54 protein-coding genes and 1 pseudogene (1 of these 55 cut by a window edge) are annotated in these 56,246 nt (G+C 69.5%); 28 read left to right on the forward strand and 27 right to left on the reverse strand.

Annotated elements, in window-relative coordinates:
• Nucleotides 1-1,623 carry the 3' portion of an OpgC domain-containing protein gene (gene opgC, locus DEJ13_RS03590; RefSeq protein ID WP_146245230.1) on the forward strand. 864 nt of this gene lie to the left of the window's left edge, so 1,623 of the gene's 2,487 nt are visible here — the last part of the coding sequence; the start codon falls outside the window, past its left edge; the stop codon is at nucleotides 1,621-1,623.
• Nucleotides 1,624-1,915: 292 nt separating this feature from the next.
• Here the strand turns inward: opgC and DEJ13_RS03595 are convergent, their stop codons facing one another.
• Together DEJ13_RS03595 and DEJ13_RS03600 are read right to left on the reverse strand one after the other, a co-directional pair.
• Nucleotides 1,916-2,503 (reverse strand): TetR/AcrR family transcriptional regulator, encoded by a 588-nt coding sequence (locus DEJ13_RS03595; protein WP_111106841.1) that lies wholly within the window; start codon nucleotides 2,501-2,503, stop codon nucleotides 1,916-1,918.
• Nucleotides 2,504-2,507: 4 nt separating this feature from the next.
• Complete coding sequence (locus tag DEJ13_RS03600; RefSeq protein ID WP_181437022.1) at nucleotides 2,508-4,664, reverse strand: MDR family MFS transporter; 2,157 nt, start codon at nucleotides 4,662-4,664, stop codon at nucleotides 2,508-2,510.
• A gap of 164 nt (nucleotides 4,665-4,828) precedes the next feature.
• On the opposite strand from DEJ13_RS03600, the gene DEJ13_RS03605 reads away from it, so the two are divergent.
• A complete protein-coding gene (locus DEJ13_RS03605) occupies nucleotides 4,829-5,293 on the forward strand; it encodes a MarR family winged helix-turn-helix transcriptional regulator (protein WP_111106842.1) in 465 nt (154 codons plus the stop codon).
• Between the two features lie 225 nt (nucleotides 5,294-5,518).
• Here DEJ13_RS03605 and DEJ13_RS03610 read toward each other — a convergent pair whose 3' ends face one another.
• The 5 genes from DEJ13_RS03610 to DEJ13_RS03630 form a co-directional block, all read right to left on the reverse strand.
• Nucleotides 5,519-6,622, reverse strand: a complete 1,104-nt coding sequence (locus DEJ13_RS03610) for a Gfo/Idh/MocA family protein (RefSeq protein WP_111106843.1) — start codon at nucleotides 6,620-6,622, stop codon at nucleotides 5,519-5,521.
• Entirely contained in the window at nucleotides 6,619-7,470 is an 852-nt protein-coding gene (locus tag DEJ13_RS03615; protein WP_258374089.1) for a ThuA domain-containing protein, read from the reverse strand. The genes DEJ13_RS03610 and DEJ13_RS03615 overlap by 4 nt, the downstream gene beginning before the upstream one ends.
• Nucleotides 7,471-7,526: 56 nt before the next feature.
• Nucleotides 7,527-8,417: a carbohydrate ABC transporter permease gene (locus tag DEJ13_RS03620; protein ID WP_056122640.1), complete on the reverse strand. Its 891-nt coding sequence runs from the start codon at nucleotides 8,415-8,417 to the stop codon at nucleotides 7,527-7,529.
• Nucleotides 8,414-9,274: a carbohydrate ABC transporter permease gene (locus DEJ13_RS03625; RefSeq protein ID WP_056122636.1), complete on the reverse strand. Its 861-nt coding sequence runs from the start codon at nucleotides 9,272-9,274 to the stop codon at nucleotides 8,414-8,416. Before DEJ13_RS03625 ends, DEJ13_RS03620 begins: the two co-directional genes overlap by 4 nt.
• A 149-nt stretch (nucleotides 9,275-9,423) precedes the next feature.
• Entirely contained in the window at nucleotides 9,424-10,659 is a 1,236-nt protein-coding gene (locus DEJ13_RS03630; protein WP_258374090.1) for a sugar ABC transporter substrate-binding protein, read from the reverse strand.
• Between the two features lie 206 nt (nucleotides 10,660-10,865).
• On the opposite strand from DEJ13_RS03630, the gene DEJ13_RS03635 reads away from it, so the two are divergent.
• Entirely contained in the window at nucleotides 10,866-11,900 is a 1,035-nt protein-coding gene (locus DEJ13_RS03635) for a LacI family DNA-binding transcriptional regulator (RefSeq protein ID WP_258374091.1), read from the forward strand.
• Between the two features lie 138 nt (nucleotides 11,901-12,038).
• On the opposite strand, the gene DEJ13_RS03640 is transcribed toward DEJ13_RS03635, so the two are convergent.
• A complete protein-coding gene (locus DEJ13_RS03640) occupies nucleotides 12,039-12,188 on the reverse strand; it encodes a hypothetical protein (protein WP_156463586.1) in 150 nt (49 codons plus the stop codon).
• Nucleotides 12,189-12,342: 154 nt separating this feature from the next.
• Nucleotides 12,343-12,801 (reverse strand): MarR family winged helix-turn-helix transcriptional regulator, encoded by a 459-nt coding sequence (locus DEJ13_RS03645; RefSeq protein ID WP_111106845.1) that lies wholly within the window; start codon nucleotides 12,799-12,801, stop codon nucleotides 12,343-12,345.
• A 149-nt stretch (nucleotides 12,802-12,950) separates the two neighbouring features.
• Between DEJ13_RS03645 and DEJ13_RS03650 the strand changes: the two genes are divergently transcribed.
• A complete protein-coding gene (locus DEJ13_RS03650) occupies nucleotides 12,951-13,922 on the forward strand; it encodes an AraC family transcriptional regulator (RefSeq protein ID WP_146245231.1) in 972 nt (323 codons plus the stop codon).
• 9 nt (nucleotides 13,923-13,931) lie between these two features.
• Here the strand turns inward: DEJ13_RS03650 and DEJ13_RS03655 are convergent, their stop codons facing one another.
• On the reverse strand, nucleotides 13,932-14,960 hold the full coding sequence (locus DEJ13_RS03655) for a LacI family DNA-binding transcriptional regulator (protein ID WP_111106847.1): 1,029 nt from the start codon (nucleotides 14,958-14,960) through the stop codon (nucleotides 13,932-13,934).
• A gap of 162 nt (nucleotides 14,961-15,122) precedes the next feature.
• Between DEJ13_RS03655 and DEJ13_RS03660 the strand changes: the two genes are divergently transcribed.
• From DEJ13_RS03660 to DEJ13_RS03675, 4 genes are read left to right on the forward strand one after another with little or no spacing between them, the layout of a single operon-like run.
• The gene (locus DEJ13_RS03660; protein ID WP_111106848.1) at nucleotides 15,123-16,418 is read left to right on the forward strand and encodes an ABC transporter substrate-binding protein; all 1,296 of its coding nucleotides are present in this window, start codon (nucleotides 15,123-15,125) and stop codon (nucleotides 16,416-16,418) included.
• An 8-nt stretch (nucleotides 16,419-16,426) separates the two neighbouring features.
• Nucleotides 16,427-17,458: a carbohydrate ABC transporter permease gene (locus DEJ13_RS03665; protein ID WP_111106849.1), complete on the forward strand. Its 1,032-nt coding sequence runs from the start codon at nucleotides 16,427-16,429 to the stop codon at nucleotides 17,456-17,458.
• Nucleotides 17,455-18,336 (forward strand): carbohydrate ABC transporter permease, encoded by an 882-nt coding sequence (locus DEJ13_RS03670; RefSeq protein ID WP_111106850.1) that lies wholly within the window; start codon nucleotides 17,455-17,457, stop codon nucleotides 18,334-18,336. The genes DEJ13_RS03665 and DEJ13_RS03670 overlap by 4 nt, the downstream gene beginning before the upstream one ends.
• Nucleotides 18,333-20,837, forward strand: coding sequence for a beta-xylosidase/alpha-l-arabinosidase (locus tag DEJ13_RS03675; protein ID WP_111106851.1), 2,505 nt, complete (start codon nucleotides 18,333-18,335; stop codon nucleotides 20,835-20,837). The genes DEJ13_RS03670 and DEJ13_RS03675 overlap by 4 nt, the downstream gene beginning before the upstream one ends.
• A gap of 93 nt (nucleotides 20,838-20,930) precedes the next feature.
• Here DEJ13_RS03675 and DEJ13_RS03680 read toward each other — a convergent pair whose 3' ends face one another.
• On the reverse strand, nucleotides 20,931-21,371 hold the full coding sequence (locus DEJ13_RS03680; RefSeq protein WP_146245232.1) for a hypothetical protein: 441 nt from the start codon (nucleotides 21,369-21,371) through the stop codon (nucleotides 20,931-20,933).
• 192 nt (nucleotides 21,372-21,563) lie between these two features.
• On the opposite strand from DEJ13_RS03680, the gene DEJ13_RS03685 reads away from it, so the two are divergent.
• Nucleotides 21,564-23,450 (forward strand): arabinofuranosidase catalytic domain-containing protein, encoded by a 1,887-nt coding sequence (locus tag DEJ13_RS03685; protein ID WP_111106853.1) that lies wholly within the window; start codon nucleotides 21,564-21,566, stop codon nucleotides 23,448-23,450.
• An 87-nt stretch (nucleotides 23,451-23,537) separates the two neighbouring features.
• On the opposite strand, the gene DEJ13_RS03690 is transcribed toward DEJ13_RS03685, so the two are convergent.
• Nucleotides 23,538-23,987, reverse strand: a complete 450-nt coding sequence (locus tag DEJ13_RS03690; protein ID WP_111106854.1) for a GbsR/MarR family transcriptional regulator — start codon at nucleotides 23,985-23,987, stop codon at nucleotides 23,538-23,540.
• 87 nt (nucleotides 23,988-24,074) lie between these two features.
• Here DEJ13_RS03690 and DEJ13_RS03695 point away from each other — a divergent pair, with 87 nt between their 5' ends.
• Nucleotides 24,075-24,986, forward strand: coding sequence for an ABC transporter ATP-binding protein (locus DEJ13_RS03695; RefSeq protein ID WP_111106855.1), 912 nt, complete (start codon nucleotides 24,075-24,077; stop codon nucleotides 24,984-24,986).
• Nucleotides 24,983-26,536 (forward strand): ABC transporter permease, encoded by a 1,554-nt coding sequence (locus DEJ13_RS03700; RefSeq protein WP_111106856.1) that lies wholly within the window; start codon nucleotides 24,983-24,985, stop codon nucleotides 26,534-26,536. The genes DEJ13_RS03695 and DEJ13_RS03700 overlap by 4 nt, the downstream gene beginning before the upstream one ends.
• 82 nt (nucleotides 26,537-26,618) lie before the next feature.
• Here DEJ13_RS03700 and DEJ13_RS03705 read toward each other — a convergent pair whose 3' ends face one another.
• Nucleotides 26,619-27,032, reverse strand: coding sequence for a MerR family transcriptional regulator (locus DEJ13_RS03705; RefSeq protein ID WP_181437023.1), 414 nt, complete (start codon nucleotides 27,030-27,032; stop codon nucleotides 26,619-26,621).
• 89 nt (nucleotides 27,033-27,121) lie between these two features.
• Here DEJ13_RS03705 and DEJ13_RS03710 point away from each other — a divergent pair, with 89 nt between their 5' ends.
• The 9 genes from DEJ13_RS03710 (at nucleotide 27,122) to DEJ13_RS03750 (ending at nucleotide 37,882) form a co-directional block, all read left to right on the forward strand.
• Entirely contained in the window at nucleotides 27,122-28,105 is a 984-nt protein-coding gene (locus DEJ13_RS03710; RefSeq protein WP_111106858.1) for an aldo/keto reductase, read from the forward strand.
• Nucleotides 28,106-28,358: 253 nt separating this feature from the next.
• On the forward strand, nucleotides 28,359-29,408 hold the full coding sequence (locus tag DEJ13_RS03715) for a LacI family DNA-binding transcriptional regulator (RefSeq protein ID WP_111106859.1): 1,050 nt from the start codon (nucleotides 28,359-28,361) through the stop codon (nucleotides 29,406-29,408).
• Between the two features lie 134 nt (nucleotides 29,409-29,542).
• Nucleotides 29,543-30,805 (forward strand): sugar ABC transporter substrate-binding protein, encoded by a 1,263-nt coding sequence (locus DEJ13_RS03720; RefSeq protein WP_111106860.1) that lies wholly within the window; start codon nucleotides 29,543-29,545, stop codon nucleotides 30,803-30,805.
• Entirely contained in the window at nucleotides 30,802-31,770 is a 969-nt protein-coding gene (locus tag DEJ13_RS03725; RefSeq protein WP_220037578.1) for a carbohydrate ABC transporter permease, read from the forward strand. Before DEJ13_RS03720 ends, DEJ13_RS03725 begins: the two co-directional genes overlap by 4 nt.
• Complete coding sequence (locus DEJ13_RS03730; protein WP_220037579.1) at nucleotides 31,760-32,677, forward strand: carbohydrate ABC transporter permease; 918 nt, start codon at nucleotides 31,760-31,762, stop codon at nucleotides 32,675-32,677. Before DEJ13_RS03725 ends, DEJ13_RS03730 begins: the two co-directional genes overlap by 11 nt.
• Nucleotides 32,674-34,026 (forward strand): family 1 glycosylhydrolase, encoded by a 1,353-nt coding sequence (locus DEJ13_RS03735; RefSeq protein WP_111106861.1) that lies wholly within the window; start codon nucleotides 32,674-32,676, stop codon nucleotides 34,024-34,026. Before DEJ13_RS03730 ends, DEJ13_RS03735 begins: the two co-directional genes overlap by 4 nt.
• A 309-nt stretch (nucleotides 34,027-34,335) precedes the next feature.
• A complete protein-coding gene (locus tag DEJ13_RS03740; RefSeq protein ID WP_181437024.1) occupies nucleotides 34,336-35,064 on the forward strand; it encodes a hypothetical protein in 729 nt (242 codons plus the stop codon).
• Between the two features lie 120 nt (nucleotides 35,065-35,184).
• A complete protein-coding gene (locus DEJ13_RS03745; RefSeq protein ID WP_111106864.1) occupies nucleotides 35,185-37,323 on the forward strand; it encodes an ArnT family glycosyltransferase in 2,139 nt (712 codons plus the stop codon).
• 55 nt (nucleotides 37,324-37,378) lie between these two features.
• Nucleotides 37,379-37,882 (forward strand): GNAT family N-acetyltransferase, encoded by a 504-nt coding sequence (locus DEJ13_RS03750; protein ID WP_111106865.1) that lies wholly within the window; start codon nucleotides 37,379-37,381, stop codon nucleotides 37,880-37,882.
• Between the two features lie 7 nt (nucleotides 37,883-37,889).
• Here the strand turns inward: DEJ13_RS03750 and DEJ13_RS03755 are convergent, their stop codons facing one another.
• Complete coding sequence (locus DEJ13_RS03755) at nucleotides 37,890-38,141, reverse strand: hypothetical protein (RefSeq protein ID WP_146245235.1); 252 nt, start codon at nucleotides 38,139-38,141, stop codon at nucleotides 37,890-37,892.
• 65 nt (nucleotides 38,142-38,206) lie between these two features.
• Here DEJ13_RS03755 and DEJ13_RS03760 point away from each other — a divergent pair, with 65 nt between their 5' ends.
• Nucleotides 38,207-38,671, forward strand: a complete 465-nt coding sequence (locus tag DEJ13_RS03760; protein WP_111106867.1) for a hypothetical protein — start codon at nucleotides 38,207-38,209, stop codon at nucleotides 38,669-38,671.
• A gap of 2 nt (nucleotides 38,672-38,673) precedes the next feature.
• Here DEJ13_RS03760 and DEJ13_RS03765 read toward each other — a convergent pair whose 3' ends face one another.
• From DEJ13_RS03765 to DEJ13_RS03790, 6 genes are all read right to left on the reverse strand, one after another.
• Entirely contained in the window at nucleotides 38,674-39,333 is a 660-nt protein-coding gene (locus DEJ13_RS03765) for a TetR/AcrR family transcriptional regulator (protein ID WP_111106868.1), read from the reverse strand.
• Nucleotides 39,334-39,532: 199 nt separating this feature from the next.
• Nucleotides 39,533-40,042 (reverse strand): P-loop nucleotide/nucleoside kinase family protein, encoded by a 510-nt coding sequence (locus tag DEJ13_RS03770; protein ID WP_111106869.1) that lies wholly within the window; start codon nucleotides 40,040-40,042, stop codon nucleotides 39,533-39,535.
• A gap of 64 nt (nucleotides 40,043-40,106) precedes the next feature.
• Nucleotides 40,107-40,829 carry a VIT1/CCC1 transporter family protein gene (locus tag DEJ13_RS03775; protein WP_111106870.1) on the reverse strand — a complete coding sequence of 241 codons (723 nt, stop codon included), beginning with the start codon at nucleotides 40,827-40,829 and terminating at the stop codon, nucleotides 40,107-40,109.
• A gap of 67 nt (nucleotides 40,830-40,896) precedes the next feature.
• Nucleotides 40,897-41,376, reverse strand: a complete 480-nt coding sequence (locus DEJ13_RS03780) for a hypothetical protein (RefSeq protein WP_111106871.1) — start codon at nucleotides 41,374-41,376, stop codon at nucleotides 40,897-40,899.
• Between the two features lie 8 nt (nucleotides 41,377-41,384).
• Complete coding sequence (locus tag DEJ13_RS03785) at nucleotides 41,385-41,969, reverse strand: Asp23/Gls24 family envelope stress response protein (RefSeq protein ID WP_056122539.1); 585 nt, start codon at nucleotides 41,967-41,969, stop codon at nucleotides 41,385-41,387.
• Nucleotides 41,960-42,517, reverse strand: a complete 558-nt coding sequence (locus tag DEJ13_RS03790) for an RNA polymerase sigma factor (RefSeq protein WP_056122537.1) — start codon at nucleotides 42,515-42,517, stop codon at nucleotides 41,960-41,962. Before DEJ13_RS03790 ends, DEJ13_RS03785 begins: the two co-directional genes overlap by 10 nt.
• Before the next feature lie 239 nt (nucleotides 42,518-42,756).
• Here DEJ13_RS03790 and DEJ13_RS03795 point away from each other — a divergent pair, with 239 nt between their 5' ends.
• The 3 genes from DEJ13_RS03795 (at nucleotide 42,757) to DEJ13_RS03805 (ending at nucleotide 45,621) form a co-directional block, all read left to right on the forward strand.
• On the forward strand, nucleotides 42,757-44,268 hold the full coding sequence (locus DEJ13_RS03795) for an MFS transporter (RefSeq protein WP_258374092.1): 1,512 nt from the start codon (nucleotides 42,757-42,759) through the stop codon (nucleotides 44,266-44,268).
• Complete coding sequence (locus DEJ13_RS03800; protein WP_111106873.1) at nucleotides 44,261-45,259, forward strand: alpha/beta hydrolase; 999 nt, start codon at nucleotides 44,261-44,263, stop codon at nucleotides 45,257-45,259. Before DEJ13_RS03795 ends, DEJ13_RS03800 begins: the two co-directional genes overlap by 8 nt.
• A gap of 113 nt (nucleotides 45,260-45,372) precedes the next feature.
• Nucleotides 45,373-45,621 (forward strand): hypothetical protein, encoded by a 249-nt coding sequence (locus DEJ13_RS03805; protein ID WP_111106874.1) that lies wholly within the window; start codon nucleotides 45,373-45,375, stop codon nucleotides 45,619-45,621.
• Here the strand turns inward: DEJ13_RS03805 and DEJ13_RS03810 are convergent.
• The gene (locus tag DEJ13_RS03810) at nucleotides 45,605-46,492 is read right to left on the reverse strand and encodes an endo-1,4-beta-xylanase (protein WP_502868723.1); all 888 of its coding nucleotides are present in this window, start codon (nucleotides 46,490-46,492) and stop codon (nucleotides 45,605-45,607) included. The two genes, DEJ13_RS03805 and DEJ13_RS03810, sit on opposite strands and share 17 nt — an antisense overlap.
• Before the next feature lie 832 nt (nucleotides 46,493-47,324).
• Here DEJ13_RS03810 and DEJ13_RS03815 point away from each other — a divergent pair.
• The 4 genes from DEJ13_RS03815 (at nucleotide 47,325) to DEJ13_RS03830 (ending at nucleotide 52,616) form a co-directional block, all read left to right on the forward strand.
• Complete coding sequence (locus DEJ13_RS03815; RefSeq protein ID WP_146245236.1) at nucleotides 47,325-49,127, forward strand: ATP-binding protein; 1,803 nt, start codon at nucleotides 47,325-47,327, stop codon at nucleotides 49,125-49,127.
• Between the two features lie 143 nt (nucleotides 49,128-49,270).
• Nucleotides 49,271-50,884, forward strand: coding sequence for a hypothetical protein (locus tag DEJ13_RS03820; RefSeq protein ID WP_111106878.1), 1,614 nt, complete (start codon nucleotides 49,271-49,273; stop codon nucleotides 50,882-50,884).
• A 691-nt stretch (nucleotides 50,885-51,575) separates the two neighbouring features.
• Nucleotides 51,576-51,953, forward strand: a complete 378-nt coding sequence (locus DEJ13_RS03825; protein ID WP_111106947.1) for a thioredoxin family protein — start codon at nucleotides 51,576-51,578, stop codon at nucleotides 51,951-51,953.
• A gap of 171 nt (nucleotides 51,954-52,124) precedes the next feature.
• Complete coding sequence (locus DEJ13_RS03830) at nucleotides 52,125-52,616, forward strand: hypothetical protein (protein ID WP_146245237.1); 492 nt, start codon at nucleotides 52,125-52,127, stop codon at nucleotides 52,614-52,616.
• A gap of 353 nt (nucleotides 52,617-52,969) precedes the next feature.
• Here DEJ13_RS03830 and msrA (DEJ13_RS03835) read toward each other — a convergent pair whose 3' ends face one another.
• The 6 genes and pseudogenes from msrA (DEJ13_RS03835) to msrB (DEJ13_RS03860) form a co-directional block, all read right to left on the reverse strand.
• Nucleotides 52,970-53,539: a peptide-methionine (S)-S-oxide reductase MsrA gene (gene msrA / locus DEJ13_RS03835; RefSeq protein WP_111106881.1), complete on the reverse strand. Its 570-nt coding sequence runs from the start codon at nucleotides 53,537-53,539 to the stop codon at nucleotides 52,970-52,972.
• A pseudogene (gene msrB, locus DEJ13_RS03840) lies at nucleotides 53,536-54,009 on the reverse strand (peptide-methionine (R)-S-oxide reductase MsrB). Before msrB (DEJ13_RS03840) ends, msrA (DEJ13_RS03835) begins: the two are co-directional and overlap by 4 nt.
• A gap of 151 nt (nucleotides 54,010-54,160) precedes the next feature.
• Entirely contained in the window at nucleotides 54,161-54,643 is a 483-nt protein-coding gene (locus tag DEJ13_RS03845) for a carboxymuconolactone decarboxylase family protein (protein WP_111106882.1), read from the reverse strand.
• Nucleotides 54,644-54,655: 12 nt separating this feature from the next.
• Nucleotides 54,656-55,027: a GNAT family N-acetyltransferase gene (locus DEJ13_RS03850; RefSeq protein WP_181437025.1), complete on the reverse strand. Its 372-nt coding sequence runs from the start codon at nucleotides 55,025-55,027 to the stop codon at nucleotides 54,656-54,658.
• A 70-nt stretch (nucleotides 55,028-55,097) separates the two neighbouring features.
• The gene (gene msrA / locus DEJ13_RS03855; protein WP_111106884.1) at nucleotides 55,098-55,658 is read right to left on the reverse strand and encodes a peptide-methionine (S)-S-oxide reductase MsrA; all 561 of its coding nucleotides are present in this window, start codon (nucleotides 55,656-55,658) and stop codon (nucleotides 55,098-55,100) included.
• Entirely contained in the window at nucleotides 55,655-56,128 is a 474-nt protein-coding gene (msrB, locus tag DEJ13_RS03860; protein ID WP_111106885.1) for a peptide-methionine (R)-S-oxide reductase MsrB, read from the reverse strand. The genes msrA (DEJ13_RS03855) and msrB (DEJ13_RS03860) overlap by 4 nt, the downstream gene beginning before the upstream one ends.
• Between the last annotated feature and the right edge of the window lie 118 nt (nucleotides 56,129-56,246).

The following is a 56,246-nucleotide window of genomic DNA, read 5'->3' on the forward strand; positions in this document are numbered from 1 at the left end:
GGGCACGACCGTCCGATGCTGCTCGACACCGGGGCGCTGTACGACCACTCGCTGCGCGGCGCCGACGAGCTCGCCGTCAAGCAGGGGTGGTGGCGGCAGGTCTTCAGCGCGATCCAGGACCGCCCGCTCGTCCGCGGTGTCACGTTCCTCGAGACGAACCGCCGCGAACCGGAGGCCGGCAACCGCGTCGCCGACTGGCGAGACACGGCGGTGCCGGGCATCGCGGGCTCCCTCCGCACCGACCTGCAGCAGACCGATCGCTTCGTGTCCGGGCCGGTGACCGAGCGCATCACCCCGCAGGACGGCAACGCCGCCACCAACCAGCAGCTGGACACCGGCGGCGACCAGATGGCGTGGATCGTCTGGTTGGCCGCGGGGCTGGCCGCCGTGTTCCTGCTGAGCGGGCTGTTCGGGCGACTGCTGCCGAGCTGGCGCTACCCGGACGACGGCAAGCCTGGGCGCGACCTGCGCCTCGACCTGTTCCGCGGGTTCATCATCCTGGCGGTCGTGATCACGCACATCGAGATCGGCGGTCCGTACTCGCACCTGACGCTGCACGCGGTCGGGGCGATCACCGGCGCCGAGATGTTCGTGTTCCTGTCCGGCATGGTGCTCGGCATGACGTACCCGCTCGCGGTGAGGAAGTTCGGCGAGTGGGTGGCCGCGGTCGGGGCGTTCAAGCGGGCGCGCAAGCAGTACGTCGTCACGCTCGTGGTGATCGCGGTCGTCTTCGCGCTGAGTTTCGTGCCGTTCCTCAACACCGACGCGATCACCACCTTCACCGACCGGGGGACCGGCACCGGCGGCGTCGGCGCCGAGGGCCGCGTCTACGACCTGTACCCGAACGCGATGCAGCTGCTGGCCTACCCACCGCCGTGGTTCGCGATCCGGCAGTTCCTGCTGCTCGAGATGGGGCCGTGGCCGTTCAACATCATGGGGCTCTTCGTGGTGCTGAGCCTGTTCATCCCACTGTTGCTCTGGGTGATCCGCCGCGGGTTCTGGTGGGCGGTGCTGGTGGTCAGCTGGGCGCTCTACGTCTTCCAGGCGCTCAACCCGGACTTCGCGCCGCTGCAATCGCAGTTCAACGCGGTGTTCCCGCTCCTGACCTGGCAGGTCGTCTTCACGCACGGCCTCGTGCTCGGGTACTACCGCAGGCAGGTCGTCGGTGCGCTGACCAGCCGCGTGGGCAAGGTCCTGATCGGCATCGCGATCGGCGGGTACGCGGCGTTCCTGGTCTACGTCTGGGCGGCGAACCACGCCGGGTTCACCCCGACGCCGTTCCCCGCGTCGATGTACGACGACCTGTACAACACGGCCTACCAGCGCGTCGACCTGCAGTGGGGGCGCCTGGTCGACATCGCGTTCTTCGCGATCGTGTCCTACGCGATCCTCACCGTGTTCTGGAAGCCTATCGCCGCGGCGATCGGGTGGCTGTGGATCCCGATCGGCCAGGCCAGCCTCTACGTGTTCGTCTGGCAGGTCTTCTTCGCGCTCGCGATCGCGTCGATCCCGGGGGTCCCCTGGGGCGACTTCTGGATCGGCTTCGTGGTGCACTCCGCGCTCATCCTGCTGGCCTGGTACATGGTCCGCAAGAAGTTCCTGTTCAGCGTCATCCCGCGCTGACCGCACACGGTGCGAGGTTGGCGGACGGTGCGGGGTTGACGGCGTGGTGCGAGCCTGTTGCCTCGCACCGAGCGGCTGACGCCGCACCACGTGCACAGGGCGAGCGCGGTCGCGCACGGTGCGAGGTTGGCGGACGGTGCCGGGTTGACGGCGCGGTGCGCGCCTGTTGCCTCGCACCACGCGGCTGACGCCGCACCAGGCAAGGTGCGGCGGGATGCGCTGACGCAACACGCGACGGACGGGAGGCCCGGTGCCAGCTGACACCGAGCCTCCCGTCCGCAGGTGGTCGCGCTCAGCGCGTCATCGCACCCATCTCGGTGACCACGTCGCGCAACACCGCCGCCAGCTCGGCGCCGTCGGCGACCGTCGTGCGGTGCGCCAGCTCCACGAGCGCCGCCATCACGAGCGTGACCGCGGTGCGTGCCGTCTGCTGGTCGGTGCGCTCGGCGGCGACCTCGATCACCGCGCTGCGCGTCGCTGCCATCCAGTCGAGCATGGAGGGCATGACCTCGGGATGACGCCGCACCAGTTCGCGTGCGCGGTCCCGGTCCTGTGGCAGCGCCACGGTGTGCGCAACGAGCTCGCACAGGTCCGGCACGAGCGCGCCCGTCGACGCCAGGAACCGCGTGCGGACCGTCGGCGGGACGGACCCGGGCGGGAACCCGAGCGCCGCGTCGGCCTTCGACGGGAAGTAGTTGAAGAAGGTCCGCGGGGAGACGTCCGCCTCGGCGCAGATCTGCTCCACGGTGACCCCGCCGAGGCCCTGCTCCCCGATCAGCCGGGCGGCTGCGTCGTGGATGGCGTGCCGGGTCTGCTGCTTCTTCCGTTCGCGCAGCGTGCAGGAGCCGTCCAGTTCGACGGGCGTCTCGACGGGGGTCACCGGGTCACCGCCGAACGGTCGGCGTGGAGCCGGTCATCGGTCCGGTGAACGACCCGGCCTCGGCTGCTGCCATGCCGGCCTCGGCCTCCAGCTGCGCCTCGGCGGACAGGTCAGCACGCTCCTGCAGCGCCGACCGTGCGCGCAGCGGCGGCACCTTGAAGAACCAGCTCAGCACGAACGCCAGCAGGATGACGCCGAGTCCGACCCAGTAGATCGTGACGGACGAGGCGTTGAAGCCGGCCATGAACGGACGGGTCAGGCGGGCGTCCGCGCCGGTCAGGAACGACGTGTCGTTCGTGCTCGATGCGCTGGAACCACTGTCCGAGGACTGCTGCTGGAGCCTGTCGACGATCGACGGCACGGCCTGGTCGACGTAGTACTGCCGGTCGGAGGCGTTCGACCAGTCGACGACGAGCGCGCCGTCCTGCACGGTGGCGTGGGCCTGCGACGCGACCGTCTGCAGGGCGCTGGCCTCGGCGGCCGGGGTGGCCGCGGCGACCTGCTGGTCGATGACCGTCTGCGCTGCCGCTGCGGGAACGGTCCCGGCGGCGACCTGCGCCTGGACCGCGGTGGTCACCTGCTGGGTGACGGCCTCGTCGGCGGCCTGCTTCGCGTCGGTGGTGGCGTCGGCCAGTCCTTCGGCGACCTGCTGCTGGACGGGCGCGGTGATCGGCTTCCAGATCTTGTCGATGACGCCCTGGTTGCGCTGGGCGCTGGCGACCGTCGGGTTGAGCGCCGCGTCGAGCCCGTCGGACAGGGTGCCCTTGTCGGCCGTCGCACTGAGGATGTTCGCGGGCATCACCGAGAACAGGATCGACAGCAGGACAGCGGTGCCGAGCGTGCCACCGATCTGGCGGAAGAACGTGGCGGACGACGTCGCGACGCCCATGTCCCGCGCCTCGACGGAGCCCTGCGACGCCAGGGTCAGTGACTGCATGACCGAGCCGAGTCCCAGACCGATCAGGAACATGCCGATCATCAAGAACCAGAGCGGCTTGTCGATGGACATGAAGGTCAGGACGACGTAGCCGACCGAGACCAGGAACGTGCCGATGACGGGGAAGACCCGGTAGCGACCGACCCGGGCGACGATCTGCCCGGAGGTGATCGACGCGATCATCAGCCCACCGACGAGCGGCAGCGTGGCGAAGCCGGACTGGGTCGGGCTGAGCCCGACGACGATCTGCAGGTACAGCGGGATGGTCAGCATGGCGCCGAACATCGCGAAGCCGACCAGGAAGCCGATGACCGTGGCCATCGAGAACGTGCCCGAGCGGAACAGCTTGAGCGGGATGATCGCGGCGTCGCCCATCTTCGACTCGACCACGAGCAGCGTGACCAGGCCGACGACACCGATGACGTAGCAGGCAATGGCGGACGGGGAGCCCCAGCCCCAGGTGCGGCCCTGCTCGGCGACGAGCAGCAGCGGCACGAGTGTGACGATGACGGCGGTCGCGCCCCACCAGTCGACCTTGGGCTTGTCGGTCTTGTCGTGCACCTTCGGCAGGTGCAGGAACACGATCACCATGACGAGCGCGGCGATGCCGATCGGCACGTTGATCAGCAGGACCCAGCGCCAACCGGTGATGAACAGGATCTCGCTGGTGCCGGCGAGCAGCCCGCCGATGAGCGGGCCGATGACGCTCGAGATGCCGAAGACGGCCAGGAAGTACCCCTGGTACTTGGCACGTTCGCGCGGCGCGAGGATGTCGCCCATGATCGCGAGCGGCAGCGACATCAGCGCGCCCGCACCGATGCCCTGCACCGCGCGGAACCCGGCGAGCATGAGCATCGAGGTGGACATCGACGACAGCACCGCGCCCAGGATGAACACGACGATGCCGAAGATGTAGAGCGGCCGGCGTCCGAAGACGTCGGAGAGCTTGCCGTAGATCGGCGTCGCGATGGTCGACGTGATCAGGTACGCCGTCGTGACCCAGGCCTGCTGGTCGAGCCCGTGCAGGTCGTCGCCGATCGTGCGGATGGCGGTGCCGAACACGGTCTGGCCGAGCGAGGACAGGAACATGCCCGCCATCAGGCCGTAGATGACGAGCAGGATCTGGCGGTGCGTCATGAGCGGCTGCCCGGAGCCGGGAGTGCCGGCTGCGGAGGCGTCGTGACGCCCGCGCTGCACCTGGACCGGTGCGGTGGCGGTTGACATGGGTTCCTTCGGTTCGATCGGTGGGGCGGCTGCTCGGGAGACCGGACACGCCGTCGCGCGGACCCGTGGGGTGGGAGCCGGCGCCGTTCTCGACCTTGCAGTGACTGCAAAGTTACACCATGTGCTTCCGGCAAGCAACTAAATGATCGCCGTAGGCTGGCAGCGTGACCGAGGACCGCGCCGACTCCGAGCGAGCACTCCGACAGCAGCTCGACCGGCTCTGGGTGCGCCAGGCCCTGCGGTCGGTGCTCATCGAGGACCGCGGCGGCCTCGACCCCACCGCCCGGGTGCTCGTCCGCGCCGTCGAGCGCCTCGGGCCGGTGCGTGCGACGGTCGTGGCCGAGGTGACCGGGCTGTCGCGCCCCGTGGTGAGTCGTCGCGTCGCGTCGCTCGTCGCAGCCGGCCACCTCGGCACGGCACCCGACCCGGAGGACGGTCGGGCCAGCCTGCTCGAGCTCGCCCCGGCCGGCCGTGCGCTGCTCGACCAGCTCGACGCGCACGGGGACGAGACGTTCGCCGACGTCGTGGGGGAGTTCGCCGACGACGACCTGCGCACCCTGGCCGCGCTGCTCGGCCGGATGAACGACCGCGCCGACGCGGTGCTGCGGGCGGCGGTCCGCCGGCGCTGAGCGCACGGTGCGGGGTTGGTCCGGAGCATGCCCGTCTCGAGGTTCCACGACTCGCCGATCAGTTGTGCGCTGGTTGCCGAGGTGACCGGCTCGAGCGGCCGAGATGCCGCGATTGCGGAACCTGGCGACACAGGGTGGGGCAGTCCCGTCCTGCCCCACCACGTGACGGACGGGAGGCCCGGTGCCAGCTGGCACCGGGCCTCCCGTCCGTTCCGCGGTGCGGGGTCAGCCGGCGGTCGTCACCGTCGCGGACAGCGCGCTCCGCACGGAGCCCCAGCTCGCAAGGCGCTCGCGCGCCGCGTCGTCCCGCTCGGCATCGAGGGCACTCGCGTGCGCGCGCTCGAGGACCTCGTCGATGACGATGCGCGTGCCGGACCGGGTCGATGCGATCGCGGCCTCGACCATGGCCAGGCTCATGACGTTGCCGTGGACCTCGCCGTCCGGGGTGGTGCCGGCGTCGAGCGCACGGACGAAGGACGCGAGCGCCCCCGCGATCTCGGCACCGACGCCCGGGGCGTCAGCGGGGGAGCCCGGTGTGCCGTCGAGGTCGCTCGTCGGCTCGTGGTCGCCGTCCCAGAGTGCCGCTCCAGCCGACCCGGAGGCCCGCCAGTCGCCGTTCCACGAGGTCTCCGCTCCGGGAGCGCACCACGAGCCGTCGTAGACGTACCGGATGTCGTCCTCGAAGGTGAAGACCGCCGCGGCCGCCGCGTCCCCGCGGTACCACGACCACGAGGGGTTGTACGACTCGCAGTAGACCGACACCGGGTCCCGCTCGAGCAGGTACCGAGCGGAGTCGAACGGGTGGATCGCCATGTCGAGCAGCAGGACGTCGTCCATCTCCTCGCGGAAGCCGCCGAAGTGCGGGGCCTTGGCGAACCGGGTGCTCAGCGTGCCGAGGTCGCCGAGGTCGCGCAGGTGCTGCCGGAACGCGACCAGGTGGTCGTTGTACCGGCGGGACTGGGACACCATGAACAGCTGCCCGGTGGCCTCGGCGGCGGCGGCGAGCGAGAGCGCCTCGGCGACGGTCTGCGCGGCGGGCTTCTCGCCGAGGACGGGGAGGCCGGCGTGCAGGGCCTCCATCGTGATCGGGTGGTGCGCGACCGGCACGGTGATGTCGAGCACCGCCTGTGCACCCGTCTCGGCGGCCAGCTCCGTCAGGCTGCGGCCGACCGGGATCGACGGGTCGCCCGCCAGCTCGGCACCCGCTCGGGCCACGTCGAGGTCGAGGTCGACGATGCCGACGAGCTCGACGTCCTGGCTCGCGGCGACGGTGCTGAGCCATGCGCGGCCCATCCCGCCGGCGCCGACCTGGACCACGCGGAGCGTCATGCCTGTGCCCCTGCCGGCTCGTGCGTGTCCTGGCCGTCGTGGTCGGCGTGGTCGTCCTGTTCGTCGACCGGCGCGTCGTCGAACGGGCCGCGGTAGTGCTGGCCTTCGAAGTACTCGCCCAGGTCGTAGCGGCGGAGCGTCGGGATCTCGCGCTCGCGCTCCGGACGGGCCCACTCGGTGGCGTTCGCGATCACCCGACGCACGTCCTTGTGGTGGTACACGGGGAAGTCCTGGTCACCCGGCGAGAAGAAGAAGATCTTCCCGAAGCCGCGGCGGTAGGTCATGCCGCTGCGGAAGACCTCACCGCCGGTGAAGCCCGAGATGAACACGAGCTCGTCGGGGGTGGGGACGTCGAAGTACTCGCCGTACATCTCCTGCTCGGGGATCACGATCGGGTTCGGCACGCCGCGGGTGATCGGGTGCTGCGGGTTCACCGTCCAGACGAGCTCCTGGTCGTGCTCGCTGCGCCAGCGGAGGGTGCACGTCGTGCCCATCAGCTTGCCGAAGATCTTCGACCAGTGGCCGGAGTGCAGGACGACCAGGCCCATCCCGGAGAGCACGTGCTTGTGCACCCGGTCGACCACGGCGTCGTCGACGTCGGCGTGCGCCGCGTGCCCCCACCAGGTCAGGACGTCGGTCTGGCTGAGGACCTCGTCGGTCAGGCCGTGCTCCGGTTCCTGCATCGTCGCCGTGCGGACGACGGCGTCGGGCAGGTTCTCGCGGATGCCGTCCGCGATCGCGCCGTGCATGCCCTCGGGGTAGCGCTCGGCGACGTGCTGCTCGACCTGCTCGTGGACGTTCTCGCCCCAGACGGTGATGCGCAGCGGGGTGGAGGTGGTGTCGCTCATGACGTTCGGCTTTCTCCCCTGGACAGGGTCGTTCGTGGGTGGTTGTGGCGCGACGGTCACTTGACTGCGCCGCCGAGTGCGCCGGCAGCGATGTACTTCTGGGCGAAGATCAGCAGGACTGCGGCCGGCAGGGACGCCAGGACCGACGTCGCCATGACTGGCCCCCAGTCGGTCACGTTCGAGCCGATGTAGTTGTAGATGCCGAGCGTGATCGGGCGGACGGCGGTCGTCGAGGTCAGGGTCAGCGCGATGAGGAAATCACCCCAGGCGCCGAGGAAGGTGAACAGCGCCGCGGTGACGATCGCGTTGCGGCTGATCGGCACGACGATGGACACGAACGCCCGGAAGTCGCTGGCGCCGTCGACCAGGGCCGCTTCGACCAGGCTCGGCGGGATCGACTCCATGAAGGCACGCATCAGCAGGATCGCGAAGGGCACCTGCACGGCGCTGTCCGCGAGGATCAGGCCGATGTAGCTGTTGAGCAGGCCGACGTTGTTGAACAGCGTGTACAGCGCGTTCGCGATGACGATCGCGGGGATCATCTGCGTGATGAGCAGCACGAGCATGAACACGCCGGTGCCGCGCATCTTGAACCGGGCCAGTCCGTAGGCGGCCGGGGTCGCGATGACGAGCGTCAGCACGACGGTGCCGAGCCCGATCACCATGCTCGTGACGAAGTTCTGCCCCTGCTGGGCGAACGCGGCCTCGTACCCGGCGAAGGTCGGGCTCCAGGGGAACCACGTCGCGGTGGCGGCGCCCGAGGTGGCCTGCAGGCTCGTGTTCACCATCCAGTAGACGGGGAAGATCATGATCGCCAGGAACAGGCACCCGAGGATCGTGAACGGGATGCCCTTGACGGTCCCGCGCGGGCGGGGGGCTTTGGCGGTCCGCCTCGTGGTGAGCGCACGGGTGGCGGTGACGGTCTGGTTCGCGATGCCGACGCTCATTCGTCGACCGCCTTCCGGGAGATGGCCAGGTAGATCATGGCGAAGACGAACGAGACGACGATGAGCACGTTGCTGACCGCGGCTCCGATGCCGAACTGGAAGTTGATGAACGACTGGTGGTAGGCGTTCGTGGCGAGGGTCTGCGTCGAGTTCGCGGGGCCGCCGCCGGTCAGGCCGAGGATGATGTCCACGACCTTCAGTGTGTAGACGACCCCGAGCACGATCACGACGCTGACCACGCTCCGGATGCTGGGCCAGGTGATGTGCCAGAAGGCCTTCCAGCCGGTGGCGCCGTCGAGGGACGCCGCTTCGTAGAGCTCCGGGGGCACGGACTGCAGCCCGCTGTAGAGGATCGTCGTGTTGAACGGGATGCCGAGCCAGACGTTGACGCCGATGACGGCGATGAGCGCCAGGCTCGGGCTGACCAGCCACGGGACCGGGGCGATGCCGACGACGCCGAGCAGCTGGTTCAGGGCGCCGCTGTCCTGGTCGAGCAGCCACTTCCACACCGCGCTCGACGCGATGAGGGGGAGCAGCCACGGCAACAGCAGCAGGCCGCGCAGGAAGCCCGACAGCGGGAAGTGCCGCCGGAAGAACAGCGCGAGGGCCAGGCCGATGATGAACTGCAGGATGATCGAGCCGGCGGTGAACAGGGCGGTGTTCACGATGCTGGTGGTGAACACCGCGCTCTGGAACACCTGGATGTAGTTGCCGAGGCCGACCCAGGGCGCTTCGCCCGTGAAGAAGGTCGCGGTCGTGTAGTCCTGGAAGGACATGATGATGTTCTTGACCACCGGGTAGCCGAAGAACACGATCACGAAGATCGCCGCCGGCACCACGAAGAGCCATCGGGTCATGCCGGATCGGAACCGGGCACGTCGCTGCCCGGGTCGGGGTGTCACCACGGGCAGGGTCGTCCGTGGTCGTGTCTGGGTCGAGGCGCTCACGCCGGGGGTCCTTTCCTCCACGCGGGAGGGAGCCGGCCGAGTGGCCGGCTCCCCGGGTGCTACTGCTCTTGCGACTGCGCCTGCTTGAGCGCGTCCGCGGGGTCGGCCTTGCCGGTCAGGGCGAGCTGGACGGCGGTGTAGATCTTCGTCGCGGCCTTGGGCCAGTCGGGTCCGAGCTCACCGGTGCGGGCGCGGGCCGTCTTCACCGTGGTGACGAACGAGGCGACCTGCGGGTGGTCGGACGCCCATGCGGCGCCGGCCTCGATGTTCGTCGGGACGTTGCCGGTGACGCCGGCGATGACCTTCTGCATCTTCACGGAGTTCAGGCAGCCGACGAACTTGCCGGCGAGCGCCATCGTGTCCTTGTTGCCGGTCTGCGGGACGGTGAACGCCTCGCCGCCGAGCGGGGCGACGGTCTCGGACCCGGTGCGGGTCGGGATCGGGACGGAGTCGAACTCCAGGCCCTTCTTGGCGTTCAGGAGCGGGAGCTGCCACGGACCGTTGATCATCATCGCGGCCTTGCCGGCGAGGAACTGGTTGTTCACGTCGGCCTGGGCCCAGTTGATCGAGCTCTTCGACATCGAGCCGTCGTCCTGCAGGCTCTTCACGAACTCCAGCGCCTGCGTCGCCTTCTCGGTGTCGATGTTCTTCTCGTTGCCGCCGTTCGACCAGAACATCGGCAGGAACTGCCAGGTGCCCTCGTACGTGTTGATGTTGCTCATCGCGAACCCGTAGGTCGAGCCGCTGGTGAGCTTCTTCGCCGCGGCCTGCAGCTCGTCCCAGGTCTTGGGCGGGGTGACGCCGGCGTCGCTGAGCAGCTTCTTGTTGTAGTAGAGCGCGATGGAGTTCGTGGCGGGCTGCAGGCCGTAGAGCTTGCCCTTGTAGGTGTTCGCCGCCTTGACGCCGGGGACGTCGCCCGAAGCGTCCAGCTTGTAGTCGCCGAGGTCGGACAGTGCGCCGGAGGACGCGATCTGCTGCACGTCGGGGTTGTCGAGCATGAGCACGTCGGGGAGGGTCTTCGACGATGCCTGCTGCAGCACCTTCGCGATGAGACCGGCGCCGGCGACGTGGTTGATGGTCAGCTTCGCGCCGACGGTCGTGGCGCACTGCTTGTAGATCGGGTTGTAGTTGGCCGCGTAGTAGTCCTCGATCGTGAGGTTCTTCGAGCCGGAGCCCGAGGATGCGGAGCCCGAACCGGAACAACCGGTGAGGACCAGCGGGATGGTGGCGACGACGGCGACGGCGCCGACGAGCGCACGCATCCGGCGCGACGTGGAAGTGAACTTGTGCTTCATTGCAGAGCTCTTCTCTTGGGCGGGTGCTGGGGGTACGCACGCGCCGACGAGTCCGTTCGACGTCGTCGTCGCAGTGCTCCTGGGGCGAGAAGCTAACAGATAAGCGCTTTGCTTGTAAAGCGCTTTTCTGCGACCGGACAGCGCTAGGCTGATCGTGCTCGGTCCGATCGGGATCTCGAGCGGGCCCGTCTTGAGCAGGAGTCGCCATGGCCACGATGCAGCAGGTCGCCGACCGCGCCGGTGTCTCGATCGCCACCGTCTCCTTCGTCGTCAACGGCACGAAGTACGTCACCCCGAAGACCAAGGCCCGCGTCACCGCGGCCATGCGCGAGCTGAAGTTCCGCAACAACGTCGTGGCCCGAGCGCTGGCCAGTCGGCGCACCCGGATCATCGCGCTGCTGTTCCCGACGACGGGCAACCGGTTCAGCCCGACCACGTCCGAGTTCTTCATGGCGGCTGCCGAGCGTGCGTCCGAGCGCGGGTACCACCTGGTCCTCTGGCCCGTCGACCCTGCTGGTGACGACCTCCACGACCTGGTCTCCGGCGGCCTGGTCGACGGCGTGATCCTGATGGAGGTGCGGATGGACGACCCGCGCGTCGCCGTCCTGACCGAGCTCGACGTCCCCTTCACGCTCATCGGCCGCACGCGGGACAGCAGCGGCCTGCCGTACGTCGACATCGACTTCGAGACCACGATCGAGCGCAGCATCGACCACCTCGCCGAACTCGGGCACCGCCGGTTCGGGCTCGTCCTCGAGGACCTCGACGGCACGCCGATGGCCGGCTACGCCCCGCACCGACGCGTCGAGGACACGTTCGAGCAGGCCATGTCCGCGCGCGGCTTCCAGGGGTCCGTCGTCTACGCAGAAGGTGGCAGCGAGGGCGGTCGCGACGCCGCCCGCCGGCTGCTCGAGGCCGACCCCGACGTCACGGCCGTGCTCATCATGAAGGACGATTCGTCGGCGGGGCTGCTCGTCGGCCTGTACGCCGCCGGGCGCCGCGTCCCCGAGGACGTCTCGGTGCTCAGCGTCGCCTCGTCCGGTGCCGCCGGCGACCAGCACTACCCCCGACTGTCGACGATGGTCGCGCCCGGCCGTGCGCTCGGCACCCGGGCCGCCGACGCCCTCATCGACCAGCTCGACGGCACCTCCGTCGAGCTGCCGCACTTCCTGCTGCCGTGCGTGCTCCGCGTCGCAGAGTCCACGGCACCGGTGTCCGCCGGGGCGTCGGCGACCGCCTGACGGCGGACGCGACCCCCGGACGGCGGACGCGACCAGCGGACGGCGGACGCGACCAGCGGACGGCGGACGCGACCACCGGACAGACAGGAGGCACGGTGCCCGCTGGCACCGTGCCTCCTGTCCGTGTGTGGCCGGGTCTCAGCCCTGGCGCGTGGTCTTCGTGAACAGGTCGTCGAAGACGGTCTGGTCCTCGGTCGGCTGCTCGCCGAACTTCCACTTGCGGCGCATCCGCCGGAACGTCGTGATGCGGACCGGTTCGATGCCCGGTTCGGTGTCGTAGTTGCTCATGGCAGTCCTCCGTCCTGATGTCTCCCCGGTGTTCCCACCCCCTTGAGAACGTACGGCGGACGACGTCGGCAGGCGCCGATTTAGGTAGAAGTATTACCCGGTTGCGCTCCGTGGACAATAGTTCGGCTCGGTCGTCCCGGCACAATAATCTGCCTCAGAGGCCGGGTGCGCCGCCGTCGAGTGCATCGATGACGCGGTCGATGATCCGCACGAACCTGGCCTTGTCGCGATCCGAGAAGGAGGCCATCAGGTCGTGCAGGTGTTCGTTCGTGCTGTCCATCGCGGCGTGGTACTTCGTGCGGCTGTCGTCGGTGAGCTCGATCAACCGACTGCGCCCGTCGTCGGGGTTCGGCTTGCGCTGCAGGTGCCCCGCGCGCTCCAGGCGATCGACGGCGTTGGTCACGGCCGGTCCGGTGATGCCGAGGTGCGACGACAGGTCCTTGACCCGGACCGGACGACCCCCGGACTCGGAGCGCGACACGAACTGCACGATGCTCAGATCGATGCCCGAGACGCCCATGTGCTCGCGGAGGCGGTGGCGGAGCGACGCCATGGCGGCGTCCAGACGGCCGAGCGCGGCGTCGAGGTCGAGGTCGGTGTCGCTGACGGACACGCGATCACCTCCTGGGGGCGCAACGGAACGGGACTGGATGGGCGGGGGCCGGGTGGACGCAGGGAACGGCACGCCGGGCGCTCCTGGACAGCGTATCCAGATAACGAGGACGGGTGCGCACAGCGGATGTCCGCCCGGTCGGCGACAGCATGAGCGACGCCGACGCACTGGCGGCGCCGCTGCCCGACCTGATCCGGCTCGAGGTGGCGGGCCGTGACCCCGAGGCGGCTGCTCGTGACCTCGTCGCGGTCGACGCCGGCCGGCAGTGGCTCGCCCGGCGCACCGGTGAGCAGTTCTCCTACCGGTACACCGCGGTGGGTGACAGCCAGGTCACCGTCCGGCGGTCGCGCGTGACGGGGTTCGTTCGCGGCGTCATCGAGCCCGGCGAGCACTACGTCGTGCAGTGGGTGACGGACGGGGTGGGTGCCATCGACGTCGCGGGTGAACGCATCGAGCTGCGCCCGGACGAGCCGACCCTGTTCCCCACCGAGCAGGCGTTCGCGTTCATCGCTACCGACCACGACCAGCGCCTGGTGCACCTGCACCGGGACCTCGTCCGCGAGGTCGCTGCCGAACGCTACGAACTCGGTGACGGACCGCTGCGGTTCGACCAGCCCGTGGCGGGGGACGAGCCAGCGCTCGGCCGGTGGCACGACGCGCTCGGGGCGCTCTCGCGGGCGCTCCGTGACGGCGTCGAGTCGTCGAGCTGGGCGGCGGCCAAGCGTGCGGCGGTCGAGGCGTTCCTCGGGCTGTTCCCGCCCCACGTGGACTCGCTGCCCGCGGCGCTGTCGCTGCCGAAGAACGCCCGACTCCGCGCGATGGTCGAGCACGTGCACGCCCACGTCCGCGAGCCGGTGGCCGTGGCCGACCTGTCCGCCGTGTCCGGGCTGAGCGTGCGGAGCGTGCAGGAGTCCTTCGCGCGGGTGCTCGGCGTCTCACCGCTGACCTACGTGCGCGAGGTGCGGCTCGACCGGGTCCGACAGGAACTCCTGCAACTCGACCCGCAGGAGGTCACCGTCGGCGACGTGGCCCGACGGTGGGGCTTCGCGCACCTGGGGCGGTTCTCGGCCGTGTACCTCGACCGGTTCGGGGAGTACCCCAAGCAGACGTTGCGCCGCTGAGGGCACGCCTCAGGACGGCGCGGGCCCGGTGCTGTGGCGCACCCGCAGGTCGGTCGTCATCCGCACATGGTCGGGCCCCGGCTCGCCGCGCAGCATGGCGAGCAGCATGTCCACCGCGGCGGCACCGAGCTCGGCCAGCGGTTGGGCGACCGTGGTGAGCGGCGGGGTGGTCGTCGACGCCTGCGGCACGTCGTCGAAGCCCACCACGGACAGGTCCTCCGGCACCCGGAGACCGAGCTGTGCGGCGGCGTGCAGCACGCCGAAGGCCGACGAGTCGTTCGCGGCGAACACCGCGGTCGGACGGCTCGGGATCGTCAGGAGCTCGCGCGCGACGGCGGTGGCCTGGTCCTCCTGGTAGTCGCCCGCGCGGACCAGGTCCTCGTCGACGGGGATGCCGGCCGCGGCCAGGGCCTCGCGGTACCCGGCCTCGCGGAGCTGGGCGCTGGCCAGGTCGGCGCGTCCGTGGATGTGGGCGATGCGCCGGTGGCCGAGCGCGACGAGGTGCTCGACGGCGCTGCGTGCTCCGCCAGCGTTGTCGGTGTCGACCGTGGCGTGTCCCTCGGGGCCGGTGTGCGGGTCGATCGCGACGACGGGGATCGACGAGCTGGACAGCGCCGTCGTGGGCGTCACGACGATGGCCCCGTCGATGAGCGTGCCGGAGAGCCGCGACAGCGATCGTCGCTCCCACCCGGGCTGACTGGCGCCGGTGACCAGGCCGGCGTAGGCCAGCAGCTCGTACCCGGTGCCCGTCGCGGCGCTCGAGACACCACGGAGCAGCTCGGTGGAGAACGGCTCGAACTCGGGGACCAGGATCCCGATCACGTTGGTCCGGGTGCTGCGCAGACTGCGTGCGACGAGCGAGGTCTCGAAGCCCAGGCGCGCGACGACCTCCTGCACCCGCAGCATCGTCGCCGGTGCGACACCGTCCCGGTTGTTGATCACCTTGGACACGGTCGGGATCGAGACGCCCGCGGCGCGCGCGACGTCGGCGATCGTCACCCGGCCGGGCCCCGGCTGCGCGCCGACAGCGGTCTCCATGTGCACACCGTACCGCCGCACCGGCCCGATCTCGTTCTGCGGATCGCGCTTCGATAACGTTATCGATATCGATTGACAAGCGGCAGGAGCACCTGGCACGCTCTCAGCACGCGGCACTCGATGTCGCACTTGTCAACGACGACGACACCGAGGAGTTCCACGATGACGAGGAAGATCCGGGCCGCAGCAGCCATCGCGCTGATCGGGGCCACCGCACTCACGGCAGCGGGCTGTTCCGCCGGCGGCAACGCCGCAGACAGCAACGGGAAGGTCTCGATGACCTTCTGGCACAACTCGACCACGGGGCCCGGCAAGGCCTTCTGGGAGAGCACGGTCAAGTCGTTCGAGAAGGCCAACCCGAACGTGACCATCAAGATCCAGGCCATTCAGAACGAGGACCTGGACGGCAAGCTCCAGACCGCGCTCAACTCCGGGTCCGCCCCCGACGTGTTCCTGCAGCGGGGCGGCGGCAAGATGAACGCCATGGCGCAGGCCGGCCAGCTCATGGACATCACGAGCTCGATCGGCAAGAACGCCAAGAGCGAGGTCAGCGCCGGCGCGTTCAAGGGCTACGAGCTCGACGGCAAGACCTACGCCATGCCGGTCGACGTGAACCCCGAGGGCGTCTGGTACAGCCAGGACCTGTTCAAGCAGGCCGGCATCGAGGGCACGCCCACGACGATGGACGAGCTGAACGCGGACATCACCAAGCTCAAGGACGCGGGCATCCAGCCAGTGGCCGTCGGGGCGAAGGACGCCTGGCCCGCAGCGCACTGGTACTACAACTTCGCGCTGCGTGCCTGCAGCGAGAAGGTGCTGAACGGGGCCGCGAAGGACCTGAAGTTCACGGACAGCTGCTGGAAGACCGCCGGCGAGAACACGAAGGACTTCTTCGCCACGAAGCCCTTCAACGACGGCTACCTCACCACCGCGGCACAGCAGGGCGCCGGTAGCTCGGCGGGCCTCGTCGCCAACCACAAGGCCGCCATGGAGCTCATGGGCGCGTGGGACCCGGGTGTGATCTCCTCGCTCACCCCGGACGGCAAGCCGCTGTCCGACCTCGGCTTCTTCCCCTTCCCGGAGGTCTCCGGCGGCAAGGGTGCGCCCGGCTCGATGATGGGCGCGGTCGACGGGTACTCCTGCTCGGCGAAGGCCCCGAAGAAGGAGTGCACGGCGTTCCTCAACTACATGACCGAGAAGCCCGTGCAGGAGGCCTACTACAAGGCGTTCAACGCGATCCCGGCGAACGAGTCGGCGCAGTCGGTCGTCACCGAGCCCTACCTCAAGACGGTGCTCGAGTCCTACAACAAGGCCCCGTTCGTGTCGAACTACCTCGACACCCTGTACGGCCAGAACGTCGGCAACGCGCTCAACACCAGCGTCGTCAACCTGCTCGCCGGCAAGGGTGACGTGTCCGACATCGTCAAGACGGTCAACCAGGCCGCGGCGAAGGGCTGACCCGCACGATGGCCACCTCAGTCGCCCCCCGTCCGTCCCGCTCCGGTGAGCAGACGGACGCGGGGAAGGACCTGACCGGGGCCGACGGCACATCGTCGTCGGCCCCGGCCGGGCGGCCGCGCGCGAAGCCGGTCGCCGACGTCCGCAAGCGGGTCGAGATCGCCCTGCTCGCCGGACCCGCGACGATCATGTTCGTCGGGTTCGTCATCCTGCCCGTGGTGCTGGCCGCCTACTACGGCTTCTACAAGTGGCAGGGCTACGGGACCCCGACCGACTTCGTCGGGCTCGACAACTACAAGATCATCTTCACCGACCCCGACTTCCGGGGCGTGCTGTGGCACAACGCCTTCATCGTCATCGGGTCGCTGCTGGTGCAGGGGCCGATCGCGATCATCCTCGCGCTGCTGCTCAACCAGCGCATCCGGGGCCGCGGACTGATCCGCGTGCTCATCTTCGTGCCCTACGTCATCTCCGAGGTGATCGTCGGCACCGGGTGGAGCCTGATGCTCTCGAGCAGCGGGGCCGCCAACGACCTCCTGCAGACGCTCGGGCTGGGGGCCCTGCGCAACGACTGGCTCTCGAACCCGGACATCGCGATCTGGACGCTCCTGGCGATCATCTCGTGGAAGTACATCGGCTTCGCGGTGATCCTGTTCCTGGCCGGGCTGCAGAGCATCCCCGAGGAGCTGTTCGAGGCGGCACAGCTCGACGGCGCCGGCTACTGGCAGATCCAGCGGCGCATCACGCTGCCGCTCCTCGGACCGACGCTGCGCATCTGGGCCTTCCTGTCGATCATCGGGTCGCTGCAGCTCTTCGACCTCGTCTACATCATCTGGGGGCAGTACATCGCCTCGACCGCCGGGACCTCGACCATGGCGACCTACATGGTCGCGAACGGCCGCAACTCCGGCAACTACGGGTACGGCAACGCCGTCGCCGTGGTGATCTTCCTCATCTCGCTGGTGATCGCACTCGTCTACCAGCGGTTCGTCCTGCGTCGCGACACCGCCGGCGCACTCACCGAGAAGGCCACACGATGACCGCCACCGCATCGATCGTCGCTCCCCGGCGCGGCCACAAGCGGCCGAGCGACGGGCCAGTCCGCCGCGAGCGGAACCTCGGCACGTACTTCATCGCGCTGCTGTTCATCGCGGTCTGCATCGGTCCCGTCGCGTACATCGTGCTCGGCGGGTTCCGGACCAACGCGCAGATCACCGCGAGCCCGGCCGGTCTGCCCGCACCGTGGAACTTCGCGAACTACGCCGAGGTGCTCGGCAGCGGGGTCTTCTGGCAGCAGCTCGGCAACTCGCTGATCGCGGGTGTCACCACCACGGTCGGCGTGGTCGTGCTCGGCCTGATGGTGAGCTTCGTGCTCGCCCGCTACCGGTTCCGTGGCAGCGGTGCGCTGTACGCGCTGTTCGCCGCCGGCCTGATGTTCCCGATCACGGTCGCGATCACCCCGCTGTACCTGCTCGTCAAGGACCTCGGTCTGACGAACAGCCTGGCCGGGGTGATCCTGCCGCAGATCGCGTTCGGTCTGCCGACGACGGTCATCATCCTGGTGCCGTTCCTCAAGGCGATCCCCGACGAACTCGAGGAGGCGGCGTCCATCGACGGCGCGAGTCGCCTCGGGTTCTTCTTCCGGATGGTCGTGCCGCTGTCGCTGCCCGGCGTCGTCACGACCGGCATCCTGGCGTTCATCGGCAGCTGGAACAGCTACATCCTGCCGCTGTTCATCCTCAACGACGCATCGGCCTACACGCTGCCGCTCGGGGTGCAGGCGTTCTCGTCGCAGTACTCCGTCGACACGGCCCGCGTCCTGGCGTTCACCTCGTTGTCGATGATCCCGGCGCTGGCGTTCTTCGCGGTGTTCCAGCGTCGCATCGTCGGTGGTCTGACCGGTGCGGTGAAGGGATGAGCACGCTCGAGGGCGCGGCACCGCCCACCGGCGGACCGGAGGCCCGACCCGCGTCGACGACGTCGGCCACCGCAACCGTCAACGGACCGGAGGCGCGTGGCGGGGCCGCACCGGGCCTCCCGTCCGACCGTGCCAGCGCCCTGCTGGCGTCCATGACGCTCGAGGAGAAGACGGCGCAGCTCGTCGGCTACTGGCTCGACCAGAACGGGGTCGTCGCGCCCATGCAGGGTGAGATGGCGGCGGCACCCGACGGCACCCTGCCCGAGATCACCCGCCACGGCATCGGCCAGTTCACCCGCGTCTACGGCACTCGTCCCGTCGAACCCGACGAGCGCGCCGCGTGGCTGTGGACCGAGCAGCGTCGCCTGAAGCGGGAGACCCGGCTGGGGATCCCGGCGCTCGTGCACGAGGAGTGCCTGACCGGTCTGGCGGCGTGGAAGGCCGCCACGTTCCCGACGCCGCTGGCGTGGGGGGCGGCGTTCGACCCGGAGCTCGTCGAACAGGTCGGTGCCGTCATCGGCCGGTCGATGCGGCAGCTCGGCATCCACCAGGGACTGGCCCCCGTGCTCGACGTGGTCCGCGACCCGCGTTGGGGGCGGGTCGACGAGTGCATCGGCGAGGACCCCTACCTGGTGGGCACGGTCGGCACCGCGTACGTGCGCGGCCTGCAGGGAGCGGGTGTCGACGCGACGCTCAAGCACTTCCTGGGGTACTCGGCGTCGCAGGCCGGGCGCAACCACGCGCCCGTGCACGCCGGGGCACGAGAGCTCTCCGACGTCTTCCTGCCCCCGTTCGCGATGGCCCTGCTCGACGGCGGTGCCCGGTCGGTGATGAACTCCTACGCCGAGATCGACGGGGTGCCCGTCGCGGCCAACGTCGACCTGCTGACCGGGGTGCTGCGGGACCAGCTGGGCTTCGACGGCACGGTCGTCGCCGACTACTTCTCCGTCGCGTTCCTCGAGGTCATGCACGGCATCGCCGCCGACCGGGGCGAGGCCGCCGCGATGGCGCTCACCGCCGGCATCGACGTCGAGCTGCCGACCGGGGACGCCTACCTGGCGCCGCTGGTCGACCGCGTCCGCACAGGCATCGTCGACGAGGCGCTCGTCGACCGCGCCGTGCTGCGGGTCCTGCGGCAGAAGGAACGGCTTGGGCTGCTCGACCCGGCCGTGTTCGAGGACGACGCCCCCACCGGCATCGACCTGGACACCGCGGAGCACCGGGACCTGGCGCGCCGACTGGCCGCCGAGTCGCTCGTGCTGCTGTCGAACGACGGTGTCCTGCCCCTGCGGGGCCGCGACGCCGCGACCGCCTCGGCGGATGCGGGCCCGCAGACCTCGGTGGCGGTGATCGGCCCGAACGCCCACCGCCCCGAGGCCCTGCAGGGCTGCTACTCGTTCGCGAACCACGTGCTCGCGACCCACCCCGACCTGCCGCTCGGCTTCGCGATCCCGACCGTGCTCGAGGCGCTGCAGCAGACCCTCGGCGAAGCCATCTCGTCCGCGGTCGGCTGTGCCGTCGAGGGCGACGACCGCTCGCGCATCCCGGCGGCCGTGGCGGCCGCGCGGGACGCGGACGTCGCCGTGGTCGTCGTGGGCGACCAGGCCGGGCTGTTCGGCCGCGGCACCGTCGGCGAGGGCAACGACACCGCCTCGCTCGACCTGCCCGGCGTGCAGCGCGAGCTGGTCGAGGCCGTCGTCGCCACCGGCACCCCGACCGTGATGGTCCTGCTCACGGGCCGTCCGTACGCGATCGGCTGGGCGCTCGACGGACCCGGTCCCCGTCCGTCCGCGGTCGTCCAGGCGTTCTTCCCGGGCGAGGGCGGGGGACTCGCGATCGCCGACCTGCTCACCGGTGCGGCGGAGCCGTCCGGTCGTCTGCCCGTCTCACTGCCGCGGGCAGCCGGCGCGCAGCCGTACACGTACCTGCACCCGCGGCTCGGCGGCCCCTCGGACGTCACCGCCGCAGACTCGACACCGGTCCGGCCGTTCGGCTTCGGCCTGTCGTACACGTCGTTCGCGTACGAGGACCTGGGCGTCGACGACGCCGTCACCACCGACGGCACGTTCACCGCGACGGTCACGGTCCGGAACGCCGGCTCGCGCGACGGCGCCGACGTCGTGCAGCTCTACGGCCACGACGTGCACGCCAGCGTCACCCGTCCGGTCGTCCAGCTGCTCGGGTACGCGCGGGTCGAGGTCCCCGCGGGGGAGTCCCGCCGGGTGTGCTTCACCGTGCCGGTGCAGCGGTTCGCCTTCAGCGGCCGTGACCTGCGCCGGGTCGTCGAGCCGGGGGACGTCCAGGTCTGGGTCGCGTCGCACGCGGCGGCGTCCCGACCGGGAGGCCCGCTCGACTCCGGCGGGATCGTCGCGGTCGGTGACGCGGCGGTCGCAGCGCCCGTGGCCGGCTCGGCCACGGACCGCGCGGTGCTGCGCGTGACCGGGCCGGTGCACGAGATCGGGCTGGCGGATCCGCGTGTCGTCACCTGGACGGCCGACTGACACCCGGGTCGTCGCGTCGGGACGCCGTGGATCAGGCGGTATCGCGGCGCGGCGGCCCGGGGCACGTCCGAGGAACGTGGTGCGCGGCTGACCTCAGCCGACGCCCTCCTCGGCCACCCGCCAGGTCCCAGCGGCACGGTGCAGGCACAGCCCCCACGTCGCCGTGCCGGGTTCCATGCCCGTCACGCCGGATTCGCGCATCTCGAACATGAAGCACCGTTCGGCGTCGCTCGTGTCAGACCCGGGGCGGAGCCGCCGCCACGACGTCATGCGCGGGTCGTCGCCCTGCCACCGCTCCCAGAGGCTCGCCGGACACCAGCGCGTGTCGTCGGGACGCGACAGCGATCGCAGTGATCCGCAGTCGTGCCGCACCGCCGCGTCGAGGAACGCTGCGGCGACGGTGCGTGCCGAGGCGCCGTCGGCCGGCAGCGGAGCCGATGCGCCGGAGGGCCCGCGGACGTTCACGACCACCACCGCGCCGACCACGACGGCGACCGCAGCCACTCCGATGCCGAGACGAGTCCGGGTGCGCACCGTGGGCCTCCTGGTCGGTGTCCTCACCGGCGGACGCTGTCCGGTCGGCGCTGTCGTGGGCTCACACCCTGACGTGGGTCCGCGGTATGCTGGTCGTGGTTAATCGATTAAGCAGATGAGGGGCCGATCAGGTTCCCACGGTGCCGACGGTCGACCACGTCCCCAAGCAACGACGCTCGGAAGGAACCGCACATGCACATCGGATCGATCTCGAGACCTCGGCGCATCGTCGCCGCGGCACTCGGCGCCCTGGCTCTCGTCACCGGGAGCCTCTTCGCAGCGACGACCGGCGTGGGCAGCGCCGCCGCCGCCACCAACGGCCCCTGCGACACCTACGCCGGCGCCGGCACCGCGTGTGTCGCCGCGTACAGCTCCACCCGGGCGCTGTCCTCGTCGTACAACGGGCCGCTGTACCAGGTGCAGCGCGCCTCGGACGGTGCGACCACCAACGTCGGGCTGCTCACCGCCGGCGGGTACGCCAACGCCGCCGCGCAGGACTCGTTCTGCTCCGGCACGACGTGCACCATCCCGAAGATCTACGACCAGACGTCCAACCACAACGACCTGACGGTCGCCGGGGCCGGGGACGCCGGTCCGGCGAACCACGCGGCCGACGCCGGTGCGCTGCCGGTCACGGTGGCCGGGCACAAGGCTTACGGCATCTACATGCCGCAGCAGGTGGCCTACCGGATCTCGAGCACGGTCGCCAAGGGCACGGCGCGCGGCGCCAGCCCGGAGTCGATGTACGAGGTCGCCAGCGGCACGAACGTGAACCACGGCTGCTGTTCCGACTTCGGCAACGTCGAGACCCAGTCGAAGGACACCGGCAAGGGGCACATGGACGCCCTCAACCTGTCGATGCTCAACGGCACGGGCAGCGCCGGACGCGGTCCGTGGGTGCAGGCAGACCTGGAGAACGGCGTCTACGAGGGCAAGACCGCGATCAACACCGCGAACACCGGCAACACGTCGAAGTTCGTGACCGCGCTGCTCAAGAACGACGGCGTCGCGAACTTCGCGCTCAAGGGCGGGAACGCGCAGTCCGGCTCGCTGTCGAAGTGGTACGAAGGGGCGCTGCCGACCGACAAGGACGGCGACGGCCAGGGCTACACGCCGATGAAGCTCGAGGGCTCGATCGTGCTCGGCGCCGGCGGGGACAACTCGAACCGCGGCACCCAGTCCTTCTTCGAGGGCGTCATGACCACCGGCTACTCCTCCGACGCGGCCGACAACGCCGTGCAGGCGAACGTCGTCGCGCAGAACTACCAGGGCGTCTCGACCGGCGGCGGCCCGGGTGCGGCGATCACTGGCCCCGGCGGCAAGTGCGTCGACGTCGACGGTGACGACACCGGTGGCAACACCGCGGTCGTGCAGCTGTACGACTGCAAGACGCTCGCCGCCGACCAGCACTGGCTCGGCAACGTCTACGGCGCGCACACCCTGAGCACGCTCGGACGCTGCCTCGACGTCAACGGCAACGGCACGGCGAACGGCACGCACGTCGAGCTCTACGACTGCAACGGCGCCGGCGGCCAGCAGTGGATCGTGCAGCCGGACGGGTCGATCAAGAACCCGCAGTCCGGACGCTGCCTCGACGACCCGTCGGGCAACACCGCGAACGGCACCGCGCTGCAGATCTACGACTGCAACGGCAACCAGGCGCAGCGGTTCGTCGCCGCGGTCCCGATCAGGACGATCGGGGCGAAGTGCGTCGACGTGGCCGGCAACGACCTGCAGCAGAACGGCCAGCAGGTCCAGGTCTACGACTGCCAGACGCTGCTGACCGACGAGCAGACGACGGACCAGCAGTGGGCCTACAACGCCGCCGACCACACGATCCGGACGCTCGGTCGGTGCCTGGACATCGACGGCAACGCCACCGCGAACGGCACGCATCTGGAGCTGTACACGTGCAACGGCGTCGGTGGCCAGCAGTGGGTGCCGCAGGCGAACGGCTCCGTGCTCAACCCGCAGTCCGGTCGCTGCCTCGACGTCCCGTCGGGCAACACCGCGAACACGACGCCGCTGCAGCTCTACGACTGCAACAACCAGGCGCCGCAGGTGTTCAGCTTCAACTGAACCGCGTGACGGACGGGAGGCCCGGTGCCAGCTGGCACCGGGCCTCCCGTCTGTCGGCCCCCGACGCGCTCGACGGCGTGGTCCCCGTCACTGCTGCCGGGTCTGCCGCCAGCGCGTGACGATCTGCGGGAGCTCTGCGCGCAGGAAGGCGAAGAAGTCGGCCGTCTCGAGGAGACGGGCCGACGTCCTGGAGTCGCTGGCCGTCCGCGCGCCGTCCGTCAGGATGCCCTCGAGGTCGCGCAGCGCGTTGTCTTGGTGCGCGACGGCCTCCATCCAGGCGTCGGGGCGCACCTCGTACGCGATCTGCCGATCGTTCTGGCGGGTCACGTCGACCAGGCTGAGCGACCGCAGCATCTTCGCCCCGTTCGAGACGGCCGACGCTCCGACGCCGAGGGCTGCCGACAGCTCCGCCGCAGTGGAGACCCCGCCCGCCGTCGCCATCAGGCTCGCGAAGATCCGCGCTGACATCCGCGGCCACCCGGAGCGGGCGAGCACGTCGGCGAACCGTTCGACGAACCTGTCGTTGTCGTCAGCCACGGTGGACCTCGGTGCATCCCATGCGACGACGGTACATGCACTACACAGAATTCACGAACTTCATGAATAGCGTGTACTGTCGCGACCATGACCGACATCGTCGAGCTGGACGGGATCACCAAGTCCTTCGGCCGCGTCCGGGCGCTCGACGGCGTGACCCTCTCGGTCCGGCAGGGCGAGGTGCACGGACTGCTGGGGCCGAACGGTGCGGGCAAGTCCACGATCATCCGGGTGCTGCTCGGGATGCTGCACGCCGACGGCGGCCGGGCGCGGGTCTTCGGGAAGGACCCGTGGTCGTCTGCCCCGGTGGTCCGAGCCCGCCTGGCGTACGTGCCCGGGGACGTCAGTCTGTGGCCGAACCTGACGGGAGGGGAAGTCATCGACCTCCTCGCCCGCATGCACGGTGGTGAGGACCGGGCGAAGCGTGACGAGCTGGTCGAGCGCTTCGACCTCGATCCCAGGAAGCGATCGCGCACGTACTCCAAGGGGAACCGTCAGAAGGTGGGTCTGATCTCGGCGCTGAGCGTCACGACCGACCTGCTGGTCCTCGACGAGCCCACCTCGGGACTCGACCCGCTGATGGAGGCGGTGTTCAAGGACTGCGTGCGCGAGGCCCGCGCCGCCGGACGGACGGTCCTGCTCTCCAGCCACATCCTGTCGGAGGTGGAGCAGCTCTGTGACCGTGTCAGCGTCGTCCGGGACGGCAGGGTGGTCGACACCGGCACCCTCGGGGAGCTGCGCGGGCACGCGTCGACGGTCGTCACTGCGACCCTCGCCCGCCCTCCCGTCGGTCTGGAAGCGACCCCCGGGGTGACGGACGTCCGCATCGACGGACTCCGGGTCACCCTGACCACGACGCGTCTCGACGAGGTCATGACCCGTCTCGCAGCGGCCGGCATCGAGACGCTCAGCGTCGCCCCGCCGACACTGGAGGACCTCTTCCTGCACTGGTACGACCGTGCCAGCGGTGCGGAGAACCGACCGGTCGCGAGCGCGTGAACGCCGTCACGGGACTCCGGTCGTCCCTCCACCTCGTGCTCCGTCGAGAACGTGTGCACGGAGCCGCCTGGTACGTGCTGACCGCGCTGCTGGCGCTCCTGGTGGCCGCAGGGATCGCCTCGACGTACCCGACACTGGCGAGCCGAGAGGCGCTCGCGTCCTCCGTCAACCGCAGCGCCGGGGAGTTGTTCATCATCGGGCCCGTCGCCAGCGTCGATCCCGGGGGCGTCGAACTGTGGCGGATCCTCGGTGCTGCGACGATCTTCATCAGCCTCGCGTCGGTGTCCACCGTCGTCCGGAACACCCGGGCGACCGAGGAGGACGGGACCAGCGAGCTGTCGGGATCGGCGGCGATCGGACGTGCCGCGCCGCTCGTGGCGGTGCTCGTCGTCACGGCTGCGGGCTCCCTGCTCGCCGGGGCCATCGTGACCTCGGGGTTCATCGGTACCGGTGCCGGTGTCCTGGGCTCGACACTCGCCGGCGCGCAGATCACGATGACCGGCCTGCTCGGAGCGTCGCTCGCGGCGCTGACCGGGCAGCTCATGCGGACGGCCCGCGGAGCCACGGGTGTCGCGATCGCCGTCGTGGCAGCCAGCTTCCTGCTGCGCGGCGCCGGTGACGTCATGGGCGGAGACGCCTTCTGGCTCTCGCCGTTCGGCTGGATCTCCGCCGTCCGTCCCTTCGCCGCCGACGACGCCGCCATGCTGTTGCCGGCGCTGGCGCTGGCCGCACTCCTGGCAGCCGTGGCCGTCCGGGTCGCCGCGGGCCGGGACCTGGGCGCCGGGATGGTCGCGGAGCGCACCGGCCCCGCTCGGGCGGGGAGATCGCTGCGCGGCCCGGTGTCGCTCGCCCTGCGGACCACCCGGGGGACGATCCTCGGGTGGGGCGTCGGCGCACTCGTCGTGGGGGTCCTGATCGGCGGCGTCGCCACGACCGTCGACACGCAGGTCGAGCTCGCGCTCGGGAGCGGAGCGGGCAGCGGCTCCGGGCTCGTCGACGTCGCCCTGTACCTCGCACCGCTCTTCGCGACGGTCCTCGGCCTCCAGGTGGTCCTGCGACTGCGCGGCGAGGTCGCGTCCGGGCGCGCAGAAGCAGTGTTGTCCCGCCCCGTCGGGCGCGACCGCTGGCTGCTCGCCCACGTCGCCGCGGCAGTGCTCGGCGCGGCGATCGTCCTGCTGGCCTTCGGGCTGGGGATCGCGATCGCGTCGCTGGGCACGTTCCCTGGACGCTTCGCTCCGACAGCCGCCGCCGGTGTCCTGCGATCGCCGGCGCCGTGGGTGTTCATCACGCTGGGGGCGGTGCTCCTGGCGGTCATCCCGCGCGCGGCGGCGGTGGTCGCGTACACGGTCGTGGCTGCGTTCCAAGCGCTGGAGTTCGCGGTGGAGTTCCGCCTGCTGCCGGCGGACGCGCTCCTGGCATCACCGTTCGCGGTCGTCCCGCAGGCGCCTGACGGTGCGGCGCACGTCTGGCAGACGATCGTCCTGGTGCTGGTCGCCGCCACGCTGGGTCTGCTCGCGGCGATCGCCGTGCGGCACCGGGACCTGCGCTAGCGACCGGATGGCCGTCGGCGGCCGCGGCCGGTCAGCTCCACCCCCCGTGCTCATCGGACCCCGTCCATCGGCTCACGCGGTGTCACCGTGCTGACGTCGCCTCCGGACCACCTGAGGCGACGGCCTGGCGGTACGCGGCGATCTTCCGTTCCAGTGCGGCCAGGTGCCGCTGAACTTCGGCCTGCCGTTCGAGAACGGTCGCGTGGTGCTGTTCGAGGAGCGCGAGACGCTCGGCGTCGTCCGCGCCGGCGCGGTACGCGGCGGCGTACTCGCGCATCTCGTGGACGCTCATCCCCGTCCCGCGGAGCATCACCGTGCCGGCGAGCCAGCTCAGCGCGGCCGTGTCGTACCGACGCCACCCGTCCGGACCGCGATCGGGGGCGGGCGTGATGCCTTCCTTCTCGTAGTAGCGGATCGTGTCGACGGTGACGCCGAGCAGGTCCGCGGCGACGCTGATCGTGACGGGCTCGTCGACGTGGACCTCCGGGAGCAGCACGGACCCGAGTCTTGCACTTGACATGGTGCGCACACCAGGGTCGAGAGTCGGGTCGTCCGGGGCGACCCGGCAGTGAACGGAGAACGCACATGCAGCAGATCCCTCTCGGCTCCCAGGGCCTCGTCACGTCCGCGCTCGGTCTCGGGTGCATGGGGATGAGCGCCTTCTACGGCGGGGCCACCGAAGCCGGCTCGGTCGAGACCATCCGCCGCGCGCTCGACCTCGGGATCACCCTGTTCGACACGGCGGAGGCGTACGGGCCGTTCGAGAACGAGAAGCTGCTCGGCCGGGTCCTCGGCGCCGACCGGGACCGGGTGGTCGTCGCCTCGAAGTTCGCCACCGACTTCACCGACGACGGCCAGCCGATCGGCCTCGACGGCTCCCCGGAGCACGCCCGCCGCGCCATCGACCGGTCCCTCGGTCATCTCGGTACCGACCACGTCGACCTCTGGTACCTGCACCGCGCAGACCCCGACGTGCCGATCGAGGACACGATCGGTGCGATGAGCGAAGCCGTCACCGCCGGCAAGGCCCGCACCATCGGCGTCTCGGAGACCTCTGCCGAGACCCTGCGCCGCGCGCACGCGACGTTCCCGATCACCGCGATCCAGTCCGAGTACAGCCTGTTCGAGCGGGATGCCGAGCACAACGGCGTCCTCGAGACCGCCTCGGAGCTCGGCATCGGGTTCGTCCCGTTCTCCCCGCTCGGGCGCGGGTTCCTGTCCGGCACCGTGACCCGCAGAGACGACCTGCCCGAGGGTGATGCCCGCCGGGACCTCCCCAGGTTCTCGGACGACGCCATCGACGCGAACCTGCGCGTCGTCGACGCACTCACGGTCATCGCCGACGAGAAGGGCGTCACCACCGCGCAGCTCGCACTCGCGTGGCTGATCCGGGCCGGCACCGTCCCGATCCCCGGGACCACCAAGGCTTCCCGTGTCGAGGAGAACGCCGCCGCCGTCGACGTCGTGCTCACCGCGAACGACCTCGACCGCATCGAGGTGGCTGCACCGCACGGCGTGGCTGTCGGCACCCGCAACACCGCGGCGGGGATGGCTCGCGACCGCGACTGAGCCCGCACCGGTGCTGCCGATCACCATCGTCGTCCGGGCGTCCACGCGACTGATGCTCGCGAGTGACCCGGCAGCGGAAGCGACATGGCGGCACCCTTCGCGCGTCGCATCCGGTGCCACGATGTCGCTTCGGCTGTCCGATTCGGGCCGTCGACCACGGCGGATGCGATCCGGGGCTTGCTTCATCGATTAAGCACGTGCATGATGTGACCAGTTAATCGATAAAGCAACCGACTCGAAGGAGGCGACCCCCATGCCGAAGTCCGTCACCCTCAAGGACGTGGCCGCGAAGGTCGGCGTGACGTCCGCCGCCGCCAGCATGGCGCTCTCCGGGCACGAGCGCATCAGCGAGAAGACCCGCGCCGCCGTCAAGCAGGCCGCCGACGAACTCGGCTACGTCCCGAGCTCGGCCGGCCGGGCACTCCGCAGCCAGCGCGCCGACGCCGTGGCGCTCATCGTGCCGAACTCGTCCGCACACGTGTTCGGACACCTCTACTTCATGCACGTGCTGACGGGGATGTCGACCGCGGCGAACGCCCACGACGCCCAGGTGATCGTGTCCACGAACGCCGACGCCAGCTCGGGCGACGTCGCGTACGAGCGGGTCATGCGTTCCCGGACGGCCGACGGCGCCATCGTCACCAGCGCCGCGGTCGACGACGACCACGTGCAGGGGCTCGTGGCGAGCGGCCTGCCCGCCGTGCTCATCGGCAACTACCCGCACCTGGCCGACGCGGTCACGGTCGGCATCGACGACGTCACCGCGACCGAACGTCTGGTCGACCACCTGGTCGAGGTCCACGGTCGTCGCCGCCTGCTGCACGTGACGGGCACACTCGACCACCAGACGGGCCTCGACCGCCGCCAGGGCTTCCTGCGTGCCACCGAACGGCACGGCCTGACCGACGTCACGGTGATCGAGGGCGACCTGTCCGAGACGTCCGGCGCAGCCGCCATGGAGCAGATGCTCGCGGGTGACGCCGGCACCCGACCCGACGGCGTCGTGTTCGCGAACGACGACATGGCGGTCGGTGGCCTGCACACCCTGCGCCGTGCGGGCGTCGACGTCCCCGGCGACGTCGCCGTCGTCGGGTTCGACGACTTCGGGCTCGCCCGCGTCACGACTCCGGGCATCACGACCGTGCGCGTCCCCGCCGAGGAGATGGGCCGCATCGCGACCGAGCGGCTCTTCGACCTGGTCGACCACCGTGGCGGCCAGCCCGCCCGCACCGAACTCCCCGTCGAGCTCGTCGTCCGCGCCTCGTGCGGCTGCGACCCCGACGCGGAACGCGTCCGAACCTGACCGACGAACCCCGCACCACACCACCCAGCACCACCGCACCCGACACCCAACGCACAGCACCGAACACGACACCGAACACCCACCCCACCCCGCATCACCCCTGCGAGCACAGCAACGCAAAGGAGCGTTCCCCGATGAAGCACGCACGCACGACCCTCGCGATCGGCGCCGTCGCCGCCGTGGCGGCCCTCACCCTGTCCGGCTGCTCGGCCGGTGGCAACGCCAGCACCGACGGCCCCGCCACCCTCAAGGTCTGGACCGGGTTCACCGGCGGCGACCGCCCCGGCTACGCCACGATCGTCAAGGACTTCGAGAAGTCCCACCCGGACATCAAGATCGACATGACCGTCCAGCCGTGGGACACGATCCAGCAGAAGCTGCCCAGCGCCTGGCTCACCGGCCAGGGCCCGGACGTCGCCGCCGTCAGCTCGGACCCGAACGCCGTCGCGCAGTACGTCAAGACGAACTCCGTGCTGCCGATCACGATGACCGGCAGCGGCGACAGCAAGATCAACACGTCCGAGTTCGCCCCGGGCACCGTCAAGGAGTTCACCTACGACGGCAAGCTCTACGGCGTCCCCGCCAACTTCGCCACGCTGAGCCTGTACTACAACAAGAAGCTCTTCGAGGCGGCCGGCATCACGAACCCGCCGTCGACCGTCGCCGAGATGGCGACCGACGCGCAGAAGCTGACCGCGGACGGCAAGTACGGCATCGCGCTGGCCGACAACCAGACGATCCAGATGTGGCCGGTGCTGCAGTGGCTCGAGGGCGGCGACATCGTCAACGGCAAGAACTGCAGCGTCGTGCAGTCGAGCGACGGCAAGCAGAGCCTGAAGACCTGGGCCGACCTGGTCGCGAAGGACAAGGTCAGCCCCGTCGGGCTCACCGGTGCCGAGGCCGACTCGCTCTTCTCGGCGGGCAAGGCCGCGATGGAGATCAACGGACCGTGGGCTGCCTCGGGCTACAAGTCGGCGGGCATCGACCTCGGCATCGTGAAGGTCCCGGTCGGCGTCGACGGCAAGTCCTCGACGCTCGGCTCGATCGCGCCGCTGTCGATCTCGGCGAAGACCAAGTACCCGAAGCAGGCACAGGAGTTCCTGGCCTACTGGACGTCGAAGACCGCGCAGCAGAAGTTCTCGCTGCAGACCGGGTTCCCGCCGCTGCGCACCGACCTGTCCGACGACGCCCAGCTCAAGGCCGACCCGACCGTGTCGGTCTTCGCCAGCCAGGTCCCGGACGCGCGGCTGTACCTGCCGCACGTACCGAACGCCACCAAGGTCGACTCCGACGGCTACGTCCCGCTGATCGGCGAGATCACCCGCGGCAAGTCGATCGACGACGCCACGAAGAGCGCCGGTCAGACGATCGACGGCCTCACCGGCTGCGGCCAGTGACCGACCAGCTCACCGGGGCGGCTCCGCCACGCAAACCGCGTGGCGGGGCCCCCGCCTCCGGCAGGGACACCGGACTGGAGGCCCGCCCCACCCGCCGCCGAGCGCGCCGGTTCCAGCCGGCCTGGCTCTTCATGGCCCCGTCGCTGCTCATCCTGGGCGCGTTCGTGGTCTTCCCGATCCTGCGGTCGCTCTACTACTCGTTCTTCGACTGGACGGTCGGCGCCGTGTCGCAGCCGTTCGTCGGGTTCGGCAACTACACGAAGCTGTTCCACGACCAGCAGTTCTGGAACGCCCTGCGGATCACGCTCGAGTACACGATCGTGTCCGTCGTGCTGCTCGTCGTCCTCGGGTTCGTCGCGGCACTGCTGCTGCAGCGGGACACCCTGGCGAACCGGATCGTCCGGTCGGTGTTCTTCTTCCCGACGATCGTGTCGCTCGTCACGATCGGCCTGGTGTGGAAGTTCCTGCTCGACCCGGACATCGGTCTGGTCGGCGGCATCACCGCGGCCCTCGGACTGCCGAGCGTCGCCTGGCTGCAGTCCACCACACTCGCCCTGCCGACGATCGTCTTCGTGTCGGTCTGGAAGAGCATCGGCTTCGCGATGATCCTGTTCGTCGCCGGACTCAAGGGCGTGCCCGCCGAACGGTACGAGGCAGCCGAGCTCGACGGCGCGAACCGCTGGCAGACCGTCTGGCGGATCACCCTGCCGAGCATCCGCCCGACCATGCTCTTCACGTCGATGATCCTGACGATCCAGTCATTCCAGGTCTTCGACCTCGTGTACGTCATGACCGGCGGCGGACCGGTCTTCCACACGGACACGCTCGTGAACCTGCTCTACCGCGACGGGTTCGTCAACTACCAGACCGGCTACGCGTCGGCCATCTCCTGGGTCCTCTTCGTGATCATCATGCTCATCTCCCTCCTGCAGCTCCGGCTCTTCCGCTACGACGATGTCGACTGAGGCGCGCGTCCGGCGACCGTCCCTGACGGAGCCGGCCCGGGCCTCCCGTCCGGACCCCACCCGCGACCGGCGACACGGCCGCCGGACCGGTGCCGCTCGCACCGGTTCCGTCCTGAAGTGGGTGTACCTCGGCATCGGACTCGTGGTCGCGCTCGTGCCGTTCGTCTGGATGGTGAGCGGCTCGTTCCGATCGGAGTCGGACCTGTTCGGCCACCCGGCCAGCCTGTTCCCGACGAGCATCACGCTGCACGGCTACGTCGGCGTCTGGCAGCAGCTGCCGTTCCTGCGCCTGCTGCTCAACTCGTTCGTGTTCACCGTCGTGACCACCGTGCTGACGTTGTTCTTCGACTCGATGTGCGCCTACGCGCTGGCGCGGATGCGGTTCGTCGGGCGGAACGTCGCGTTCGTGCTCGTCATCGCCACGCTCATGGTGCCGTTCCAGGTGACGCTCATCCCGGTGTTCGTGGAGCTGTTCCACCTGGGCTGGCTGAACACCTACCAGGGGCTCATCATCCCGCGGGCGACGAGCGCGTTCGGGATCTTCCTGTTCCGGCAGTTCTTCATCGACATCCCCGTCGAGCTGGACGAGGCTGCCCGCATCGACGGTGCCGGACACTGGCGCATCTACTGGCAGGTCATCCTGCCGCTCGCGAAGCCCGCGATCGCCACGGTCGCCGTGCTGAACGGGATGGCGCTGTGGAACGACCTGCTCTGGCCGCTCGTCGTCACGACCTCGAACGACATGCTGACGCTGCCCGCCGGGTTGACGCTGTTCGGGGGAGCGCACGTGACCGACCACGCGGTCCTGCTGGCCGGTGCGGTGATCTCGCTGCTGCCGATCGCCGTCGGGTTCTTCTTCGCACAGAAGTTCTTCGTCGCCGGTGTGGCGACCACGGGGCTGAAGTGAGCGAGCCGACCCGGCCGGGTGCGGGGGTCGCTCCGCGGGTCCGCGCCTTCGCCCCGGGGACCTTCACCTTCGTCGCGGGCATCGAGGACACGTGCGTCTACCCGCCCGCGCACTTCGCGATGGCCCCGCTCGACGAGCACGAGCTGACCGGGCACGACCGTGCCTGGCGCGAGGACCTCGACACCGTGGCCGCCCTCGGCGCCACCGCGCTGCGCTACGGCGTGGACTGGCCGCGGGTGCACGTCGCACCGGGTGTGTTCGACTGGGCGGTCCTCGACGAGCGGTTGGCGTACGCGGCGTCGCTCGGGATCACCGTCATCGCGGACCTGGTGCACTACGGCACGCCCACGTGGCTCGAGCAGTCGTTCGCGGACCCGGGGTACCCGGCGGCGGTCGCGTCCTTCGCGGGGGCGTTCGCCGGACGGTACGCGGGTGTGGTCGACCACGTGACCCCGCTCAACGAGCCGATCACGACCGCGTCGTTCGCCGGGCTGCGCGGGGTGTGGCCTCCGGCGCTGACCGGGTGGGACGGGTGGACCCGCGTCGTGCTCGGGATCGCCGCGGGTCTGCAGCAGTCCGTCGCCGCGGTCCGGTCCGCGAACCCGGATGCCGTGATCGTGCACGTGGAGGCCTCATCGCTGGTCACGGTGGCGTCGTCGGCGGCACCGGCGGCGGCGTCGTCGTCCCGCGCGTCGGCGCTCGTCGCCGAGGCGGCCATGCTCGAGGCGCTCGGCTTCCTGCCGACCGACCTGGTCCTCGGCCGCGTCGACGCGATGCACCCGTCCCACGCCTGGCTGCTGTCCCACGGGGCGTCCGCCGCAGCGTTGGACGAGCTCGTCGACGGCGCCGTGACGATCGACGTGCTCGGCGTCAACTACTACCCGGACCTGTCACCTCGGCGGCTCGAGGACGGACCCGACGGCACCGTGCAGCACGCCCACGACCGCTGGACCGAGGGCCTCGTGGAGTCCCTCACCCGGTTCGACGCGCGGTACGGGCTGCCGATGGTCGTCACCGAGACGTCGATCGAGGGCGACGACGCGGTCCGGTCGGCCTGGGTGCGGGACTCCGTCGTCGCGGTCCGCTCGCTCGCCGACGCCGGGGTCGACGTGCGTGGGTGGACGTGGTGGCCGGTCTTCGACTTCGTGGACTGGTCGTACGCGTCCGGTGGTCGGAACGTCGAGGAGTTCACCGTCGCACCGGACGTCGTCGCCGAGCGCACCGGATCGGGACGGAAGACGCCGTACCTGCGGCGGATGGGGCTCGTCCGGCTCGAGGAGCAGCTCGACGGCACCCTGGTCCGGGTACCCACGGCCGCCGCTGAGGCCTACCGCACCGCGGCGGGGTAGCGGCGGCGCGCTCGCGCGGGTGGTGGCAGCAAAAGCGACAACGCAGCGTGTTCTGCGCCGCGCATTCGCTGCCGCCATGTCGCTTTCGGGAACGACTCCGGCGCTGCCGAGGAGTGCGGCGGGCTCGCGCGGTCGCGGGGTGGTGGCAGCGCGGGTGGTGGCTGCGCGGGGTGGTGGCAGCGAAAGCGACAACGGAGCGTGTTCTGCGCCGCGCGTTCGCTGCCGCCATGTCGCGTCAGCGGTGCGACCCCGTCGGAACCCCGTCCACCGTGGCCACCCGAGTCGGGTCCGCCGTGCCAGGCTGGCCCCGTGGACGAGCCCGACGACCCCGACGAGCCCGACGAGCCCGACGAGCCCGACGCGCCCGACGAACCCGACGTGCCCTGGCTGCAGCGCCTGCGCGACGGGGTCGTCCCGCCCGCACGGTGGTTGTTCGTCACGCTCGGCGCCCTCACCGCCGCGGGTGCCCTCCTGCTGTGGGCCGAGGCACTGCACCTCGAGTGGGTCGCCGACCTGTGGGAGCACACACAGCGCATCGGGGCCGTCGTCCTCGTCCCACCCGTGCTCGTCGTCACCGGCCCGGTCGTCGCGCTCGCTGCCTGGTGGTCGGGACGACGGGACCGCCGGGTCCTCGCCCGCATCCGCGCGAGGGGCGACGACGTCGCGCTCCACCTGCCCGTGACGACGCCGTCCATCCGCGAACCCGACGAGCTGTCCGACCCCGCGCCGGTGCTCTGGACGGTCGACTCCGACGGCCTACACGGCTGGTCCTCCCATGCGGATCGTCCGGTGCACGACCTGCCGTGGCAGCGGATCCGGCGGATCGACGTCGCGACGCACACCGTGCGCGGACAGGACCAGGACTTCGGCATCTGGATCGACCTCGACCGGGGGCACCTCGTCCTGGCACCGCGGGCAGCACTCGGACGGCCGTTCGCGGCGAGCGGCGCGCAGTGGGCGACGCTCGTGCGGGTCCTCCGAGCGCTGCGCAGCAGGGCCGCGGGGGCGTCGCCAGCGGTGCCGGGACCGACGACGTGACGGACAGGAGGCTCGTGGCGGCGCCGCCACGAGCCTCCTGTCCGTCGTCCTGAACGAACTGCAGGCCAACGAGCCGCCGCTGGCGGCTGGATCATCGGCAGCGGCGGGACAGTTCCCACCATGACCCGCACGAACGGCTTCCACATGCGCACCGCGCGCTGGACCCAGCAGCCCAGGCACGAGCGCCTGACGCTCGCCGCGATCATCGTCCTCGGCGCCGTGCTGACGAGCTGGAACCTGGCCCGCGGGGGTGACTCGGAGTTCTACGCCGCGGCTGCCCGGTCGATGTCCGAGTCGTGGCCGGCGTTCCTGAGCGGCGCGTTCGACCCCGGCGCGACCGTGACCCTCGACAAGCTGGCGGGCTTCGCGGTGCCCCAGGCGGTGAGCGTGCGGGTCTTCGGCATGTCGACGGCGGCCCTGGCGTTGCCGCAGGTCCTCGAGGGCATCGTCACCGTCTGGGCCGTCTCGCTCGTCGGACTCCGCTGGGCGGGATCGCGCGTCGGGCTGGTCGCGGCAGCGCTCGCCGCGAGCACGCCGATCTTCGTGTCGATGTTCGGCCACCCGATGGAGGACGGCCTGCTCACCATGGCGCTCGCCGTCGCGCTGGTGTGGTGGCAGCGGGCGGCGCTCGCCGGGACGTGGTGGCCGCTGCTGCTGTCGGGGCTCTTCGTCGGCGTCGGGTTCCAGGCGAAGATGCTGCAGGCGTGGCTGATCCTGCCCGCGCTCGTCGTCGGCACGGTCGTCGCGTCCGGGACCGGCGGGGCACGCGTGCGGCGCGGCATCGGGCACGCGGCCGTGCTCGTCGGCGCCGCGGTGGTCGCGTCGCTGTCCTGGTCGGTCGTGCTGGCGCTGCTGCCGACGTCCGCTCACCCGTACTTCGACGGGTCGACCGACGACGACGTCTTCGCGATGGTGTTCGGGTACAACGGCGTCGACCGGTTCCTGCCCGGGCTCTGGCCCGGAGCTGTCGGGGCGCTCGGCGCGGTCGGTCATGCCGTCGGGCACGCCGTCGGAGGTGCCGCCCGGCACTTCGGGGCCGGCGGCGGGCACCGGGACCTGCTACAGCTGTTCTCCGCGCGGTACGCCTCGCAGGTGGGATGGTCGTGGCCAGCAGCACTCGTCGGTGTCGGCATCGGTGCCGCAAGCTGGTGGCGCGCTCGCACCGATCGGGAGGCCCGACCTGCCTCCGCCACGCTCGTCACGCTGGTCGTGTGGCTGGTCACCGCGAGTGTGGTGCTGTCCGTCCTGCGGCTCCCGCACACCGCGTATGTCGCGGCGGTCGGTGTGCAGCTCGCGGTGCTCGCCGCCGTCGGCTGGTCGGGTGCTGCTCGGTGCGTCACGGCGTCGGACCGGCGCCTGCTGGCCGTGCCGGCAGGACTGCTCGTGGTGCAGGGGGCGTGGTGGGTGTGGCTCGCGTCGGCGAGCGACGAGCCCGTGCTGCTCGGAGGGGCCGCGGTCGGCGTGACCGGCGTGGCCCTCGTGGCGGTGCTCGTCGTCGGACTGCGGTCGGGGACGTTCCCGGCTCCCGGTACCGGCGCTGGTGTCGTGGCCGGTGCCGGTGCTGGTCGTCTGTCCCGTCGGGTGGCTGCGGCGCTGCTCGTCACCGCGGTGGTGGCGGGGCCGGCGTGCTTCTCGCTGCAGGCGCTCGACGCCGCGCGGGACGGAAGCGGTGGAGACGCCTCGGTCGGCGCCGTGCCGGGGCAGTTCGGGCAGTTCGTACAGCCGGCGCGTGCCGGGGCGGTGGGCGTCGCTCGCGCGGGTGGTGTCGGCACGCGGAGTCGTCTCGACGCCCGCGGCGGCTCCGTCGCGCGTGGCGGGTCCGGGACGACGTCCGGGTTCCACGTGTCGGCACCCGCCATCGTGGGCGGGCGGCTGTCGCTGCCCGCGTCGGAAGCCTCCCTCGTCGGCGATGCCGAGCAGGACGGCGGTGGCCGGGGCGGAGCGCCGCTGTTCCTGACCGACTCGTGGCGGGTGTCGGCCGACGTCATCGAGACCACCGGGGACGAGGTCCTGACCGACGGCGGGTTCTCCGGGCAGGCACCGGTGTTCACGACGGCGCAGATCGAGTCCATGGTGCACAGCGGCCGGGTGCACCTGCTCGTGGTCGCGGCGTCCTCACGGGTGCACGACCCGGTCCGGCAGGCGGGAGCCGACCTCGGCTGCACGGTGGTGCACCGGTGGGGGAGCGCCACGAGCGGCTTCGGCGGGCGGGGCGGCTTCGGCAGCCCGACGTCGTTCGCGCTCGAGCGCTGTGCGTGACGGGGAAAGCGGTCAGCCGATCGCCGCTGGCGCCACTTCGCTGCGACACTGGGACATGCTCGAGTTGGTGCGTCCGCAGTCGGCGTTGCACGAGGCGTGGGCCGAGGCCCACGCCGAGTGGGGTCCGGGCCTGCACGAGGACGGGTTCGGGATCGCCGCACACGACGACGTCGACAGCGACGACGGGTTCCGCACGTGGGTCGGTCGACTGCGCGCTGAGCCCGGCGTGCTCTGGTGGATCGTCGAGGACGGGCGGGTCCTCGGTGGGATCGCACTCCGCGCTCCGGGCGATCCGAGCGTGCAGCTGCTCGGCCACGTCGGGTACGGGATCCGCCCGTCGGCACGAGGCCGCGGCGTCGCGACGTGGGCCCTGGGCCAGGTGCTCGCACATGCGGCACGCGTCGGGATCGACCCCGTGGTCGCTGTCTGCCGCGAGGACAACGCGGGCTCGATCGGGACGCTCGAGCACTACGACGCGGTGCTCCTCGCCACCGAACTCCGCGAGGGGACGCGGCTGCGTCGCTACGCCATCTCGCGGTCGCACAAGCGTCCGGGGTAGCGCCCGCTCAGTCCTCGTCCTGCGCGCGAGACCGAGTGGCTCGGGCGATCTGCCAGACGGAGACACCGACCACGGCGGCACCGACGACACCGGCGATCCACGAGCCCGCGACTCCGATCAGTGGCTGCGTCGTGCAGGAACTCGTCCCGCCGCCGCCCGGCGCGGCATCGGCACAGCTGCTCACCTGCATCAGGGTCAGGAGCAGGGCGGTCACCGCTGTGACGACGGCGACGGTGCTCCAGCCGATCACTCGATCCACAACGCGCTCCGTCCACGACACCACCTACCGTGTCCGCCTACCCCGTAGGGGTGTAGACAACCTGTGTGAGCGACGACGGGGCCCGGCAGCGCGGACACCTGGCGGTCCCGATCCGCCGTGTCTTCCCCTGGTGGTACCTGGTCGGCGCGGTCGTGACGGCCGCCGTCCTGATCCTGCTGGACCCGGACGGCAACCAGGCGATGATCGCCTTCTGGGGACCGGCGATCGGGATCACGATCCGCGAGCGCGAGCAGACCGCACGGGCCCGCTCGGACCAGGGGCTGCCCGTCGACGGTGCGTCGCTCCGGTCGGAGCCTTGGCTCGAGCCGCTGAGCGCAACGCTGCTCACCGGGGCCGCCGTGGGCATCGGCCTCCTGCTGGACGCGCTGTTCGGTCATCGGACGTTCGTCACGACGTGGGTCGGCGCAGGCTTCCTGGTGGCCAGTGCCGTCTGCTTCCTCGCGGTGCTCCTGGTCCTCCGCGCGCGGCGTCGGCGACGGCGGGCAGCCGCGGCGCGACCCGTCTCATGACGTCACTCGACAGGGTGATCGGCCTCGTGCCGGAAGATGCCCTGCAGGTCGCGCATCGAGATGGGCTCGCCGGGCAGCGGGTTGCGGCTGCCGTCGGCGCGGAGACCGTCGAGCACGATGCCGACCTGTCTGCCGATGATGCGCCCGGCGTCGTCCGGGGGCAGGTTCGAGTAGCTGCCGATGCGGAAGGCGGCGAACGTCACGTCGTTCGCGGTGACGTCGGGTCGGAGTGACCCCTCGTCCTGCGCGGCCCGGACCAGTGCGTCGAGCTGGTCGTTCCACGTCGAGGTGAACCGGTCGCTGTCGTCCAGCGCCACCATCTTCCGGTTGAGGCGCGGGATCGCGGGGTGCTCCTGCAGGACGTCGACGATGCCCATCACCAGCGCGACGACGGCGTCCCACGCGGTGGACCGTGCGGCGACCATCTCCTCCACCCGAGCGAAGTTGCCGAGGAGTCGGGCGTGGAGTTCCCGGATGACGTCGTCGACGCTGGCGTACCGGCGGTAGAGCGTGGCGATCCCGACACCGGCGAGCTGCGCCAACTGCACCATCGACGGGTCGGCGTCCTTGACCGCGTAGTGGGCTTCCGCTGCCGCGAGGATCGCCTCGCGACTGCGCCGCACTTCGACACGTTCCGCTCGCACGCGAGGGATCTCCGACATGGCAGCAACCTAGCCGCTTCTCATGTGGAGAGATCACTCCACTTAGGAGTATCGTTGCGGAGCGGTCCAGCCCCACCCAGGCGACCGCCACCCGGCGCTGCGACGGGGCGACGTCGTGCGACGAGCGCCCCCGCGGAGCCGGACGACGAGGGCGCCTGCTTCCAGACCCGAACTCGAAGCAGGCGCCCTCGCCCCGTCGTCAGGCGCGCGCGCGGAGGAACTCGAGCGCCTCGAGGACGGTCTGCTCGAGCGGACGGGTGCTGTCGACCACGAGACGCTCGTCGGTGCGGGGCACGTACTGCTCCTCGGCGCGCTGCACGTCGTCCCACGTCGGCAGGGTGAAGTCGGGGAGGTCCTTCACCCGCTGCTCAACGCGCCGCCGGTGCTCCTCGGGGTCAGGACACACGACCTCGATCACCCGCAGCTGGGCACCGGCCTCCCGTGCGGCCGACACCCACCCGGCGCGCGCGGGCTCGACACCACTGACGGCGTCGGCGAGGACGGTCTGCCCGCGGCGCAGGTTCGGCACGGCGATCGCGTGCATCACCGAGTACGCCGCGATCCCCGACTGCTCCGGCGGGATCCCGTACTTCCACATCGCCGCTTCGATCGCGTCCACCCGGAGCGTCTGCGCGGGCAGTCGCTCAGCGATCGCAGCGGAGAGCGTCGACTTGCCAGCGCCGGGCAGCCCACAGACCTGGATCAGCATCGTCAGTCCCGTCGTCGTGGCCAGCGTGATCTGGTCCGTCCCCTGGGTGGGGCGGACTCGAGCCTCAGAGCGCGTGCGCGCCGAGCAGTGTCCCCGCCAGCCACGTCGCCGCCAGTGCTGCCGCTCCACCGATCACGACCCGCAGTGTCGCACGGCCCCGGGGTGCGCCGCCGAGCACCGCACCCGTGGTGCCCGTCGCCGCCAGCGCGACGAGCACGGCCACGACGACCACGGCGATCCGCACCGAGGCGGGCACGAGCAGCGTCGCGAGGAACGGCAGCAGGCCGCCGACGGTGAAGGTCGCCGCAGACACCCACGCTGCACGCCAGGGGCTCACCACGTCGTCCTGCGCTGCCTGTTCCTCGGCGGCGACCCAGCGCTCGCGGACCTCGGGGCGACCGAGCTCGTCGGCGATGGAACGCGCCGCGGCCTCGGAGACACCGATGGCCCGGTAGGCGGCGACGATGTCGGAGGGCTCGGCCGCGTCCGTCGCCCGACGTGCCGCGTGCGCCGCCTGCCCGGTCCGTTGGGCGTCGCGTGCTCCGCTCACCGAGACGTACTCGCCGAGCGCCATCGACACCGCACCCCCGACCAGCGCCGCGCCGCCCGCCGCGAGGACCGGTCCGACGGGTGCGCCGGCACCAGCGACGCCGACGACGACCGCGGCGACGGAGACGATGCCGTCGTTCGCGCCGAGCAACCCGGCGCGCAACCAGTTGAGCCGGGCCGCGCTCGTGGACTCACGGGGTGCGACGCTCGGCAGTGCGGGGACGGAGATGGTGGCCATGTGGACCAGGAAAGCACTCGAACGCCCGGTCCGCCAGCCAGGGAAGGCTGCCCTGACCTGGGGTTTCTCAGGCCAGGCTACCCTCACTCCGAGCCGACGGCTCGGCCGACGGCTCGACCGAGGGCTCGGCCGACGGCTCGGCCGACGGCAGCGCCGACGTCTCGGTCGACGGCAGACCCGCCGGGGGTGCCGGAGCGGGAGCCCCCAACCCCTCGATCACCCGGACCGAGACCGTGATCAGGTCAGGGTGCTCGCCAGCGGCGGTGAGCTCGTCCCGCACGCGCTCGCCGACCTCGCGGAGCGTGTCGCCGGCGGGTCGTCCGTCGTCGGCCGCGATGCCGGCCCTGACGGTCACCGAGCTGCCGGCATCGCTGCCGCCCGATCGGTCGATGTCGACGAGCACGTCGGGCTGCCGCAGCGCGAGCTTGACCGCGATGGCGTCGGCTGCCGCCTCGACGACGGGCTGGGCGGGGAAGACGTCGTCGACGCCGTCGATCGTGCGGAGCAGCGCGGTCAGGCGCTGCGACAGGTCCTGGTCGTCGGGCACCGTGCTCCTCAGGGGACGTGGACGTCGTCGAACACGACGTCGATGCGGTCGATGCGCAGGTCCGTGTGGCGGGCGAGGGCGTCCTCGATCCGGGCACGGAGCCGCTCGGCGGTCTGGTCGGCGACGAGTCCGTACGCGATGCTCGCGGTGACCTCGACGCGGATCGGGGCACCGGGGACGCCGAGTTCGCCGTCGAGCGTGCACCGTCCCATCACGACACCGCCCATGGTGTCGCCGGTCCGCCGGACCAGCCCGCGTACGGCCGCCTCGGTGATCGTCAGGCGCAGCAGCGGGTCCGGGTGCGCCACGGGGACGTCCCGACCGGCGCGGACCTCGGAGCGGATCGTCTCGAGCAGACCGGAGATCCAAACCGAGTCACGGTCTGGCTCGGCGTCGGCCCGGTGCTGCATGGCGTCCCACGACAGCTCGCGCAGTCGCTGCATGCCGGACAGGGCGAGCCGGCACGCAGGGGAGGCCTCGATGGCGGGGTCCCGCGGGGTGCGCCCGCGGTCGAGGTACGCGCCGAGTTCCTCCATCGTGTGGCCGTCGAGGTCGTCCTCGGGCACAGGGACATCGTCGAACGTCATCGCCATGCCTCCATCTCCTGGAGCAGGAACCGCCTGGCCCGGGCGAGCAGCCCCCGGACGGTCGAGGTCGGCAACTCGAGGGCGTCGGCGATCTCCTGGTAGCTGTACCCGGCCGTCTCGCGGAGCAGCCAGCACCGGCGTTGGTCCTCGGGGAGCTTGTCGAGCGCTTCCCACACCGCGTCGAGCTGCAGTCGCGCTTCCACGATACGCTCCGGCGAGTGCACGGCATCAGCTGCCGGGTCGACGGCATCCACGTCGTCGTGGTGCCGACGCGCGCGGATTCGGTCGAGGGCCTTGCGCGTGATGATCTGCGTCACCCACGGGCGGAAGCGTGCGGGCGTCTCGAGTTCCGACAGCCGTCGCCATGCGGTCAGGAACGACTCCTGCACGACGTCGTCGGACTCGAGGTTCGAGCCGAGCATCTTGGCGGCGAACACCCGCATCAGCGGACCGTGTCGTCGCGCCAGGACCTCGAACGCCCGCACGTCGCCGTCGGCCGCACGGACGACGAGCGTCGCGTCCTCGGCGCCGGAGAGCGAGTCGTCGTGGTCCATCCTCGCCTTCCGGTCGGGTCTCGACCGCGGTGCGCTCGAAGGGGTCCCCTCGTCCGAGCATGCACCAGACCCACTGGCGATGCCCGGGGAACGCCCTGGACGACCGGTCCCGCGTCGGCTACGGTGTCCCACTGAGGGAAAGACGCGCACCGCTCGCCGGTGCACGAGGACACGCGGCCCGAGCGGGACGCCACTTCACGATCGTGAAGGAGTTCCCCGTGTCCCCCATTTCATCTCGTGTGTCCGCGCCCAGCGCGAGCACGAACCCGAGCACCGGTCGCGACGGCCCGTCCCGTCTGCGCGACGCCTGGGTCGCCCTCGCCGGCCTGTCCGCCGTCTTCCTGTTCGAGATGCTCGACAACTCGATCCTCACCGTCGCCCTGCCGACGATCGGCCGCGACCTGCACGCCTCCACCACCGGCCTGCAGTGGGTCACCGGCGCGTACTCGGTCGCGTTCGGCGGCCTCATGCTGCTGTTCGGGGCCGTCGCCGACCGGATCGGCCGCCGACGCGTGATGCTCGTCGGGCTCGTGCTGCTCGCCGTAGCCAGCGCCGCGACGGCGTTCGTCGACTCGACGGGGGAGCTCATCGCCGTCCGGGTGCTCATGGGGGTCGCCGCCGCGATGACGACACCGGGCTCGATGGCCCTGGCGTTCCGTCTGTTCGCCGCCGAGGACCTGCGCGTGCGTGCCCTCACCGTGATCTCCACCGCCGGCCTGGTCGGGCTCGCCGTGGGCCCCACCGTCGGGGGCTTCGTGCTCGCGGTCGCGCCCTGGCAGGTCCTGCTGCTGGCGAACGTGCCCATCGCGATCCTGGCCCTGGTCGGGATCGCCACCGGGGTGGCCGCCGACCAGCGGTCGGACCTGCGGCCCGACCCCGTCGACGTGACCGGCGCGCTGCTCGGCACCGCCGCGGTGGTGGGCGTCCTGCTCACCCCCACCGTCGTCGTGGAGTCGGGATGGGCCTCCCGGGAGGCCCTGGTCGCCGTCGCGGCGACCGTCGCCGCCGTCATCGGGTTCGGGATCCGCGTGTCCACGGCCCGCCACCCCGTCCTCGACCTGCGCATGGTCGCCCGCCCGCTCGTGGCGAGCGGACTGGCCTACAAGGCCGCCTCGGGCCTGGCCGTCGCGGGGCTGTCGTACCTGGTGACGCTGCAACTGCAGTTCGCCTGGGGCTGGCCGCCGGCGCTCGCCGCGATCGGCACGCTGCCCCAGGTGGTGGTGCTGCTCGCCGGTGGCCGGTTCGTCGGGCCGGTCGTGCAGCGGCTCGGCCTCGGCCGCGCCGCCTGGGTGAGCGCCGCAGCCGTCGTGTCCGGGCTGGCCGTGTTCGGGGCGCTGAGCCGCTTCGGCTACGGCTGGGTCGTCGTCGCGCTGGTCCTGGTCGCCGCCGGGATGCGGGTCGTCGGCGCGGTCGCCGGCACGAGCGTGCTGACGGGGCTGCCGGCCGACCGGACCGGTGTCGGCGCGGCGCTCGTCGACACGGCGAGCGAACTCGCGAGCGGCGTGGGTGTGGCGGTCACCGGCACCGTCGTGGCCGCACTGGTCGCTGGCAGCATCACCACCACCCACTGGTCGCCCGCGCGGCTCGATGCCTTCCAGGGTGCGCTCACCGTGTCCGGCCTGTCCCTGGCGCTCGTCGCCGCGCTGCTCGTCGTGGTCGGGCTCGTCCGTTCCCGCTCCGCGCCCGTCCGTCCCCGCTCCACCCCGTCCCGTCCCGTCCCCGCTGCTGACCAGGAGTCCACGCATGTCTGACACCACCACCGACACCGCCGTCCGTCCGCCCTTCGACCCCGAGTACGTGCCCTTGCTCCGCGCGTTCGCCGAGCGCGGCCCGATGGTGCTGACGCCCGAGGCGCTGCCGGCGATGCGCGCGCTCGACACCACCGAGGACGAGCTCGACGCGGTCCTGCGGGGCAAGGGTCTGGAGCGCTCGAGCATCACCGTGCCGGGGTACGGCGGCGACCCGATCACCCTGGCCGTCGTGCAGCGCACCGGGCGAACCGGGACCGCCGCGTGCGCCTACACGATCCACGGTGGCGGGATGGTGTTCGGCCACCACCTCGGCAACCTGGACTCCTACGACGAGTGGCTGTTCCCGAACGACGTCGTGCTCGTGAGCGTCGACTACCGCCTGGCGCCCGAGCACCCCGACCCCACCCCGGTCGAGGACTGCTACGCCGGCCTGGTGTGGGTGTCCGAGCACGCCGCCGAACTCGGCGTCGACCCGGACCGGGTGTTCCTGGTGGGGCAGAGCGCCGGCGGCGGACTCGCCGCCGGGACGGCCCTGCTCGCCCGGGACCGTCGCGGCCCGGGCATCGCGGCGCAGGTGCTGGTCAGCCCCATGCTCGACGACCGGCTGGACACCGTGTCCGCGCGCCAGTTCGACGGCGTCGGGGTCGCGGACCGCGAGATGTGCCGCTTCGGCTGGGACGCCCTGCTCGGCGACCGACGGGGGACGGACGCGGTGTCGGCTGCAGCGGCCCCGGCACGTGCCGAGGACCTGACCGGATTGCCGCCGACGTACATCGACTGCGGCAGCGCCGAGGTATTCCGGGACGAGACCGTCGCGTTCGCCGGACGCCTGTGGGCGGCCGGGGTGGCCGCCGAGCTGCACGTCTGGCCCGGGGGGTTCCACGGCTTCAGCGGGATGGCGCCTGGATCGTGGCTCGCGCATCAGGCGAACCGCGCGCTCGGGGCGTGGACCGCGCGGATGCTCGACCGGACCGGGACCACTGCCGGGTAGGGACCGACAGTCGGCCCTCGGTCCGTCACCCGTCGCTGAGCATCCCGACGCATTCCGTGACGAATGTGCCCCTCGATTCGTCTGTAGGAGGGAGACACACGACCGAGGGATGCATGGAAGACCAGCACGACACCGTCAGCGGGAGCCTCGCCGACGACCTGCACCGCGGTGACCGGTGCCCCAGCACGTTCGACCGGTGGCGGTGCGGGCTGCCCGCGCACCACGTCGGTCCGCACCGGTCGTGCGAAGCGTCGCAGCGTGCGGAGTGGAACGACCGCGCGAGCGGCCGACGGCTGCGGGACCTCGCCCGTCCAGCTGAGCACGCCGAACGAGCGGCCCGCGCCGTCAGCGACCCGTCGTGACCAGGCGCACCGTGTCCGGAGTGCTCGTGACCGTGAAGGGCGTCGCGACGTCGCCGACCGTGGCCTGGTACTCGCCACGGAACCCGCGCACCGCCAGCCGACCGTCCGCGTCCGTCCTGGACACGGTCGGGGCGTGCCACCAGTCCTCCTTGACCAGCTGACGCAGCGCCTCGTAGGACGGCTTCGGGGTCCCGTCGGCCCGGACCAGCCCGATCGGTGCGCCGAGCCAGGCACCGGCGTCGGTGATGCCCCAGTAGGTGACGGCCTCGACCGCCGGGTGCCCGACCAGACTCCGGTAGTGCCGCACGAGGTCGTCGGCCTGTCGCGCCTCGCCCTCGGGTGTCGACGGCCACGAGGGGACCCGGTGGTCGTTGAGGTCGACGACGTCGGCGGGCATGAGGTCACCCGACACGAGTGACGTCTCGGTCAGGTGGATCGGCAGACCGTACCGGGCGAACCGGTCGACGATCGCCAGGACGGCGTCCTCGCCCCGGTACCCCTGGTGCATGTGGGTCTGCAGCCCGATGGCGTCGACGGCGATGCCGGCTTCGAGCACGCCCTCGATCAGGCACTCGTACGCGGTCGACAGGTCGAAGTCGTTGAGCAGCAGCGTCGCGTGCGGGTTCGTCGCGCGGGCCTCCTCGAACGCCATCCGGATCATCGCGATGCGCCCGCGGTCGAGCGCGAGCGGGGTGATCGCGTTCGGACCGTTGTCGAACACCGGCATGATGACGACCTCGTTGATGGCGTCCCACGTGTCGACGAGCCCGGTGAAGTCCCCGACCTCGCGCCGGATCCGCTCCCGCTGCAGCCGCTCGACCTCGTCGAGGGGCAGCCCGAGCAGCCAGTCCTGTTGCACCGTGTGCCACACGAGCGTTATCCGGTGCCCGAACTAGCATGTCAGGCACTGTCAGGGACATTGGGTTGAGTCAGGTCGGCTGACAGCCCGGCCCGCAGGTGTCAGGGACTGGCTCCGGCAGGGACCGTCGCGTCGAGTCGAACGATGCGCTGGAGGCTGACGTCGCGCACGAAGCCATTGAACCGGCTCGACATCGACAGCCGGATACGCGTGAATCCTGTTTGATCGATGGAAGCCCGTCGCGGTTGACGGGATTTCTTGCTCCCGAGCGGGCGCGGACCACGGAACCTGGGCGCGCGAGCTGCTCTCGCGACGCGCGCTCCGAGCATGAGTCCTGGGGGAGTCGCCTTCTCGGTCCCGACCGGTCGCAGCCTGCTTCAAGTAGCGCGCCGTACAGCATATGCGAGTTCTGCTCGCCGGTTGACACTCGGCGTAGGCAAACATCTGGCTCAGGATGGACTGTAGCGACACTCCTGAAAGAGGTCAGCTTGTGCGCATTTGAACACGAGACGGTCAGGCGGCGGAGATTGGCTTGAGATCGTGCCGACCCGCAAAACGCGGTATTGCAGAAATGGTCATCTCTGCGAGACACGCAAAGCGGCGGAGCCGGGTCACAGGCGAACGCCGCCGTGTCCCGTGACTTGTGAAGGGAGAGGCACAATAGTTCTTAGAGATCGCCACGGGCCCGAGGGGACGCTGGCGGCCCTCGACAACTGAGCCCATAAGCCGGTAAACGGGGGTTTCATCCGAGAAGACACGTCCTAGGCCGTGGTGCCGATACGGTGGACGCAACGCGTGAACATGTTCGCGTACTTATCAGACCTTCATGGGCAACGGGGAGATCGTGGCAGAAGAGAACACCCCGCGATTGCGCGTGCACGAGTTCGCGAGCCGGAGCGGCGTCAAGACCCGCGATGTCCTCCAAGCCTTGGCGGACATGAACGAGTATGTACGCTCGCCATCAAGTGTCTTGCCTCCGCCGGTCGTGCGGCGATTAGGAGTGGCGCTCGGTGTTGATCCCACGCTCTTGGTCGACGAACCTGTCGCTCGCACGCCACCCGTGGAAGCGGTACGCGAGACGGAGGCGTTCTCCAATGACTACGGATGGCATTCGGGGGCTGTTAAAGCGCCCCGGAGCGTTGCGCTGCAACGCGAGCTCGAAGCCGTTGAGGCGAGATATCCGGCGCTGGTGGAACATCGGCGCCAGCTCGCATCCATGGGGTCTCAGGTCATCAGAGCATCACTGATCAAGGGCGGCCCGTTGAGCGGTGGCGCGAACCTCCGCATCCGGTTCAGCGAAGCCATCGAGTCCGCGTTCGGGCTTACCCGCGAGGTGCTCGCGATCTACCTGCCATACGAGGATTTCCAGATGCGCTCCTATGAGGCAGTGCTCCGCCAACTCAAGGACGAACGACACGTCGTGACGCCGGACGTCATCCTTATCTGGACTCCCGACGAGCGTCTTGGAACGAAGCTAGCCGAATGGAGGAATCTGCGTACAGTAGCCATCCCATTCAAGCTGGACAGCGTGAACTCCTTCGGGCTCATAGAACTCCTCCAGAATCACATCCACATCCGCAATCTCTTCGAGGTCACGACCCCCGTGTCGGGCGACACATTCTTCGGCCGTAGAACGGTCCTCCAAAGTCTGCGCGAAGATGTACTAGCCCAACGGGCAGCAGGCATCTTTGGACTCCGAAAAGCGGGAAAGACCAGCATTCTTCTGGAGCTTTCGGATGAGCTGCGTGCGGACGGCGTGCTGCCCGTTCTCATCGATCTTGAGGCGCTACCGTCCCCGCCAGTTGACCCGACCGACGATCTGCTCGCTCTGTTGCGCCTGCGCATGATGGAAGCGCTGAAGGGTCAAGAACTACGCGTGAAGGAACTGGCGGAGCTTCCGGACTTCCCAAGCACCATGCAGTTCAAGATCGCGGTGCAGAAACTTCTCCGACACCTCGGCTCGAGCGGGACTCGTGTGCTACTGATGCTGGACGAGATCGAGTACGTGACACCGAGCGGAAAAGCTGGGGCGGCGGCTGCTGACCTGCCCCGGGTTGCACAGGTGCTGGCCACGCTTCGAAGCTTGACCCAAGAGTCCGACAACATGTCCCTTCTCCTCGCAGGTCTGACTAGCTCGATTGTGGAGGACGGGACACTTCACGGTAGGCCGAACCCATTCTTTTCCTGGGCACGGAAGGTGTATCTCGGTCCCCTCGAGCGGGATGAAGCGGCAGATCTTGCTCTCTCTCTGGGCCGGCGGATGGGCATATTCATAACGGAAGGCGGGCTGGACGCACTGTACGAGGCCTCAGGTGGGCACGCCTACCTCTATCGCCATCTTGCGTCGACCGTCGTCAAGACGCTCCCAGTCAACTTGACCAATCGGATCATGGCACGCAGGGATGTGCTGAGCGCGCTCAGCGCCTGGAAGTCTGAGGTGCACGCCCACATAGTCGAGATGATCCGGCACGTCGAGGGTTACTACCCCGTTGAATCCGTCCTCTTGGATGCGCTCCGCGCTGCTCCGGATCTGTTCAACGAGTTCGCTGACTCGGAGATCGATGCGACCCGCCACTTGGTGGATCTGGGCCTATTGGAATCCACAGATGGCGGGTACCGTCCCGCTGCGCTGCTGGAGCTATTGTGACTTCGCCGAGTAGCCAGGCACATTGGCCAGGGTGGGCTAACTCAATCGCAGAGCAGACCACTGTTAGCAGTATCGTCTTTCTTCAACTCGGCTCCAGCTACCTCGCGACCGCAGACGTCTTGTCCAGCGCTGGATTCGTTCTCGTGGACGCGGATGCGTTCCTCGACGGTGAAGACGTCGAGGGAAACCTCGTCGTATTGACCGATCTCGACGCCCTCTCGTCACCCGCAAGCGCAGCGCGCATGGGCAAGCTCCGTATGAAAGTGCACGCTGAGGTCAAGGCTGGCCGGCGGTTCGTGCTGCAATCCCGCGCTCCCCGCCTCATCTACGCATCTCGGGGAAGTTTGTTGGCGCAGGACGCGACGTTCGCCACGGGGCCGTCCCGCAGCTCGTGGGCTGATCCACACCACGCGACTCCAGTGTTCGAAGCCGAGCTGGACGAGACCCGGCCCTTTCGGACGGTGCTGCGGCAAACGCTCACAGAACTTGGCGTATCCGTGTGTGCGCGGCTTGACCGGCTCGTCTACGAATCGGGCAACCCCGCCCCCGGAGTTCATGAGCTGGACGCGACGGAAGTAGAGGCTCTACGAGGGGCTGGCCTCGTCGACAGTGTCGGGGGCTGGCAAGTCGAAGACCTCGCGGCCGTCCTTCGTCGAGAACTCACGGACGTACTCGACGAAGGGCGGGATGGTTCCAGCTACCTCAGCGATGTAGTAGTCGAGTTCGACGCCCTGACCTCAGCGCTTCGCAGGACTGTACGTGCTGCCGCTCGAGCACGCTGGGGTCCCAGCTGGGCGTCGGAGTGCCTACCTGAAGCGGTTGCCCTTGAGGTGGTCAAACGGGCATCCAGCGAATTGGCGCCGATGGTGGAATCGATTGAGGATATTCGGGACGCGCTCGCTTGGTTGAGTGCGAAAGAGCTGCTGGGACTTCGTCGGGAGAGTGCGCTCGGGGGCCTCGGGATGTCTGAGAGCATGTGGAAGGCGGCCGAACGAGAACTAGCGGCAGTCGAAGATCGGCTTCGTTTCTTTGGGCATCTCACACGTCAGGACGAGGCTTGCGTAAAGAAGTGGAGCGGTTGGTTGGGCCAAAAGCTCTCACACACGAGTCACCTCAGCCCTGATAGCGGGCTCGCCATCGAGTCGGCCAATGAAGGGGCACTGCTCCGTCAGATCAGAGATGGCCTGCTCCACAACCCCGCCTTCTCTACGGCGTCGGGAGCCGCGTTCATGCAGCTCGTGACTTCGACTCTGCGCTTCCTGAGGCTCGCTGCGGACCACCGCGCCCCGTACACACGTCCGTTCCCTAAGGGGAAAGCGCCGTTAGAAGCAGCGCTGCAGGAGCACTACTTCTGGTACCTCGGTGCGACGGGCCTAGGAGACAGTACGTTCATGGAAGTGCCTAACATCTCCACTGGGCGCGTGGATGTGCTCGTGGTGGGGGAGGGTGGCAAGCGCTTCGTCACCGAGGTCAAACGGGAGCTGAGCGACGCGTCATTTCCAGCGATTGCGGATGCGTACTTCGGTCAGGCAGCGGACTATCACGTCAACAGCGATCCACTCGGTCAGCTGCTTGTTTTAGACCTTACCGATCACTCAGAGGGAGTGCCGGCGGTCGCGAATTCCATCAGCGTGGAAACGCGCGACGTAGGTGGGAGCTTGCGATCCATTGTGATTTACGTAGTCCGCGGCAATCGACCCGAACCGAGCGCGACCAAATCCCCGCGTCCGGTGCAGTCGGGTCCGGAAAACGAATAGGCGCAAGGTAAAGGTTCGACCTAGAGGCTCCGGGCACGCTGTCGGACCTGGGGCGCTCGTTCCACGGCACGCTCCGCAACGGCGTGCTCGTCTACGTGGAGCGCGACCCGCCACAGACGCCGCATTGCATCTCACCCTCACCAAGGAGCGGCTCATCCGCCTCGCCGGCGGAGGCCTCGACGCCGAGGGCCTGGACGTGCGCGGCGACCTCGGCGTCCTGAAGCAGTTGCTCAGGGTGCTGAGCCCCGGGAGACCCGGCGTTCGAGATCGTGCTGCCGTGAGGACGCGGCAGAAAGGCCAGCGAAGCAGAAGCTGACACGCACGCAGTGTCCGTCGCGGTCGCGACCGTCATCCCCTCACGGATTCCGACAGTTGGCTGGCGACGGGAGCGGACCGTCGTCGTGCCCCTACCAAGCCCGGCCACGCGGGACACACCGACGGGCTTTCGCGCGGGCAATGGCTCAGCAAACCACGCTGTCCGACGGCTCGCGGCGAGCCCGCCACTACGTGCCGCAGGCCTGTCCAAGACACCGCGATGGTTGGGAACTGTCCGCCGCAGGGTCGAGCCCCAGGGCATGCGCGCGAGCAGATGTCGGTTGGTAGCTAAGCCTTGCGCCCTAGGACGTTATCGAGGAGGATAACCTTTGGACTCTTGAGTCCAATCAGGTTGGCCGACCCGAAGGGCTTTATGATGGCGACCGTCGAGGTAACAGACAACAATTTCCGGGAGATCGTAGAACGCGATGGGATCGTCATTCTCGATTTCTGGGCCGAGTGGTGCGGAGCGTGCAGGTCGTTCGCACCTGTGTACGAGGCCGCGTCCGAGAAGCATTCGGACGTTGTGTTTGGCAAGGTGGACGCCGACGCTGCCACTCGGCTTTCAATCTCCACCGGCATCCGCGCGCTGCCCACCGTCGCGGTCTATCGTGATTCGATCCGGGTGTTCTTCCAGGCGGGGGCTCTGCCGAAGCCCGCGCTGGAGGACCTGATCGGGCAGGTCAGGGCGCTGGACATGGATCGGGTCCGCGCGGAGCTTGATGCCCATGGTTCTGGCCACGTCCATTCATAGCCGTAGATGGCCGGCACAGCGTTGCGCCGGCTGACGTGTAGTGAAGGAGGATGCACTTGGAGGTCTCGACGATCAGTGCTGATCAACTAGCGGGCTTGAGCGGTACCGTCTCAATGGGCGGCCTCATACAGGGGACGTCAATGCTTCGTCCGGGACGCTGCCATGTCTGAGGTGAAATCTCCGATCCGGATCGGAGACGACGCGGCCTTGCTTGAACTTGTGCCGTCTACGTCGGGTGTGCCGACAGCCGAAGACCAGCGGATGGTATTGGCTGCATACCATGTCTCAGGAAAGCTGGGCTATCGCGCCCGGAGGTCCGAGGCCGCACGGATTCGAGATGAAGTTGTTGCGTCGTTGCGCGAGGTCCAACCCCGCACGGTGGTCGCGGTTTTCGGGGGCTCCCACGGGGCGTCTCGACGACGTGTCGATCGTATGGCGCGCCGGATCACCCGTGGCGTCAGCGTGATCGCGACGAACACGGTCGGTTCCGATACGACGGTGATCGGCCTTGTGATTATGTCTGGCCAGGAGCGAGATCTCGCCGCGACGTGCGTGCGGCACGTCGCAACGGAGCCGCCAGCGAGGGGCGACGGACTCGTCTTCCACGCTGCCGATCTCCGCCGCGCGAACATCTACGAACTCATCGAAGAGGCGGTCGTCTGAGGCCGCCCACATGCAGTTCGAGCCGCGGACCGTGAGAGGTTCAAGCGATGAAGAAGGGCGACAATATCCTTGCGCGGGACATCCCCTGCGCGTGACAAGAATCCCCGTGAGTTGCGGTGAACAGTCGTAGCCGCCCATGTAACCGGGATGAGGTTCCGCAACGATAGTTACGTAGCCAACCGCCGCTATGACGTGCCTACTCCCGCCGATATGCTCGTCCAGCAATTTGGCGAATCGACCGACGATAAGGGTTGTTGAAGCATCGCGCCGAGGCCCCTCAGGTCAGCGAGAACACTCAAAACCGCAGAGGAGGGCGTGCTCAGCAACTGAGCACGCCCTCTGCCATTCATTGATCAGCTTGTCGTCGCGCGCGCCGGCCGGGCCGAGCGGGTCGACAGCACCCATTCTGGGCGCTCATAGTGGCACGTGTACCCGTTCGGATAACGCTCCAGATAGTCCTGATGCTCAGGCTCCGCTTCCCAGAACGGACCTGCCGACTCGATAGTGGTGACTACTCTGCCCGGCCACGCGCCTGAAGCGTTCACGTCCGCAATAGTGTCGCGGGCGATCTGCGCCTGCTCCGGTGTGAGTGGGAAGATCGTGGAACGGTAGCTCAGACCGACATCGTTACCCTGCCGGGTGGGTGTCGTCGGGTCATGGATCTGGAAGAAGTACTCCAGGATGTCTCGATAGGTCGTTTTGGCCGGGTCGAAGACGACCTCCAGAGCTTCGGCGTGACCCGGATGGTCTCGATACGTGGCGTGGCTGTTCCGACCGCCGGTGTAACCGACACGCGTCTGCAGCACACCGGGCCGGCGACGAATGAGCTGCTGCATGCCCCAAAAACATCCGCCGGCGATGACAGCTGTCTCAGTGCCCGGCGTGCTGGTGATCTGTCCGGTGTCCTGAATGCCGCTGGTCATGATGCGTTCTCCTCAGTTGTGTCAGTAGTGTCGAACAGCGAGCGATACTCGCCGTACCCCTCGGCATCGAGTTCGGCCACGGGGATGAAGCGGAGGGCTGCGGAATTCATGCAGTAGCGCAGGCCCCCAGCCTCGGCGGGGCCGTCATCGAACACGTGCCCCAGATGGCTGTCGGCACCGCTGGAGCGGGCCTCAGTCCGCTCCATTCAGAGCGTTCTGTCCGTCTTGGTCCGGACGGCATCCGGCTGGATAGGCCTGGTGAAGCTCGGCCATCCGGTACCGCTTTCGTACTTGTCGGTGGAAGAGAACAGGGGCTGACCCGAGACGACATCGACGTAGATGCCGGGCTCGTGGTTGCTCCAGTACTCATTGCGGAACGACGGCTCGGTGCCGTCCTCCTGTGTGACGCGGTACTGCAGTGGGGTGAGGCGGCTGAGCGCCTCGGGAGTCTTGCGATAGTCGTTGGACACGATTCCTCCTGTTCGGACGCCGCTGGCGTGCGGTGTCACTAGATGGAACGCATCAGTTGGACCATTTGGTCCCATTATCCTGAGAGCCGGCTGTGACTTCAGCCCCGTTCCTTGTTCGCGCTGCTTACGTGCTCTGTCTCGGACCAGGACCTCAGGAGAGGTGCCCGTCGGCGTCGCGGGCGCGCACCGGATGTTCGCTCAAGATTGAGATTCTGTTGAAGAGGTTGATGGACGTTGCTACCCATTCGGCGCTGACGAAGCTTACCTCCCCTAGGGCGTGCCGGGCAGCGATGAGGTCCGCTTTGCTGTTCTCGCTCAGCGGCACGGCTGTCGCTGTCTCAGCGACAGCGAGCAGGGCTGTTTCCCGGCTGGTGAACAGTGTCGTTTCTCGCCACGCAGGTAGCAGGTCCAGCTTCTGCTGGGGCACGCCGTGCTTTCGAGCTTGACGTGAGTGCAGATCCAGGCAGAACACGCATCCGTTGAGTTGGGATACGCGCACTTTGATGATCTCGCTCTCGGCGAGAGTCAACCCGCTGGCGGTTGCACTGGAGATGGCAGTTGCGAACTCGCCCGCCGCTTTCCACGCATCGGGCAGAGCTTTGTCCATGTAAGGAAGATCTTCAGCGTGCATCATCACGCCGATGCCTCAGTGACGGCGTCCATGCTGACGCGAACTCGCATTGCCCGGGAAGGCAGGGTCGACGATGTCTGCGTACTCCGGGTGTGTCTTCACGAACGCCGTGGCGAAGGGGCACGTCAGAGTCACGGTTCGTCCCTGTGAGCGGAGCATATCGAGGACTCCACCAAGTAGTTTGCCTGCGATTCCGTGTCCGCGGAACTCGGGGAAGACGGAAGTCGCCAGAAGTGTGACTCGCGTCCCTGTTTCCTGGTAAAGGAGTCCTGCTGCCGCACGACCCTCGACCGTGTACTCGTACACGGCGGCCTCCTTATTGTCGGTGATGCTGAATGGTTCCGCATCGAGTTCGGCTGACGCAGTCGCTACGAGTTCCTCCGTCATTCGATCAGTGTCCGTGAGCGTGATCATTCGCGGTTGATTCGAGTCCATGTGTCCTGCCTGTGTCTTGTTGTCACGCCTGTGGGTTCTCCTCAGGGCGCCTGGGTAGCACCCATTCGGCGCGTTCGAAGTGGCAGGTGTAGCCATGGGGGTAGGTGACCAGATAGTCCTGATGCTCGGGCTCGGCTTCCCAGAATGCGTCGGCAGGTTCGATGGTGGTGACGGCCGGGCCTGGCCAGAGTCCTGATGCGTCAACGTCTGCGACTGTGTCTCGCGCGATCTGCTCCTGACGCATCGAGATGGGGAAGATCGCGGAGCGATAGCTGCTGCCGTAATCGTTGCCTTGGCTGTTCAGCGTTGTGGGGTCGTGCACCTGGAAGAAGTAGGCGAGTACCTCGCGATATGTCGTGACGGTCGGATCGAACTCGATCTCGATTGCCTCGGCGTGCCCCGGATGATTGCCGTAGGTTGCGTGGTCGTTCTCGCCGCCGGTGTAGCCGACACGTGTGTTGACCACGCCCGGCTGGTGACGGAACAGGTCCTCCATGCCCCAGAAGCACCCGCCTGCGAGGACAGCCGTCTCGGTGTCCGGGTTGTCGGTTATGTTCCCGGTGTCGTCGACACCGCTGGTCACGCCACGTGGCCCTTCTCTTCAGCGTCGAAGGTGAACAGGGAGCGGTATGCTCCGTACCCCTCCTCCTCGAGCGACGAAACGGGGACGAAGCGGAGGGCCGCCGAGTTCATGCAGTAGCGAAGCCCGCCAGCCTCCTGCGGCCCGTCGGTGAACAGGTGACCGAGATGGCTGTCCGCACCCGCCGAGCGCACTTCGGTGCGTGGTTCGCTTAACTGGAAGTCGGATCTGGTGTCCACAGCATCCCGAGTGATCGGCTTGGTGAAACTCGGCCAGCCCGTTCCACTGTCGTACTTGTCGGTCGACGAGAACAGAGGCTCCCCGGAGACGATGTCGACATAGATACCCGGTTCATCGTTTGCCCAATACTCGTTGTCGAAAGCTGGCTCAGTGCCCTCTTCCTGAGTGACGTAGTGCTGGTGCTCCGTCAGGCGGCTCAGCGCCTCCTTCTTGGCGTGATTCTGCGAGCTCACAGCTCCTCCTCCTCGTTGGGTCCGTCCTCACACCATAGAACATTTTGGGACCCCTGGGTCCAAAAACTGCTATCCGCAGGTATGCTCGACAGACATGAGCCGGTCTGACGAGGCGACG

Origin of the sequence: Curtobacterium sp. MCLR17_007, assembly GCF_003234655.2 — a bacterium.
Lineage (GTDB): Bacteria > Actinomycetota > Actinomycetes > Actinomycetales > Microbacteriaceae > Curtobacterium.

Bases quoted from the DNA above. Each gene is read 5' to 3' on its own strand.
- DEJ13_RS03650 (WP_146245231.1), top strand. From the start codon at position 12,951: ATGAGCGACGCCGACGCACTGGCGGCGCCGCTGCCCGACCTGATCCGG.
- DEJ13_RS03775 (WP_111106870.1), bottom strand. From the start codon at position 40,829: ATGGCCACCATCTCCGTCCCCGCACTGCCGAGCGTCGCACCCCGTGAG.
- DEJ13_RS03825 (WP_111106947.1), top strand. From the start codon at position 51,576: ATGGCGACCGTCGAGGTAACAGACAACAATTTCCGGGAGATCGTAGAA.
- DEJ13_RS03715 (WP_111106859.1), top strand. From the start codon at position 28,359: ATGCCGAAGTCCGTCACCCTCAAGGACGTGGCCGCGAAGGTCGGCGTG.
- DEJ13_RS03640 (WP_156463586.1), bottom strand. From the start codon at position 12,188: ATGAGCAACTACGACACCGAACCGGGCATCGAACCGGTCCGCATCACG.
- DEJ13_RS03600 (WP_181437022.1), bottom strand. From the start codon at position 4,664: ATGTCAACCGCCACCGCACCGGTCCAGGTGCAGCGCGGGCGTCACGAC.
- DEJ13_RS03720 (WP_111106860.1), top strand. From the start codon at position 29,543: ATGAAGCACGCACGCACGACCCTCGCGATCGGCGCCGTCGCCGCCGTG.
- DEJ13_RS03770 (WP_111106869.1), bottom strand. From the start codon at position 40,042: ATGCTGATCCAGGTCTGTGGGCTGCCCGGCGCTGGCAAGTCGACGCTC.
- DEJ13_RS03845 (WP_111106882.1), bottom strand. From the start codon at position 54,643: ATGATGCACGCTGAAGATCTTCCTTACATGGACAAAGCTCTGCCCGAT.
- DEJ13_RS03620 (WP_056122640.1), bottom strand. From the start codon at position 8,417: ATGAGCGTCGGCATCGCGAACCAGACCGTCACCGCCACCCGTGCGCTC.
- DEJ13_RS03750 (WP_111106865.1), top strand. From the start codon at position 37,379: ATGCTCGAGTTGGTGCGTCCGCAGTCGGCGTTGCACGAGGCGTGGGCC.
- DEJ13_RS03660 (WP_111106848.1), top strand. From the start codon at position 15,123: ATGACGAGGAAGATCCGGGCCGCAGCAGCCATCGCGCTGATCGGGGCC.
- DEJ13_RS03730 (WP_220037579.1), top strand. From the start codon at position 31,760: ATGTCGACTGAGGCGCGCGTCCGGCGACCGTCCCTGACGGAGCCGGCC.
- DEJ13_RS03625 (WP_056122636.1), bottom strand. From the start codon at position 9,274: ATGACCCGATGGCTCTTCGTGGTGCCGGCGGCGATCTTCGTGATCGTG.
- DEJ13_RS03675 (WP_111106851.1), top strand. From the start codon at position 18,333: ATGAGCACGCTCGAGGGCGCGGCACCGCCCACCGGCGGACCGGAGGCC.
- DEJ13_RS03655 (WP_111106847.1), bottom strand. From the start codon at position 14,960: ATGGAGACCGCTGTCGGCGCGCAGCCGGGGCCCGGCCGGGTGACGATC.
- DEJ13_RS03785 (WP_056122539.1), bottom strand. From the start codon at position 41,969: ATGGCGATGACGTTCGACGATGTCCCTGTGCCCGAGGACGACCTCGAC.
- DEJ13_RS03685 (WP_111106853.1), top strand. From the start codon at position 21,564: ATGCACATCGGATCGATCTCGAGACCTCGGCGCATCGTCGCCGCGGCA.
- DEJ13_RS03615 (WP_258374089.1), bottom strand. From the start codon at position 7,470: ATGAGCGACACCACCTCCACCCCGCTGCGCATCACCGTCTGGGGCGAG.
- DEJ13_RS03630 (WP_258374090.1), bottom strand. From the start codon at position 10,659: ATGAAGCACAAGTTCACTTCCACGTCGCGCCGGATGCGTGCGCTCGTC.
- DEJ13_RS03610 (WP_111106843.1), bottom strand. From the start codon at position 6,622: ATGACGCTCCGCGTGGTCCAGGTCGGCGCCGGCGGGATGGGCCGCGCA.
- DEJ13_RS03790 (WP_056122537.1), bottom strand. From the start codon at position 42,517: ATGGACCACGACGACTCGCTCTCCGGCGCCGAGGACGCGACGCTCGTC.
- msrA (WP_111106881.1), bottom strand. From the start codon at position 53,539: ATGACCAGCGGCATTCAGGACACCGGACAGATCACCAGCACGCCGGGC.
- DEJ13_RS03805 (WP_111106874.1), top strand. From the start codon at position 45,373: ATGGAAGACCAGCACGACACCGTCAGCGGGAGCCTCGCCGACGACCTG.
- DEJ13_RS03745 (WP_111106864.1), top strand. From the start codon at position 35,185: ATGACCCGCACGAACGGCTTCCACATGCGCACCGCGCGCTGGACCCAG.
- DEJ13_RS03635 (WP_258374091.1), top strand. From the start codon at position 10,866: ATGGCCACGATGCAGCAGGTCGCCGACCGCGCCGGTGTCTCGATCGCC.
- DEJ13_RS03765 (WP_111106868.1), bottom strand. From the start codon at position 39,333: ATGTCGGAGATCCCTCGCGTGCGAGCGGAACGTGTCGAAGTGCGGCGC.
- DEJ13_RS03665 (WP_111106849.1), top strand. From the start codon at position 16,427: ATGGCCACCTCAGTCGCCCCCCGTCCGTCCCGCTCCGGTGAGCAGACG.
- DEJ13_RS03695 (WP_111106855.1), top strand. From the start codon at position 24,075: ATGACCGACATCGTCGAGCTGGACGGGATCACCAAGTCCTTCGGCCGC.
- DEJ13_RS03670 (WP_111106850.1), top strand. From the start codon at position 17,455: ATGACCGCCACCGCATCGATCGTCGCTCCCCGGCGCGGCCACAAGCGG.
- DEJ13_RS03850 (WP_181437025.1), bottom strand. From the start codon at position 55,027: ATGACGGAGGAACTCGTAGCGACTGCGTCAGCCGAACTCGATGCGGAA.
- DEJ13_RS03800 (WP_111106873.1), top strand. From the start codon at position 44,261: ATGTCTGACACCACCACCGACACCGCCGTCCGTCCGCCCTTCGACCCC.
- DEJ13_RS03710 (WP_111106858.1), top strand. From the start codon at position 27,122: ATGCAGCAGATCCCTCTCGGCTCCCAGGGCCTCGTCACGTCCGCGCTC.